Genomic DNA, 51,515 nt, shown 5'->3' on the forward strand with positions numbered 1-51,515 from the left:
CAGCGCCTGGTGCGCGAGGCGGTCGGCGCCCGGCACGCGGCCGCTGCCCGCTCCGGGGAGAACGATCCCGAAGGGCGGGTGAGTTGGGGGCGGGCCCGGCGGTGGCGGACACGCCGTGCCGCCGCCTGACCGGTACCGCAGCCCGGCCGGTACCGCCGCACACCGTGCTGCCGCCCGGCCGGTACCGCCGTCCGGCCCGTCCCGCCGTCCGGCCCCGCCCCGGTCGGTGAAACCCACTGCCGGATTGTCAGACCCCTGTGCGATGCTCGGCAGCGTGGAGACCAGGTCCGTCAGTCCCGTGTTCGTCGGCCGCACGGCCGAACTCGCCGCGCTGGGCGAGGCGCTCGCCCGTGTCATGGCGACCGGTGAGCCCCAGTCCCTGCTGATCGGCGGCGAGGCCGGGGTCGGCAAGACCCGTCTCATCGACGAGTTCGGCGAGGCGGCGCGGGACCGGGGCGCGCTGGTCGCACTGGGCGGCTGCATCGAGATCGGCTCGGAGGGTCTGCCCTTCGCGCCGTTCTCCTCGATCCTGCACACCCTCAACTGGCATCTGCGCGACGAGCTCGCCGCCGCCGTCGCCGGCCAGGAGGGCGAACTCTCCCGCATCCTGCCCGAATTGGGGGAGACGCCCGGCGAGGTGCACGACGAGGAGATCGGCCGCGCCCGCCTCTTCGAGCTGACCGCCCGACTCCTGGAGCGCCTGGCCGCCGGCCGTACGCTCGTCATCGTCATCGAGGACCTGCACTGGGCCGACCGCTCGACCCGCGAACTCCTCGCCTACCTGCTCAAGGCCCTGCACGACGCCCCTGTCCTACTGGTGGCGACGTACCGCTCCGACGACATCCACCGCCGCCACCCGCTGCGCCCCTTCCTCGCCGAGATCGACCGGATGCGCACGGTCCGGCGCATCGAACTGGCCCGCTTCAACCGGGACGAGGTCCGCTCCCAGCTGGCCGGGATCCACGGCAGCGCGCCCGAGGAGGACACCGTCGACCGGGTCTTCAAGCGCTCCGAGGGCAACGCCTTCTTCGTCGAGGAGCTGGCCCGCAGCCTGGTCGAGGGCTGTCTGCACGGCCTCAGCGACCCGCTGCGCGATCTGCTGCTGGTGCGCGTCGAGGCGCTGCCCGAGGACGCCCAGCAGGTGGTGCGTACGGCCTCCGAGGGCGGCTCGACCGTCGAACACGAACTCCTCTCCGCCGTCTGCCGGATGCCCGAGGACGACCTCATCGCGGCGCTGCGGGCCGCCGTCGGCAGCAACACCCTCGTGCCCACCCAGGACGGCACGGGCTACCGCTTCCGGCACGCCCTGGTCCGCGAGGCCGTCGTCGACGATCTGCTGCCCGGTGAGCGCACCCGCCTCAACCGCCGCTACGCCGAGGCCCTGGAGGCCGACCCCTCGCTGGTGCGCGCCGATGTGTGCGCCGCCCGGCTGGCCAGTTACTGGTACAAGGCGCATGACGCCGCCAAGGCGTTGCCCGCCGTGCTCGCCGCCTCCGTCCAGGCCCGCCGCCGCCACGCCTACGCCGAGCAACTGCGGCTGCTGGACCGCGCCCTGGAGCTGTGGGACGACGCGCCACCGGAGGTCCGCCAAGGAGTGCGCCCGGTCGACTACGCCGAGGCGTACCCGGCCTCCGGCCGCGACGACGACGCGATGCGCTTCCTCGATCTGCTCGCCGAGATCGCGGTGGCCGCCCGGCTGTCCGGCGACGGCGAGCGGGCCTTCACGATCACCAAGCGCGCCCTGCGGTTCCTGCGCGAGGAGGCCGACCCCCTCCGCACGGCCTGGTTCCTGGTCCAGCGCTCCCGGCTCTGCCAGGGCACCGGCCGCGGCGACGGCTGGGAGGACCTGGGCAGGGCGCAGGAGTTGGTGCGCGGTCTGCCGCCGTCCGCCGTGCATGCCGCGGTCACGGCGGCCGTCGCCACGTGGGCGATGCTCCACAAACCCGGCCCCGATACCTTCGCGACCGCCGAACGTGCCGTGGAACTGGCCGTGTTGGTGGGCGACGAGGAGGCGGAGCTCAACTCCCGGGTGACCCTGGGGAGTCTGCGGGTCGAGGCCGGAGAGGTCGACGACGGTCTCGCCGAACTCCGCCAAGTCGTCGACCGCGCCGTGGACCGCGGCTACTTCAGCGTCATCGGGCGGGGCCACGTCAACCTTTCGTCCGTCTTGGAAAGCGTCGGCCGTTCCCGCGAGGCGGTCGACGCCACCGAGGAGGGCATCGAACTGTCCACCCGCTACGGCCTCAAGGACCGGACCAGCTGGGTGCTGGGCAACCGCGCCGAATCGCTCCAGGCCCTCGGTCGCTGGGGGGAGGCGGCCCGAGCCGCTGCCGATGCCCGTCGCCTTGCGCAAGCCCCCCGGTCCGCCGCGCTGGCCGCAAACCGCCTCACCCACCTCGCGCTGGACCGCGGTGATCTCGCCGAGGCCGAACGGGAACTCGCCCTCACCCGCGAGCACTACGGCACACATGATCCCCAGCCCCAGCACACCATCCCCATGGCGCGGCACGCCCTGCTGATCGCCGCCCGGCAGGGCCGAGTCCTCGACGCCCGGTCCCTCTTCGAACAGGCCCTGGACGCCGGATTCCCGCCCGGCACCCAGCGATACGCCTGGCCCCTGCTGTGGTCGGCCGCCGCCTCGGAGTCGGACACCCGTGGGTTGCCGGCCGCCGAGCCCGGCCGGGCCGCAGCCCTCGCCCGCATCCGGGACGCCGCCAAGAAGCTGCCCCAACTCCTGCCGGTCTGGGAGGCGCACGCCCTCGCCGTCGACGCCGAACTCCGCCGCGCCGAGGGCCGCGAGACCCCGGACGCCTGGGCCGAGGCGGTCGCCGCCTTCGAACCGCTGGAGCGCCCGCACGAGCTCGCCTGGACCTGCTACCGCTGGGCCGAATCGCTGCTGCACGGCAGTGAGCGGGCCACCGCCGGGCTCCAGGGCCGCACCCCGCGCGAGGCCGCCGTACTCCTGCTCCACCAGGCGCACACGGCCGCCCTGACGATGGGCGCCCGCCCGCTCGCCAAGGAGATCGAACTCCTCGCCCAGCGGGCCCGCATCCCCCTGCCGGGCCTGATACCGACCGCGTCGGCGGAGCCTTCCGCCGACGCCGGCCGCGCCACTGCCGAGGAACCCGCCCCCGCCGCCGCCCTCGGCCTGACCCCACGCGAACGCGACGTCCTCCGCCTGGTCGCCGACGGCCGCAGCAACCGCCAGATAGCCGACGCCCTGTTCATCTCCCCGAAGACGGCCAGCGTGCATGTCTCCAACATCCTGGCCAAGCTGGGCGTCTCCGGCCGGGGCGAGGCGGGCGCGGTGGCCCACCGGCTGCGCCTCTTCGGCGAACCCACCGCATCCTGACCGGCAGCCCGTACGGCAGCCCGTACGGCAGCCCAGGCCGGCCCGGCGCCGCCACCGGACCGAGCTGCTGTGATACTGCCCGCGCGGATGCCGGGAGGCGGCGGCGCGCTCGGGAACGGGACGGTATGAACGGGCACGGTATGGGGGAGTCGCGCGCCGTGGTGCGGCGGGGGCTGATGTTCGGTGTGCGGGCCGGGGCAATTCCGGCGGGCGCCTGCGCCGTGCTGTGGGCGATCGTCGAGGTGGCGCGGCTCACCAACGGCCCGGGCGGCAGCACCTTCGAGGACCCGGCCCTGGCGATGATCGCCGTGCTGGGTTCCCTGGCCGTGGGCGTCCTGCTCGGCGCGGTGACGGGGCTGGTGCTGGCCTGTGCCCCGCTGCGGTGGGTCGTCAACGGACCGCTGCGGGCGGTGATCTGTTGTGTGCTCGGCGGGACGCTCTCCTTCGCCGAGGTGGTCGTGATGGCGGTGTCGAGCGCCGGCGGATACGGGCCGATTCTCCTGGCGCTGGCCGCCATGCCGGTGGTCGGTGCCGTCACCGCGGCGCGCAGCCGGGAGATCGCGGCCGCCCGGATCGGGGCCGCGGCGAGCCACCCGTATCGCTGAGACGCGCCTCAGGTCACGCCGGCCTCAGGACGCGTCAGGCTCAGGTAACGCCGGCCTCAGGACGCGTCAGGCTCAGGTCACGTCAGCCTCAGGACGCGTCCGGAACGGCGCCCCCGCCGCGCCCCTTCCGCATGACGACGACCCCCGAGGAGAGATCTATCGGCCCCTCCCCGGGATCGCCGTCGCCCACATCGTCGACGACGAGTGACATCTTCTGCCGCTCCTCGTCGGTGTGCTTACGGCCCGGCGCGAACAGTTCTTCCACGACGTTGAACACGCAGCCCTGCCCCTCTTCGGTGTCACGCCCGCTTCGGTGTACGTGCACCCGCCCCCGCATCCGAGTGTAGGCAGCGAGGGCGGAGCGGGGGGCAGAATTTTCACGGGGAAAACGGGAGCAGTGGGATCAGGTCACCTGGAGGCGGAGGATCCGGTCATCGCCCTTGTGTGGTTCGCCCCGTCCGTCGGTGTTGCTGGTGACCAGCCACAACCCGCCGTCGCCGGTGGCCACGACGGTGCGCAGCCGCCCGTAGGTGCCCTTCAGGAAGGCCTGCGGTGCCGCCACCGGCTTCGTCCCGTTCAACGCGATCCGCCACAGCCGTTCGCCGCGCAGTGAGGCCATCCAGATCGAGCCCTTGGCGTAGGCGATGCCGCTGGGCGAGGCGTCCTTGGTCCGCCACACCTCGACCGGGTCGGTGAACCCGGAGCCGGCCTGCCCGCCCTTGGACTTGCCCTCCGCCTCCGGCCAGCCGTAGTTCTTGCCCGGCTCGATCAGATTGAGCTCGTCCCAGGTGTCCTGCCCGAACTCCGAGGCCCACAGCCGGTGGTCGCTGTCCCAGGCCAGCCCCTGCACATTGCGGTGGCCGTACGTGTAGACCACGGAGTCCGCCTCGGGATTGCCGTGTGCGGGCTCGCCGTCCGGTGTCATCCGAAGGATCTTGCCGCCCAGGGAGGACTTGTCCTGCGCCAGCCCGGTGTCGCCGGTCTCACCGGTGCCCGCGTAGAGCATCTTGTCCGGACCGAAGGCGATCCGGCCGCCGTTGTGGATCTGGCCCTTGGGGATGCCGCGCAGGATCGTGTCGGGCGCGCCGAGCTGGTCGCCCGGGGGGCGCTTCTCGTCGTAGATCATGCGGGCGATGCGGTTGTCGGACGCGGTGGTGAAGTACGCGTACACCTGGTGGTCCGTGCCGAACTGCGAGGACACCGCGATGCCGAGCAGCCCGCCCTCGCCGCCCGGGTCGACGCCCGGCACCGAGCCCAGCTCGGTGGTCTTCCCGCCGTGCGCCGCGATCCGGACGATCTTCCCGGTGTCACGGGAGCCGACCAGCAGATCCCCGCCCGGCAGCACCGCCACGCCCCAGGGGGACTTCAGGCCGGTGGACAGTGTGGCGGCCACCTTCACCGAGCCCTTGGCGGGCGGCGCGGTGGAGGACGGCGTGGCGCCCGGCGAGCCCGCCCCGGCCGAGGCGCCGGGGCTCTTGGCCGGGGCGGCGGAGCTCCCGCCGCCCTTGGGCTGCACACCGCCGGACGAGCACCCCGCTGCCAGGAGCAGCGAAGCGGCGGCCAACACGGCGGTCTGGGAACGGCGTTGCACGGCAGGGGTCCTCTCGTCGGCAGGGCGGGCACAAGAACACCACATCGGGACGGCCGGACGCAGACGGCCCGGCCGTACCCGTGCCACGACGGCCGCCGCCGCGGCGTACGGCGGCTACCAGGACTGCCGTGCCGGCGGCAGCGCGGCGATCTCCGCCAGGTCCTCGTGGGTGAGCCGCAGCTCGGCCGCCTTGGCGTTCTGCGCCGCCCAGCGTTCCTTCTTCGTACCGGGCACGGGGACGACATGCCGGCCCTGCGCGAGCACCCAGGCCAGGGCCACCTGCCCCGGTGTCGCCCCGTACCGGGCGCCGACCCGCCGCAGCCCGGCCACCACCGGCTGGTTCGCGGCCATCATCTCGGCGGTGAAGCGCGGATGGCGGGCCCGTATGTCCTCCGGCTCGAACCCCTGCCCCGGGGTGAGGGTGCCGGTCAGATAGCCGTTGCCCAGCGGCATCGCCGCCAGGAAGCCGACGCCCCGCGACTCGCACCACGGCAGCAGCTCCGCCAGCGCCTGCGGCGACCACACCGACAGCTCGGCCTGCACACTGCTGACGGGGAACACCTGCTGGATCCGCTCCAGTTGGGCCAGGGTGAGGTCATGCATCCGGGAGCGCGGACGCACTCCGGCACCGCGCACCGTACGGGTCGCACGGGCCTGCCGTACCGCCCGTGCGCCCACCGCGCACAGCCCCAGCGACCGCACCTTCCCGGCGGCCACCAGCTCCGCCATGGCCCCCCAGGTCTCCTCGATGGGCACCTCGGGGTCGGCGCGGTGCAGTTGGTAGAGGTCGATCCGGTCGGTCTGCAGCCGGCGCAGTGAGGCGTCGCAGGCGCGCTTGACGTAACCGGGCCGCCCGTTGGCGACGATGTGCTGCTCGCCCACCAGCAGCCCGCACTTGGTCGAGACGAACGCCTCCGCCCGACGCTCTTTCAGCACCCGTCCCACCAGCAGCTCGTTGGTGAACGGTCCGTACATGTCGGCGGTGTCCAGCAGGGTGCAGCCCCGGTCCAGCGCGGTGTGCACGGCCCGCAGCGACCCCTCCCCGCTGCGCTGCGACTCGGTGTACCCCCAGCTCATCGGCATACAGCCGAGCCCGATGGCGCCCACTTCGAGGGCCGCCGCACCGATTGTCCTGCGCTCCACCTGGCTGTGCCTCCGTCCCCTCGCCCCCGGTCAAGGGCCAGACCAAACTAACGTCTGAGCAGAACATCTCTTCGCATAGCCTCGGAGCATGGCAACCGCAGACCAGCGCACCGATGCGAACGATGTATGGCTCCCGCTGCCGCCCGACGAGATCGAGGGTCTCCCTGGCGGCCTGAACTACGTCCACTGGGACGCCGGCCCCGCGTACCCCGCGGACCCGGCCCGGTGCGTCTTCTACGCGGTGCCCTACATGAAGGGCGCCGAGGCGAGCCTGCGCCCGCTGTCCCGGATGAGCCGGGTACGGGTGGTGCAGACCCTCACCGCCGGTATCGAGCACATGCTGCCGGGCCTGGCGCAGATGCCGTCCGGTGCCCAACTGTGCAACGCCCGCGGTCTGCACGACGCCAGCACCGCGGAGCTCGCGCTCACCCTGATCCTGGCGGCGCTGCGCGATGTTCCCGGGTTCGTACGGGCCCAGGACGCGGGGGAGTGGCGGCCTGAGTTCCGCCCGGCTCTCGCCGACAAGTCGGTCCTCATTGTGGGCTATGGTTCGATCGGCAGTGCCATCGAAGACCGGCTCACGCCCTTTGAATGTGCGCGGGTGGTGCGCGTCGCTCGCACCGCGCGTGACACTGTGCGCGGTCCTGTGCATCCACTCTCCGACCTGTCCGCCCTCTTGCCTCAAGCGGACGTCGTGGTGCTCGCCACTCCGCTCACCGAGGAGACCCGTGGCCTGGTCGGAAGCGGTTTTCTGGCGCGGATGAAGGACGGCGCACTGCTGGTGAACGTCGCCCGCGGCGGGATCGTCGACACCAAGGCGCTGCTCGGCGAACTGGAGTCCGGGCGGCTGCGCGCGGCGCTCGACGTCACTGATCCGGAACCGCTGCCCGCGGGACATCCGCTGTGGCACGCTCCGGGCGTGCTCATCACTCCACACGTCGGTGGCCCCAGCTCTGCCTTCCTGCCCCGTGCGAAGCGGCTGCTGAGGGACCAGCTGACGCTTTTCGCGGCCGGCGAACCCCTGCGGAACGTGATCGCCACGGCCTCTTGAAAGCGGTTGCGGGTAGCGCTACGAGGCCGTACGACTGCGAAGGGTGTTCAAATCCGAGTGTCAATTACGCTCTGTAGAGCCCCTATGTCCCTGAGTGACGGAACTGGTGTATCGTCCCGAGCGGGGACAGCGCCGGACGAAAACGGCACGCTGTGAAGGATCCGGAACGCGAGGGGGGCGACGGGCGATGTACGGCCGATGGATGATCCGCGAGATGCGCGATCCACGAGCACCCGCGGGAAGGCGGCGAGGGTCCCGGGTGCACCGCTCGCGCCGGCAGCCCGTACCGGACACCGGGAGAGTGCGGTGAGCGCCCCCGGGGCGATGCTCTCCAGGCCGCCGACGCCCCCCGGCGGTCCGCCGAGCGCGGCGCCGCAGATCGGCCTGGCCGTGCTGTGCGGCGGCTATGCCGTGGGCGCCGCCTTCGGCTGGGGATCCCGCGAAGTCGCCATGTTCATGGGGGACTTCGGCCTCAGCTTCGCGGCCCTGGTGGCGGCCGTCTCCTGCGGTCTGTACGCGCGCAGGCACCGCAGCCGGTTCCGTCCGGCCTGGCTGCTGTTCGCCGTCTCCTCGGGGATGGCCGGCCTCGGCAACGGTGTCTGGGGCTGGTACGAGGTCATCCAGCGGACGCCCGTTCCCACTCCCTCGCCGGCCGACTTCTGCTTCCTGCTGTTCGCACCGCCGGCCATCGTGGGCCTGCTGGTGCTCGCCAAGCGCCCGGTGACCAGGGCCGGTTGGGTCTGTCTGGGACTGGACTCCTGGCTGATCGCCGGATCGCTGCTCACCCTCTCGTGGAGCCTCGCGCTCGCCCACACCGCCCACTTCCAGGGCCGCAGTGTGGCCCAGAGCGCGCTGTCGCTGGCCTATCCGCTGCTGGACATCGTGCTGGTCAGCATGGTGCTCGCGCTGCACTTCCGGCGCTCCTCGGTGCACCGCTCCGCCATCAACACCGCCGTCGCGGCACTGGCGTTGACGGTGCTGTGCGACGCCCTGTTCAGCTCGCCGCTGCTGCGTGAGCACTACCGCTCAGGCCAGATCCTGGACGCCGGATGGTTCGCCGGCTCGATGCTGCTCGCGTACGCACCCTGGGTCGCCCGCCGCGCCGGCGAGGAGGAGCCGGAGGAGGCCGAGCCGGCCGCCCGGCGCCCGCAGCCGCACGGCAGCCGCCCCATCGCCGGCTCGATCGCCGCGCTCACCCCGTACCTCGCCGCCGCGGTGTGCACGCTGGGCATCCTCACCAACGTCCTCGACGGGCGGCGGATCGACCGGGTGGTGCTCTTCACCGGCTGCACGGTCGTCCTCGCGCTGGTCGTCCGCCAGGGCATCATGCTGCTCGACAACATCACCCTCACCCAGGAGCTGGCGCAGAAGGAGAACCACTTCCGCTCCCTGGTGCAGGGCTCCAGCGACGTGATCATGATCGCCGCCCCCTCCGGTGTGCTGCGCTACGTCAGCCCGGCCGCCGCCGGTGTCTACGGGCGGGACGCCGAGGAACTGGTCGGCTCCGAGCTGTCCTCGCTGATCCACCCCGAGGACCTGGGGCGGGTCGTCCACGAGGTCCGCCGGTTCCTCGCCGCCGCACCCGAGGACGAACCGACCACCCGCATCGAATGCCGCTTCCGGGCCGGCGAGCAGCGCCCCGGCGGCGACGGCTGGCTGAACGTGGAGTCCACGGTCAACCGCCACCACGGCGGCCTGATCTTCAACTGCCGCGATGTCACCGAACGGGTCCGGCTACAGGCCCAGCTCCAGCACAACGCGTCACACGACGCCCTCACCGACCTGCCCAACCGTGCGCTGTTCACCGAACGGGTCACCCAGGCCGTCACCGGCCGCCGGGCCAGCGACCTGGACACCGCCGTGCTCTACATCGACCTCGACGGCTTCAAGCAGGTCAACGACACCATCGGCCATCAGGCGGGCGACGAACTGCTGGTGCAGGCCGCCCGTCGGCTCGGGGAGTCGGTGCGCTCGGGGGACATAGCGGCGCGGCTGGGCGGCGACGAGTTCGCCGCGCTGATCACCGGTGACGGGACCCGCGACCGGGCGGCCTGCGAGTTCCGTATCCACGAGATCGCCGACCGGCTGCGTATCAAGCTCTCCGAGCCGTACCGGATCGACGGTCGGGAGGTCCGGGTGGCGGCCAGCATCGGCGTCGCGTTCGCCGAGCCCGGTGTCACCCCCGCCGGTCTGCTGCGCAATGCCGACCTGGCGATGTACCGCGCCAAGCAGGCCGGAAAGGGCCGGGTGGAGCTGTACGCCCCGCAGATGCAGGACGAGGTGGCACACCGCGCCGAACTGGTCAGCAAGCTGCGTACGGCGCTGAGCGACGGCGAATTCGCGCTGCTGCACCAGCCGGTGGTCGAGCTGGCCACCGGGCGGGTCACCGCGGTCGCGGCGCAGGCCCGCTGGCGCTCCGCCGAGGGCATCCTCTTCACCCCCGCCGAGTTCCTGAGGGTGGGGGACCGCGGCCGGTTCACCGACGACGGCGACCGCGCCGCCGAGCTGGACCGCTGGCAGCTGGAGGAGGCCGTCGAGCAGGCCGCCGTGCGGCACCGCGCCGGGCATCAGGTCCCGGTCGCCGTCCGGCTCTCCGCCCGGCGGCTGCTGGACCGCGCACTGTCCCCCAAGGGCGTCGAGTCGCTGCTCACCCGGCACGGTCTCCCCTCCCGGTCGCTCGTCCTGGAATTGTCCGAAAGCGATCCCCGGCTCCCGCTGGACGACCTGGAGCGCCGGCTGGCCGCGCTGCGCCGGCTCGGCGTACGGATCGCCCTGGACGGCTTCGGCAGCGGGTACGCCGCGATCAGCGCGCTGCGCCGGCTGCCCATCGATGTGCTGCGGCTGGACCGCGGGCTGGTGGACGGTGTGGTGGAGTCGGCCCGGCTGCACAAGATCACCGCCGGGCTGCTGCGGATCGCCGGTGACCTGGGGATGCAGTCGGTCGCGGACGGCATCGATCTGCCCGAGCAGGTCCTCGCGCTGCGCTCCATGGGCTGCACCCACGGCATGGGCATGGCGTTCTCCGGCCCGCTCGACGAGCACCGGCTGCGCCGGGCCCTGACGCACACCGGCTACCCGGTGCCCGACCTGGCAGGACAGGGCCGGGCGGTGGTGCTCAGCGGCCGTGGGCTGCCCCTTCGGCACGGCGGTCTGGCCGGTCCGGATTCGCTCGTGCATCCGCCATTGCGCTCAAATAGTGAGACCTCTGTCCCACCCACTTGACACTCGGTGCACGGCGGGGGGAGGGTCAGTGCCATGCGCACCCGAATTCTCGTACTTGGAAAGCGCGTCGGCTGAAGCTGGGCCCCTGAAGAAACCCAGCTGACCGCACCGACGCGCTCCCCTCGCTTGCCACCTGGCACGAGGGGTTTTTTGTTGCACAGCAACCTCACAAATCCCGCCAAAACCCTCAGCTTCGAGAAGAGACGCAGATGACCGAGCAGGCCTCCGGGGCCCACCATCCGCAGCCGCGGGCCCGTACCGCCGGCGGACCGCAGCAGCCCGCCGCCGTTGAGCACGTCACGGGCGCGCAGTCCCTCATCCGTTCGCTGGAGGAGGTCGGGGCCGACACCGTGTTCGGCATCCCCGGCGGTGCGATCCTGCCTGCGTACGACCCGATGATGGACTCCTCGAAGGTCCGGCACATCCTGGTGCGCCACGAGCAGGGCGCCGGACACGCCGCCACGGGATACGCCCAGGCCACCGGGAAGGTCGGCGTGTGCATGGCGACCTCAGGGCCGGGCGCCACCAACCTCGTCACCCCCATCGCCGACGCGCACATGGACTCCGTCCCGCTGGTCGCGATCACCGGTCAGGTCGCGTCCAAGGCGATCGGCACCGACGCCTTCCAGGAGGCGGACATCTGCGGCATCACGATGCCGATCACCAAGCACAACTTCCTGGTCACCGACCCCGCCGAGATCCCCCGGACGATCGCCGAGGCGTTCCACATCGCCGCCACCGGCCGCCCCGGCCCGGTCCTGGTCGACATCGCCAAGGACGCCCTCCAGGCGCAGACCACCTTCAGCTGGCCGCCGCACACCGAGCTGCCCGGCTACCGCCCGGTGACCAAGCCGCACGCCAAGCAGATCCGCGAGGCCGCCCGGCTGATCGTCGAGTCCAAGCGCCCGGTCCTCTACGTCGGCGGCGGGGTGCTCAAGGCCGGTGCCACCGCCGAGCTCAAGGTGCTCGCCGAGCTGACCGGCGCGCCGGTCACCACCACCCTGATGGCGCTGGGCGCCTTCCCCGACAGCCACCCCCAGCACGTCGGCATGCCCGGTATGCACGGCTCGGTCACCGCCGTCACCGCCCTCCAGAAGTCGGACCTGCTGATCACCCTCGGCGCCCGCTTCGACGACCGGGTCACCGGCAAGCTGGACTCCTTCGCGCCGTACGCCAAGGTCGTCCACGCGGACATCGACCCGGCGGAGATCGGCAAGAACCGCGCCGCGGACGTGCCGATCGTCGGTGACGCCCGTGAGGTCATCGCCGATCTGATCGTGGCCGTCCAGGCCGAGTACGACGCCGGCCACCGGGGCGACTACAGCGCCTGGTGGAAGGACCTCAACCGCTGGCGCGACACCTACCCGCTGGGCTACGACCTGCCGGACGACGGCAGCCTCTCCCCGCAGCAGGTCATCGAGCGGATCGGCAAGCTCGCCCCGGCCGACACGATCTACGCCGCGGGCGTCGGCCAGCACCAGATGTGGGCCGCCCACTTCATCGACTACGAGCAGCCCGCCACCTGGCTGAACTCCGGCGGCGCCGGAACGATGGGCTACGCGGTCCCGGCCGCCATGGGCGCCAAGGCCGGAGAGCCGGGCCGTACGGTCTGGGCGATCGACGGCGACGGCTGCTTCCAGATGACCAACCAGGAGCTGGTCACCTGCGCGCTCAACAACATCCCGATCAAGGTCGCGATCATCAACAACGGGGCGCTGGGCATGGTCCGCCAGTGGCAGACCCTCTTCTACAACCAGCGCTACTCCAACACCGTGCTGCACAGCGGTCCCGAGGCCGACGGCAAGCAGCCGTCCGCGGGCACCCGTATCCCGGACTTCGTGAAGCTGTCCGAGGCCATGGGCTGCGTCGCGATGCGCTGTGAGGACCCGGCCGAACTCGACGCGGTCATCGCCAAGGCCAATGCCATCAACGACCGCCCGGTCGTGATCGACTTCATCGTCCACGAGGACGCCCAGGTGTGGCCTATGGTCGCCGCCGGCACCTCCAACGACGAGGTCATGGCCGCCCGGGGCGTGCGTCCCGACTTCGGCGACAACGAAGACGACTGAGCCCAGGACGACACGGACGCACGGAAGAAGAGAGAAGACCATGTCCAAGCACACGCTCTCCGTCCTGGTGGAGAACACCCCCGGCATCCTCGCCCGGATCGCCGCGCTGTTCTCCCGCCGCGGCTTCAACATCGACTCGCTCGCGGTCGGGGTCACCGAGCACCCCGACATCTCCCGCATCACCATCGTGGTCAGCGTCGAGTCGCTGCCGCTGGAGCAGGTCACCAAGCAGCTCAACAAGCTCGTCAACGTCCTGAAGATCGTCGAGCTGGAGCCGGGCTCCGCGATCCAGCGCGAGCTGGTCCTGGTCAAGGTCCGCGCGGACAACGAGACCCGCTCGCAGATCGTGGAGATCGTCCAGCTCTTCCGCGCCAAGACCGTGGACGTCTCCCCGGAGGCGGTCACGATCGAGGCCACCGGGTCCAGCGAGAAGCTGGAGGCGATGCTCAAGATGCTGGAGCCGTACGGCATCAAGGAACTGGTGCAGTCCGGCACCATCGCCATAGGCCGTGGGGCCCGTTCCATCACGGACCGCTCGCTGCGCGCACTGGACCGTTCGGCCTGACGCCCGCGGTCCGTCCGACCGCATCGCGAGACCCACCGACCTTCCTCACCCCGCCCGACGTACTGTGTGGGCACCCCGCTAGATCCAAGGAGATACCCGAAGTGGCCGAGCTGTTCTACGACGACGACGCCGATCTGTCCCTCATCCAGAACCGCAAGGTCGCGGTGATCGGCTACGGCAGCCAGGGCCACGCCCACGCGCTGTCCCTGCGCGACTCGGGCGTCGACGTGCGCGTCGGTCTGCACGAGGGCTCCAAGTCCAAGGCGAAGGCCGAGGAGCAGGGCCTGCGTGTGGTGACCCCCGCCGAGGCCGCGGCCGAGGCCGACGTCATCATGATCCTGGTGCCGGACCCGATCCAGGCCAAGGTCTACGAGGAGTCCATCAAGGACAACCTGAAGGACGGCGACGCGCTGTTCTTCGGTCACGGCTTCAACATCCGGTTCGGCTTCATCAAGGCCCCGGCCGGTGTGGACGTCTGCATGGTCGCCCCCAAGGGCCCGGGCCACCTCGTGCGCCGCCAGTACGAGGAGGGCCGCGGCGTGCCGTGCATCGCGGCCGTCGAGCAGGACGCGTCCGGCAACGCCTTCGCGCTGGCGCTCTCGTACGCCAAGGGCATCGGCGGCACCCGCGCCGGCGTCATCAAGACCACCTTCACCGAGGAGACCGAGACCGACCTGTTCGGTGAGCAGGCGGTGCTCTGCGGCGGTGCCTCGGCGCTGGTCAAGGCCGGCTTCGAGACCCTGGTCGAGGCGGGCTACCAGCCGGAGATCGCGTACTTCGAGTGCCTCCACGAGCTGAAGCTGATCGTGGACCTGATGTACGAGGGCGGCCTGGAGAAGATGCGCTGGTCGGTCTCCGAGACCGCCGAGTGGGGCGACTACGTCACCGGTCCCCGCATCATCACCGACCAGACCAAGGCGGAGATGAAGAAGGTCCTCGCCGAGATCCAGGACGGCACCTTCGCCAACAACTGGATCGCGGAGTACAACGCCGGTCTGCCGAAGTACAACGAGTACAAGAAGACCGACGAGAACCACCTGCTGGAGACCACCGGCAAGCAGCTGCGGAAGCTGATGAGCTGGGTGGACGACGAGGCGTAAGCCCGAGGACAGGGGGTCGCGAAGCAACTCGCGGCCCCCTCGTCCATGTGCCCGGCCCAGCGCCGCCCGGGCGCCTTGTCCGCCGCGTAGAACCACGCACGGGTGATCCTTCCGCATCGGCACAGGCCGCGTCCCCCACCGCCACTACACTTGCCAATCACAAGCGCGTCAGGCTCACAACGTCGTGCGTCTTCCACGCGGCTTTCCCCCTTCACCGCCTTCGGCCGTCGGGACGGCCGTCCGCGAAGGACTAGTGAGGACTGAAGACCACGTGAGCTCGAAACCTGTCGTACTGATCGCCGAAGAGCTGTCGCCCGCGACCGTCGACGCCCTGGGCCCGGACTTCGAGATCCGGCACTGCAACGGCGCGGACCGCGCCGAGCTGCTGCCCGCGATCGTCGATGTCGACGCCATCCTCGTGCGCAGCGCGACGAAGGTGGACGCCGAGGCGATCTCCGCCGCCAAGAAGCTGAAGGTCGTCGCCCGCGCGGGCGTGGGCCTGGACAATGTCGACGTCTCCGCCGCCACCAAGGCCGGCGTGATGGTCGTCAACGCCCCGACCTCCAACATCGTCACCGCTGCCGAGCTGGCCTGCGGTCTGCTGGTCGCCACGGCCCGCAACATCCCCCAGGCCAACACCGCCCTGAAGAACGGCGAGTGGAAGCGCAGCAAGTACACCGGTGTCGAGCTCAGCGAGAAGACCCTCGGTGTGGTCGGCCTCGGCCGGATCGGCGTCCTGGTCGCCCAGCGGATGTCGGCCTTCGGCATGAAGGTCGTCGCCTACGACCCGTACGTCCAGCCGGCCCGTGCCGCGCAGATGGGCGTCAAGCTGCTGACCCTGGACGAGCTGCTGGAGGTCGCCGACTTCATCACCGTCCACCTCCCCAAGACGCCCGAGACCGTCGGTCTCATCGGAGACGAGGCGCTGCACAAGGTCAAGCCTTCGGTACGGATCGTGAACGCCGCGCGTGGCGGGATCGTCGACGAGGCGGCGCTGGCCACCGCGCTGAAGGAGGGCCGGGTGGCCGGCGCGGGCCTGGACGTCTACGCCGTCGAGCCGTGCACGGACTCCCCGCTCTTCGAGTTCGACCAGGTCGTCGCCACCCCGCACCTGGGTGCGTCGACGGGCGAGGCGCAGGAGAAGGCCGGTATCGCGGTCGCCAAGTCGGTGCGCCTGGCGCTCGCCGGCGAGCTGGTGCCGGACGCGGTCAACGTCCAGGGCGGCGTGATCGCCGAGGACGTCAAGCCGGGGCTGCCGCTGGCCGAGCGGCTGGGCCGGATCTTCACCGCCCTGGCCGGCGAGGTCGCGATGCGCCTCGACGTCGAGGTGTACGGCGAGATCACCCAGCACGACGTCAAGGTGCTGGAACTCTCCGCGCTCAAGGGTGTGTTCGAGGACGTCGTCGACGAGACGGTGTCGTACGTCAACGCCCCGCTGTTCGCGCAGGAGCGCGGTGTGGAGGTGCGGCTGACGACCAGCAGCGAGTCGCCCGAGCACCGCAATGTGGTGACGGTGCGCGGCACCCTCGCGGGCGGCGAGGAGGTGTCGATCTCCGGCACGCTCGCCGGCCACAAGAACGTCCAGAAGATCGTGGCGGTCGGTGAGCACTCCATCGACCTCTCGCTCGCGGACCACATGGCGTTCATGCGCTACACCGACCGCCCCGGCGTCGTCGGCACCGTCGGCCGGATCCTGGGCGAGGCGGGCATCAACATCGGCGGGATGCAGGTGTCCCGTGCCGACGTCGGTGGCGAGGCACTGGTGGCGCTGACCGTCGACGACACCATCCCGCCGCAGGTGCTCAGCGAGATTGCCGAGGAGATCGGTGCGACCTCGGTGCGTGCGGTGAACCTCGGCGACTGACCGTCCGGCCCTCGCGGGCCGGCACAGCGCAGGCCAACGGGCCCGGGCCCCGCTTCGGCGGAGTCCGGGCCCGTTCGCGTCCGCGTTTGCGTGCCCCCGCCCGGCGACGCGCAATGGGAACTGTGCACGGGGAACCGTGCGTGCCCCCGCCGCGCGCGGGTGGAAGGAGGAGACCCCATGAATGCACCTCTGGGGGACACCCCGCAGAGTCTGACCGGCCTGCACGTGGTCGATGTGGACGGCGCGAAGGTGGGCACGGTGCAGCAGGTCTACCGGGACGATGCCACCAACGACCCCGAGTGGATCACCGTGCGTACCGGCCTGTTCGGGCTGAAGGAGACCTTCATCCCGCTTGCCGGAGCCCGTCGCACCGGCAATGAGCTGCACGTTCCGCATGCCAAGGACACGATCAAGGACGCGCCGCGGATCGACGCCGACGGTCATCTCGACCCCTCCGAGGAGGCCGAGCTCTACCGCCACTACGGGCTGAACCGGCCGGGCGCTGCCGACCCGCCGGACCCCGGCGGGGCCATGGACCCCGGTGAGCAGGAGAGCGTCGCCCAGGCCCCCACACGCACGGCCGGCACCCCGCGCGCCGACGCCAGGACCCAGGTGATGACGGACACCACGCATCGCACTCCGGCCGGCGGCGAGCGCAACAAGCTGTTCGACCGGCCGATGGCCGGGTCGGGCACCGCCTCGCGCGGCCGCGAGGAGCCGGACGCCCGGCGCGGTGCGGAGCGGGAGTCGGAGATCGTGCTCTGCGAGGAGCAGATCGAGATCGGCACCGAGGAGCGGGTGAGCGGCCGGGCCCGGCTGACCAAGCATGTGGTCACCGAGGAGGTGCACCGCACCGTGCCGGTCACCCATGAGGAAGTACGGGTGGTCCGCGAGAAGATCACCGAGGAGGAGCGCCGGACGGGCCGGATCGCCCCGCACACCGGCGAGGGCGCTGCCGAGGTCGTACTCCACGAGGAGCAGCCGACGGTCAGCAAGAAGAGGGTGCCGGTCGAGCGGGTGTGGCTGGAGACCGAGCGGGTGACCGAGCAGCGGGAGGTCACGGCCGAGATCCACCGGGAAGAGGTGGAGATCGACGACGGCAGGGGGCCGGGCAAGGACCGTGGGCCCGAGGAGGGCAGGTCGCGGTGAGCCGGGCACCCGCCCCGGCTCCTATACGTACGTGTAAGACATCTGTCTGGTACGAGCGTATGCGTTGGCGCTAGGCTGCTCCCATGGGACACCGTGAAGATCTGCTGGAAGGCGCCAAGCGCTGCCTGCTGGAGAAGGGGTATGCGCGCACCACCGCCCGCGACATCGTCGCCGCCTCCGGTGCCAACCTCGCCTCCATCGGATACCACTACGGCTCCAAGGACGCCCTGATGCGCCAGGCCGTCATCGCGTCCAGCGAGGAGTGGGGCGCGAGCATGGCGGAGGCGCCGGGCGCCGGGGGCGCCGCGCGGGCGACGGACGCCGAGCCGCTGGAGCGGTTCGCCGCGGTCTGGGACACCGTCCTGCAACGGATCGCCACGGAACGGGAGTTCATCGCCGCGCAGGTCGAGGTGCTGGGGCTGCTGCCGCGCGATGCGGGGCTGCGCGAGGCGATCGGTGAGGTGCTGCCGGAGGGCGGCGAGGGGCTGGTGGCCCTCTTCGAGGGGGTGCCGGACACCGAGGTCGGCCCGGAGGCGGCCCGGGTCGTCGGCTCCTTCTACCAGGCGCTGCTGACCGGACTGATGGTGCAGTCGCTGATCAGCCCGGACGCGATGCCGTCCGGGGCCGATCTGGCGGACGCGCTGCGCCGGGTCACCGGGGGCTCGGTGCTGGACCGGGAGTGACCGGCCGCGCCGCGGGCAGCACATGGTCGCCGACCCGGTCGGTGCTCAGACACAGCGAGCAGACCACCGCGTCATGGGTGAGGCAGGCCGTCAGGTCCGGCCGCTCGAAGTCCTGCCGGCAGACATGGCAGGTGGCGGTGGTCGCGCTGGGGTTGCCGTCCGCGTCCAGCAGCGGCTCCGCGATCCCGTCGTCGGTCCGTCGCAGGTAGTAACGGCCCTTGGTGACCACCGCCATCAGCGGTGTGAGGACCCCGGCGATCACCGCCGCGGCGACCGGTGAGTACGGCTGGAGGGTGTCGCCCAGGGCGTGGAAGTACATCGCGATCGACAGTCCGGAGGCGGCGACGAAGGCCACCACGCCCACCGGGTTGACCGCATACAGCATGCCCCGGCGGAACTCGGGGGCGTGCGGGGACAGCTTCAGCAGGTACTTGTTGACGAGGATGTCGGTGGCGACGGTGACGACCCAGGCGATGGCGCAGTTGGAGTAGAAGCCCAGGATGCCGTTGAGGAAGCTGAACATGTCGGCCTCCATCAGCACCAGCGCGAACGCCAGGTTGGCCAGCACGAACACCATCCGGCCCGGGTAGCGCTTGGTGATCCGGGTGAAGGAGTTCGTCCACGCCAGCGAGCCGGAGTAGGCGTTGGTGACATTGATCTTGATCTGGCTGATCACGACGAGCACCACCGCCAGCGGGACCACCAGCCACGACGGCATCATCGCGGCGAACGCGCCGGTGAACTGCTGGATCGGCTCGGTGGCCGCGGCCGGCCCCACCTTCGCGAGGATATAGACGGCCAGGAAGAGGCCGATCGCCTGCTTCAGCGCGCCCAGCACCACCCAGCCCGGCCCGGCCATCACCACGGCCGTCCACCAACGCCGCCTGTTCGCCGCCGTCTTGGGCGGCATGAAGCGCAGATAGTCGATCTGCTCACCGATCTGCGCGATCAGCGACAGACAGACGCCCGCGCCCAGCAGCACCGAGGCGGTGTTGACGCCGCCGTGGCCGCCGGTGCCCGCATACGACACGAAACGGTGCACCGTGCCCGGGTCGGTGGCCACCAGATAGACCAGCGGCCCCACCATCAGCAGCAGCCAGAGCGGGGTCGTCCAGACCTGGAGCTTGCTGAGCGCCTTCATCCCGTAGACGACCAGCGGGATCACCATGAACGTGGAGACCAGATAGCCCAGCCACAGCGGCAGTCCGAGGCCCAGCTTCAGCCCCTGCGCCATGATCGAGCCCTCCAGCGCGAAGAAGATGAAGGTGAAGCTGGCGAAGATGACGCTGGTGAGCACCGAGCCGTAGTACCCGAAGCCGGAGCCGCGGGTGATCAGGTCCAGATCGATGTTGTAGCGCGCCCCGTAATAGGCGAGCGGGAAGCCGGTGACGAAGATGACCACGGCCGCGACGAGGATCGCGGCCAGCGCGTTCCCGGTGCCGTGGGTGAGCCCGATGCCGGCGCCGATCGAGAAGTCGGCCATATAGGCGATGCCGCCCAGCGCGGTGGTCGCCACCACCATCGGCGTCCACCGGCGGTAACTGCGCGGCGCGAACCGGAGGGTGTAGTCCTCCAGCGTCTCGCCCGCCGCCTGCCCGCCCGCGGGCTCCTCCGCGACGGCCGGTTTCGCATCAGCCTGGGTCATGCCACGCCTCCTGGGGTGCCGTGAGAACTGCGACGTGGTGCGCGCGTCACGGCCGGACGTTAGAAAGCGCGTGTTTCCGGGGGCTGCTTCCCGGGTGAACCGGGTGTTTCCGAAGCCGGGGCCGCCCGAACGGCCGTCGGCCGGGCCGGAGTTCGGCGCGGAGGGCTACAGCCGCGCCGCCTTCAGGGCCATGTGCAGCAGCAGCCGGTGTTCGCCGTCGTCCAGGTCGAGGCCGGTCAGCTTCTCCACCCGGCCCAGGCGGTAGTAGAGGGTCTGGCGGTGGATGCCCAGTGCCTGGGCGGTGCGGCTCGCCTGGCCCGCGCAGTCGAGGAACACCTCGGTGGTGCGGGCGAGTTCGGCATGGGTGGCGGTGAGCAGCGGGGCGATCGCCGGGTCGGGTTCGGTCGCCGCCAGTGCGGTCAGCATGCGGTACGAGCCGATGGCGTCCCACTGGGTGACCGGGCCCAGCCGGGGCTCGGCGCGGGCCGCGCGGGCCGCGTCCAGCGCCTCCCGCCAGGTGGCCGGCAGCCCGGTGAGCTCCGTCGTGCCGAGGCCGATGCCGGCGGTACCCGGGCGGCGCCGCGCGGGTGCCCCGGTGCCGGACCGCCCCGGGCCGGACGCGCCCACGGCGGCCGGTGCGGCGCCCGCGCGCGGGGAGCGCAGCAGCTGCTCGGCCACCGTATGGGCCGGGGTGAGCGCACCGGTCGAGCCCAGTCGTACCAGCGCGGCCAGCGCGGGCAGGGCCGTCGCGGGCTGCCGGGGGCCGGCGGCCCGCAGCGGACAGGCCGCGAGCAGGCCCGGCAGACTCGGCAGCGGTGCCGCGCCGGTGTCCGAGGAGTCCCAGGGCACCACCGCGACCAGGGTGAGCGGCACGCCCGGTGTGAAGCGCAGGCTGTCCCGCAGGGCATCGCCCAGTGCGTCCGCCGCGGCCGGCCGGCCGTCGGCCGGTGCGAGCAGCAACTCCCGCAGCAGATCGCCGAGTTCCAGTCCGGTGCGGGCCTCGTCGGCCAGCAGTGCGCCGATCCGGGCGGCGGTCTCCATGGCCTGGGCGATCCGGGGGTCGGGCGGGGCGCCGTGGCCGCCGAGGGCGAGGTCGGCCAGATGCCCGTCGTCCAGCAGCCAGACATAGCCGTGCACGATGCCCCGATGGCGTACGGGAAGACAGATCCGGCCTCTGAAGACCCCGGCCGCCGGGTCCGGCGGAATCCGCAGCGGTGCCTTGGCGCGGGCGATCCCGAAGGCCTCGAACCAGGCCCGTACCGCCGCCGAGGAGCGGCGCTGGAGGATCGAACGGGTCCGTACCGGGTCCATGACCTCGTCGTCGTCGCTCTCGTGGGCACCGAACGCGATCAGTCCGAAGTCCCGGTCCTCCAGCGTCGCCGGTGCGCCGAGCGCCGCGGAGATCTCGTCCACGAGCTGCTGATAGTCGCCCCGCATCGGTCAGCCGGTCCTCTCCTGTCGCACTGGTCGCTCCCGCCACCATTCTCATACATCTGTCTGAGATCCCGACCACGAAGGCGTGACAGCTGTCGATGGCCGCGAAGTGGCGCGATCCTTAAATTTCAGGTGGCCCGATGTTGCCGACGTGTCCGCGCCAAACGGCGTCCGCAGGCATTTGTCATCCTGAAACGTGGAGGTGCCCCATGCTGGGTCCCGTGCTTCTCGCCGCGGCGCGCAGCGACCGCATCCGCCGCATCGTGGCGGCCGCTCCGGTCACCCGCCCCGTGGTGGACCGGTTCGTCGCCGGCGAGCGCCTGGAGGAATCCATGGCCGCCGTACGGGGCCTGGCCGCGCGCGGCCTGGAGGTCACCCTCGACCACCTCGGCGAGGACATCACCGACCCGGCCGAGGCGCTGCGCAACCGCGACGCCTACCTCCGGCTGGCGGGCGCACTCAAGGAGCACGGACTCGGCGTCAAGGCCGAGATGTCGGTGAAGCTCTCCGCGTTCGGCCAGGCGCTGCCCGGCGGCCACGAGCTGGCGCTCAAGAACGTCACCCCGGTGGTCGAGGCCGCCGCCGAGGCCGGTACGACGGTGACCCTCGACATGGAGGACCACACCACGGTCGACTCCACCCTCGCGATCCTCGCCGAGCTGCGCGAGCACTTCCCCCAGACGGGTGCGGTACTCCAGTCCTACCTGTTCCGCACCGAGGACGACTGCCACGCGCTGTCCGGGGAAGGTTCCCGGGTGCGGCTGGTCAAGGGCGCGTACAAGGAGCCCGCGACCGTTGCCTTCCAGGAGAAGCGGGAGGTCGACAAGGCCTATGTGCGCTGTCTGAAGATCTTGATGGCCGGGCAGGGCTACCCCATGATCGGATCGCACGACCCCCGCATGGTGGCCATCGCCCAGGAGCTGGCGCACCGCAACGGACGCAAGCCGGCCGACTACGAGTTCCAGATGCTCTACGGCATCCGCGAGACGGAGCAGCAGCGGCTGGTCGCCGAGGGGAACCGTATGCGGGTGTACATCCCCTATGGCACGGACTGGTACGGATACTTCATGCGCCGCCTCGCCGAGCGCCCCGCGAACCTCGGCTTCTTCCTGCGGTCGCTCGCGACCCGCGGCTGAGCCCCGGCCCCCGGCTGAGCCCCGGCCCCCGGCCTTTTACGTACGTACGAACCGACGATCGAAGGAGAACGGCCATGGACGCTGTGACCCAGGTCCCCGTGCCGGTGAACGAGCCGGTCCACACCTACGCCCCCGGCACCCCGGAGCGGTCCCGTCTGGAGGCCAAGCTCAAGGAGCTGGCCGACAACCCGATCGAGCTGCCGATGACCATCGGCGGTGTGCGGCGCATGGGTGGCGGCGAGCGCTTCGACGTCGTCCAGCCGCACAACCACGCGGCCCGGCTCGGCACGTACGCCAACGCCACGGTCCAGGACGCCCAGGACGCGGTGGACGCCGCGCTGGCCGCCGCCCCGGCCTGGCGGGCGATGTCCTTCGACGACCGTGCCGCGATCATCCTCCGGGCCGCCGAGCTGCTCTCCGGCCCCTGGCGCGAGACGCTGGCCGCCGCCACCATGCTCGGCCAGTCCAAGACCGCGCAGCAGGCCGAGATCGACACGCCCTGTGAGCTGATCGACTTCTGGCGCTTCAATGTGCACTTCGCGCGCCAGATCCTCGCCGAGCAGCCCCCGGCGAACTCCCCGGGCGTCTGGAACCGCTCGGACCACCGCCCGCTCGAAGGCTTCGTCTACGCGATCACGCCGTTCAACTTCACCGCGATCGCCGGCAACCTCCCGACCGCCCCCGCCCTCATGGGCAACGTGGTCGTCTGGAAGCCGTCCCCGACCCAGACCTTCGCCGCCGTGCTGCTGATGCAGCTGCTGGAGGAGGCCGGGCTGCCCAAGGGCGTGATCAACCTCGTCACCGGTGACGGCAAGGACGTCTCCGAGGTGGCGCTGACCCACCCCGACCTGGCGGGCATCCACTTCACCGGCTCGACCAAGACCTTCCAGTACCTGTGGAAGACGGTCGGCAACAACATCGAGAACTACAAGACCTACCCGCGGCTCGTCGGCGAGACCGGCGGCAAGGACTTCATCGTCGCCCACCCCTCGGCCGACCGCGCCGTGCTGAAGACCGCCATGACCCGTGGCGCCTTCGAGTTCCAGGGCCAGAAGTGCTCCGCGGCCTCCCGCGCCTACGTCCCGGCCTCGCTGTGGAACGCCGGCTTCAAGGAGGAGTTCGCCGCCGAGGTCGAGTCCCTCACCATGGGTGACGTCACCAACCTGGCGAACTTCATGGGCGCGGTCATCGACGAGCGCTCCTTCGCCAAGAACAAGGCGGCGATCGACCGCGCCAAGTCCGACCCGACCATCGAGGTCGTGGCCGGCGGCACGTACGACGACAGCGAGGGCTACTTCGTCCGCCCGACGGTCCTGGCCTCCACCGACCCGGACAACGAGATCTTCAGGGACGAGTACTTCGGCCCGATCCTCGGTGTGTTCGTCTACGACGACGAGACCGACGAGGGCTACGACGCCATGCTCACCCAGATGGAGTCCGCCTCGGCCTACGGCCTGACCGGCTGCGTCATCGCCCAGGACCGCGCGGCGGCCGCCGCCACCTGCGAGAAGCTGCGCTTCGCGGCCGGCAACTTCTACATCAACGACAAGCCCACCGGCGCCGTCGTCGGCCAGCAGCCCTTCGGTGGCGGCCGCGCCTCCGGCACCAACGACAAGGCCGGCGCCAAGCAGAACCTGATGCGCTGGACCTCCACCCGCTCCATCAAGGAGACCCTGGTCCCGCCGACCGACTACCGCTACCCGCACATGGGCTGACACCCGCACGCACGCCGACGGCCCGGCGCCCCTTTCCAGGGGTGCCGGGCCGTCGGTGTGGTGTCAGCCGGGGAGCACCGGTACGCCCACGACCTGCGACTGTCCGTGGATCACCCGTTCGAGTACGCGGTCGCCGTCTCAAATAGTAGGAAGCCCAAGTAATTGTGCAGACATCACGGCCCGGCTGTCCTAGCTTTGTAGGAGCCGAACGTATCGCTCCATCGAGCGCGTGCGGATGCGGCCCGGTGCGACCGTGCAGGTGACCCCTGCTGCGCCGAGGCCCCCGCCCCTTCCGGCCGCTTCTGGATCGACGCATCCCTCCGTTCTCGGGGCTTTTGGCATTGGAGACGTGAATCATGGCCGAGACCGCCGTCCGCAGGACCCGTCGCTGCGCCCGTACGACCAGCGAAGCCGACCGCAGGAACGCCGCGGCCGCCCTCCAGCGCGCCCTCGACCGCCGGGACAACGGCGGCGCGACCGGGCACTGAGACGATGCGCGGGCACGCGGGTGCGGCGCTGTCGTCGGTGCCGTGCCGTTGCTTGTGGCGGATCCGGGCGTCCCTGGTCCGTTGGATCTGTCCGTAGTGAACGCCTGAGGGGCACCCGGGTCCCGGGTGCCCCCGCGAGGTGCGTCAGCCGGCCCGGTGGGCGCGGGTGACCTCGAAGTGGTCGATGCGCTCGCCGGATTCGGCGAGGGCGGTGACCTTCATCCGCGGGCGGTGGCCCGGGGAGACCTCGACGGCGATGAAGGAGTAGCCGGTGTAGCGGACCCGGGACCACTCGACGGTGTCCTTGGTCTTCACCTGGCCCTTGGACCAGTGGTACGTGTCGACGTGGTCGAGGTCCTTGACGTGGCCCTCGTAGCTGTCGGGAACCGGGAAGTCGTAGAGGGCCCTGCCCGCGCCGCCGGCCGTGACGTACACGATGCCCTCGCGGGTGGTGTCCACGGTCTCGCCGACCGGCATCTTCTTGGCGACCCGGCCGCCCTTGAGGGCGTCGGTCCGCTCATAGACGTGGTTGTGGCCGTTGATGACCAGGTCCACCTGGTGCTTCTCGAACAGTGGCAGCCAGGCGTCGCGCACCCCGCCGTCGGAGGCGTGCGAGTTGGTGGTCGAGAAGGCGCAGTGGTGGAAGAAGACCACGATGAAATCGATGCCCTGGGCGGCGCGGAGTGCGGCCAGGCGGCGGTCGAGCCAGCGGGTCTGCCTGCCGCCGGTGTAGCCCTGGTTGGCGGGGATCTCGTACGAGACGTCGTTGGCGTCGAGTGCGACGACCGCGACATTGCCGTAGGTGAAGGAGTAGATGCCGGGGGCGTTCTCGGCGTCGGGGCCGTTGTCCGGCAGCGACCAGCGGGCGTTCTGGCCGCCGTAGCCGTTGGGCGAGTACCAGGCCTCCATGTCGTGGTTGCCGGTGGTCACCATCCACGGCACGGACTTGGCCACCGACTCGGTCTGGGCGAGGAACTGGTCCCAGACCCGGGCGTCGTAGGCGTCGTGTTCGGAGCCGTCGCCGTCGGTGTCCGCGTAGCAGATGTCGCCCGCGTGCAGGTGGAAGGACGGGTTCTGACCCAGGATCAGCTGGTCGTTGGCGAGCGCGTGGTAGCTGACGCCCTGGTCGCCGAAGGCGGTGAAGACGAACTTCTCGGCGCGGGCGGGGGCGGTACGGAAGGTGCCGAGCGTGGTGAAGTGGCGCGGGTCGGCGGGGTCGAAGCCGTCGTGGCCGACGCCGTAGTAGTACGTGGTGCCGGGCCGCAGTCCGTCGAGCGCCGCGTGCAGGTAGTACTGCTGGACGGCGGGCAGCTTCGTGGAGAGCGCCGGGGTGTGCAGGTCGCGCACCTCGGCCTCGATCTTGCGCCCGAGGTCCCAGGGCGTCAGGCCCACCCGGAGGTACGGCCGCCGGACCGCGAACGGCACCTGCCAGCTCACCCGCATCTGGCTCTTGGGATCGGCGCCGAAGGCGAGGTGGCGGCCGAAGGGGGCGACGAGGGAGCCGTCGACGGTGGGGGTGGCGGACGAGGTCACCAGGGTGGGGGAGCCCGCGTGCGCCGAGCCGGCCAGCAGACCGGAGCCGGCGACTGCCCCCGCGGTGGCCGCCGAGGTACGCAGCAGACCGCGGCGGGTCAGCTTCGTGCGGAGGTAGTCGTGCTGCTCGGGCATGGTCATCCGGGCTGCCAGCTGCTCCGGTACGCCGACGCGCGGGGTGTGCGAGGGCAGGGGAGTGTCCCCCCAGCGGTTTCCAGTCATGCCGTCGAATTTCGCAGCATTACCCGACGATCAAGGGGCGTTGGGGTGAACGGCAGCTGACCGGCAACCGCCTGTCCGCATGACGGACGTTACGTGTCAATGAATGGGACGAAGAGTAGGGTCCAGATATGTCTCGCAGCATTCGCCTCGCAGTGATCCCCGGTGACGGTATCGGCCAGGAAGTCGTGGCCCAGGGCCTCAAGGTCCTGACCGCGGTCCTCCCGCAGGACGTCAAGCTGGAAACCAAGGAGTACGACCTCGGTGCCAAGCGATGGCATGCGACCGGCGAGACCCTGCCCGACGCGGAGCTGGAATCCCTCAAGCAGCACGACGCGATCCTGCTCGGCGCGATCGGCGACCCGTCCGTTCCGTCCGGTGTGCTGGAGCGCGGGCTGCTGCTCAAACTCCGCTTCGCCTTCGACCACTTCGTCAACCTGCGCCCGTCGAAGCTCTTCCCGAACACCGCCACCCCGCTGGCCGGTGACCCCGAGATCGACTTCGTCGTGGTGCGTGAGGGCACCGAGGGCCCGTACACCGGCAACGGCGGCTCGCTGCGCACCGGCACCCCCGCCGAGGTCGCCACCGAGGTCAGCGTGAACACCGCCTACGGTGTCGAGCGTGTGGTCCGGGACGCGTACGAGCGCGCCAACGCCCGCCCGCGCAAGAAGCTGACGCTGGTGCACAAGAACAATGTGCTGGTCTACGCCGGTCACATGTGGAAGAAGATCTTCGACCAGGTCGGTGCGGAGTACCCCGAGGTCACCACCGACTATCTGCATGTCGACGCCGCGACGATCTTCTTCGTCACCCAGCCCGAGCGGTTCGATGTGATCGTCACCGACAACCTCTTCGGCGACATCCTCACCGACCTCGCCGCGGCCGTCACCGGCGGTATCGGCCTGGCCGCCTCCGGCAACATCAACCCGACCGGTCAGTTCCCCTCGATGTTCGAGCCGGTGCACGGCTCCGCCCCGGACATCGCCGGCACCGGCAAGGCCGACCCGACCGCGACCGTCCTCTCCGTCGCCCTGCTCCTGCGGCACCTCGGCTTCGAGCCGCAGGCCGCCCGTATCGAGGAGGCCGTCGCGGCCGACCTGGAGGCCCGGGACGGCACGGCCCGCAGCACGGACGAGATCGGCGATGCGCTCGCCGCACGCGTGGCGGGCTGAGGCCCGCGCAGCAACCGAGCAGCGTTACGGAAAGCGCCGGGCCAGGGGTCGAAACCCCAGGTCCGGCGCTTTCGGTAGGGCCCCGCTCTGGGCTACCGCCCGGTTGGGTGCGACGATCGGACGCGGACCGCGCACACCGGTTCCAGCGGCATCGGGCCACAGGCGATAATCGGACGTGGCATCGCCGTCCGCGGGGAAACTCGGACGTCCCAGTAACGACCGGTACGTTCAGGAGTGCGTCCGTGCGCGCGGCCGCCGCAAACCGCACCGGTGCCGCATGGTGGGGGGCCGACCCCCTTACCCCCGGCCGGAGGGCTGGGCCGGTGACGCTCCCCCCGCTGACGCTGGGAGGGGCCCAGGTATCGGAACACGCAGTGAAGGACACGCATACATGACGACGCCCACGATCGAGCTCAAGCCCTCCTCGCATCCGCTGTCCGACGCGGAGCGGGAGCAGATCCTGGCCTCCCCCGGCTTCGGCCGCCACTTCACCGACCACATGGTGACGATCAAGTGGACCGAGGGACGCGGCTGGCACGACGGGCAGCTCGTGCCGTACGGGCCGCTCTCCCTGGACCCGGCGACCAATGTCCTGCACTACGCGCAGGAGATCTTCGAGGGTCTGAAGGCCTACCGGCAGCCCGACGGTTCCGTCGCCACGTTCCGCCCCGATGCCAATGCCCGGCGCTTCCAGGCCTCGGCGCGCCGGCTGGCCATGCCGGAGCTGCCCGTCGAGACCTTCATCGAGGCCTGCGACCTGCTCGTCAAGCAGGACAAGGACTGGGTGCCCGCGCACGGCGGCGAGGAGTCGCTCTATCTGCGCCCGTTCATGATCGCGACCGAGGTCGGCCTCGGTGTGAAGCCCGCCAACGAATACCTCTTCGTGGTCATCGCCTCGCCCGCCGGCGCCTACTTCGCCGGCGGCGTCAAGCCGGTGTCCATCTGGCTGTCCGAGAACCGGGTGCGTGCGGTGCCTGGCGGCATGGGCGACGCCAAGACCGGCGGCAACTACGCCGCTTCGCTGCTCGCGCAGGCGGAGGCCGCGGTGCACGGCTGCGACCAGGTCGCCTACCTCGACGCCGTGGAGCACAAGTGGGTCGAGGAACTGGGCGGGATGAACCTGTACTTCGTCTACGGCGACAAGCTCGTCACCCCCACCCTCACCGGCTCGCTGCTCGCCGGCGTCACCCGTGACTCCCTGCTCTCCGTCGCCCGCGACCTGGGCTACGAGTCGGCGGAGGCCCGGGTCTCCATCGACCAGTGGAAGGCCGACACGGCGAACGGCACGCTCACCGAGGTCTTCGCCTGCGGTACGGCCGCCGTGATCACCCCGGTCGGGACGGTCAAGAGCGCGGGCGGTGAGTGGACCCAGTCCGGTGGCGAGCCCGGCAAGGTCACCCTGAAGCTGCGCGAGGCGCTGCTGGACATCCAGCGCGGCGTCGCCGAGGACAAGCACGGCTGGATGCACCCCCTGGGCTGATCCCGGCCCGGGCGCTCCCCGGACCTCACAGCGGCCGCCCCCGACGCACGGTCGGGGGCGGCCGCTGCCGTGTCCGGGCGCCGGGTCAGCCGACCTCCGCGGGGGTGTCCGGCGCGGCGGCTGTCGCGGTGGGCGTGGTCCGCAGCGCCGGGACCGGGCGCGGCTGCCGGGCGGTGAGCGCGTGGTGGACGACGCCGGCCACCGCGGCGGCCAGTACGAAGCTCAGGTCGATCCCGCCCGTCCAGGACAGCAGCGGCCCCTGGTAGAGCGGGGTGTCCACGCACATCAGGCCGACCACGGAGCCCAGCGCCCAGGCGACGGTGGCCTGGACGTTCCAGCCGGCCCGGAACCAGTACGCGCCGCCGCGGGTGCCGCGGTTGTAGACCTGGAGCGAGTCCGCGTCGTACGCACCCCGGCAGCGGGCGAAGCCCATGACGGTGATCACCGCCCAGGGCGTGCCGACGGCGGTCATCAGCAGCACGAACGAGGTCATCGCGTCCTGCGCGGCCCACAGGAAGTGGCCGGCGTAGACCAGGGCGGTGGAGACGGCGGCGACCACGTAGGTGGCCTGGGTGCGGGTGGCGCGCGGCAGGATCGCGTCCAGGTCGAGCCCCATGCTGTAGAGCATCAGGCCGGAGTTGCCCACCGAGCCGGCGGAGGCGTTGAGCAGCAGGAGGGCCAGGTACCAGAAGGGTGCGCCGGCCACCAGCGGGCCCGCGTAATCGTCGCCCGCGCCGACCGCGAGCGCGCTGAAGGTGCCGAAGAGCTGCGGCACCAGCAGTCCGACGACCAGGCCGAGGTAGGTGGCCGCGAAGACCTTCTTCGGGCTGTGGCGGCGGGGCGAGATGTAGCGGCTGTAGTCGCCGAGCAGGGTGATGAACGCGATCGGGCCGCTGAGGCCGGCGGAGACGGCGGCCAGCAGCCAGGTCTGCCAGAAGCCGCCGAGCGCGTACGAGGTGCCGGGCACCGGGGCGGTGGTGAACGTGTGGGCGTAGGCGAGCACACCGACGGCGAGCAGGACCGTCAGGCCGAGGGAGAGCACCTTGCTCATCCGCAGCAGCACCTTGTAGCCGTAGACCGCGCCCACGGCGGTGGCGCCGGCCAGCACCGCGTAGACCAGGGCGTATGACGCGCCGCCGGTCGGCAGGCCGAAGAGGCGGTGCAGACAGCCGACCATGGCGTCGCCGCCGACCCACAGGGTCAGTGCGGTGTAGCCGAGCGAGAGCAGCAGGCCGATGACCGAGCCGATGAGCCGGCCGCGTACGCCGAAGTGGGCGCCGCTGCTGGTCGACAGGTTGGTCGCGCTGCGCAGCGAGACGAGTGCGAGCGGCGCCGTGAGCACGGCACCGATCAGGGTGCCGGCCGCCAGGGAGCTGGCCGACGCCCAGAAGCCGAGTCCGAAGGAGACCGGCAGCCAGCCGAAGATGACCACGCCGAGGGCGAGGTTCGATCCCAGCAGGATCGAGATGAGGTCACGGGGACCGCTGGTGCGCTCCTCGTCCGGGATGGTGTCGACTCCGCGTTGTTCGATCGGCATGAGGGCTCCCCTGAGAGGCCGGACAACAGTGTGTGAGCAGTGCTCCGCGTGCAGTGCTCCGTGAGGTGGGCAGCGCTCGAAGTGAGCGGTACTCGCGCTGCGAGATCATTTGAACGGTGCTCTATTCACCGTCTGTTTAGAACAGCGCTCAATGTCACTCATCCCTGTTGTCTAGGTCAATGCTTCCGCGTTGACCAATTTCATGGTTAGAGTGATGCTCTAATCGAGCTGGAAGGCAGGATCGGATGCGGCTGACCCCGACGGAACGCGACCGGCTGCTGCTGTTCGGCGCAGCCGAGCTGGCGCGGACGCGCCGGGCCCGCGGACTGAAGCTGAATGTGCCCGAGGCGACCGCGTTGATCGCGGACACAGTCTGCGAGGCGGCGCGGGACGGGCGCCGCCTCGCTCAGGCCATCGAGGCGGCACGCAGCGTGCTCGGACCGGACGATGTGCTTCCCGGCGTGGCCGATGTGGTCACCGAGGTGCATGTGGAGGCCGTCTTCGACGACGGCTCCCGGCTCGCGGTGGTCAGCGATCCGATCGGTGCCGGGGCGCCCGCTGCCGGGCGCGACGAGGACCGGGCGCCCGCGCCCGGCGCGGTGCTCCCCGGCCCGGCAGGACCGCAGCCCACGCCCGCGGTGCGGCTGACCGTGCGCAACACCGCGACCGTGCCCATCAGCGTCACCTCGCACTTCCACTTCTTCGAGGCCAACCCCCGGCTGGACTTCGACCGTTCGGCCGCGTACGGCATGCGGCTGTGCGTCCCGGCCGGCTCGTCGGTGCGGTTCGACCCCGGCGGCGCCTCCGAGGTCGGGCTGGTCCCGATCGGCGGCGACCGGATCGCGATCGGCTTCGCCGGTCTCGTCGACGGCCCGCTGGACGCACCGGGCGCGAAACCGGAAGCGCTGCGGCGGGCCGCCGCCTGCGGCTACCTGGGAGCGGAGGAACAGGCATGACCATCGACCCTCGTGAGTACGCATCGGTGCACGGCCCGCGGGCCGGCGACCGGGTCGTGCTCGGCGACACGGGCCTGGTCGTCCGCGTCGAGTCGGACTCCCAGCACCCCGGCGACGAGTTCCTGGCCGGCTTCGGCAAGACCGCCCGCGACGGACTGCTGCTCAAGGCCGCCGCGGTCCGGGAGACCTGCGATGTGGTGATCAGCAACGTCCTGGTCATCGACGCGGTCCTGGGCATCCGCAAGGTGTCCATCGGCATCCGCGAGGGCCGTATCCACGCCATCGGACGGGCCGGCAACCCCGACACCCTCGACGGTGTCGATGTCGTCGTCGGCACCGGCACCTCGATCGTCTCCGGTGAGGGCATGATCGCCACCGCCGGCGCCGTGGACACCCATGTCCATCTGCTCTCGCCGCGGGTCATGGAGGCCTCACTGGCCTCCGGCGTGACCACCATCATCGGCCAGGAGTTCGGGCCGGTCTGGGGCGTCGGCGTCAACTCCCCCTGGGCGCTGGGGCACGCCTTCGGCGCCTTCGACGCCTGGCCGGTCAACATCGGCTTCCTCGGCCGGGGTTCGTCCTCGGGTGACGCCCCGCTGGTCGAGGCGCTGGCCGAGGGCGGCGCCTGCGGCTTCAAGGTCCACGAGGACATGGGCGCGCACGCCCGTGCGCTGGACACCGCGCTGCGGGTCGCCGAGGACCACGACGTCCAGGTCGCGCTGCACAGCGACGGCCTCAACGAATGCCTCACCGTCGAGGACACCCTGCGCGTCCTGGACGGCCGCACCATCCACGCCTTCCACATCGAGGGCTGCGGCGGGGGCCATGTCCCCAACGTCCTGAAGATGGCCGGCGTCCCCAACGTCATCGGCTCCTCCACCAACCCCACCCTTCCCTTCGGGCGGGACGCGGTCGCCGAGCACTACGGCATGATCGTCTCGGTCCACGACCTGAAGACCGACCTGCCGGGCGACGCCGCGATGGCACGCGACCGCATCCGCGCCGGGACCATGGGCGCGGAGGACGTGCTGCACGACCTCGGCGCGATCGGCATCACCTCCTCCGACGCCCAGGGCATGGGCCGGGCCGGCGAGACCGTACGCCGTACCTTCGCGATGGCCGGCAAGATGAAGGCCGAGCGAGGGCCCCTGGAGGGAGACGGGGCGCACGACGACAACGCCCGCGTCCTGCGCTATATCGCCAAGCTCACCCTCAACCCCGCCATCGCCCACGGCCTTTCGCACGAGATCGGCTCCCTCGAGGTCGGCAAGATGGCCGACCTCGTGCTCTGGCAGCCGCAGTTCTTCGGCGCCAAGCCGCAGCTGGTGCTGAAGTCCGGCTTCCCCGCCTACGGCGTCACCGGCGACCCCAACGCCGCCACCGACACCTGCGAACCGCTGGTGCTCGGCCCGCAGTTCGGGGCGCACGGCGCGACCCCCGCCGAGATCTCGGTCGCCTTCGTCGCCCGCGCCGCGGCCGAACAGGGCGGTGACGGGATGCCCACCCGCCGCCGCCGGGTCGCCGTCCGCGGCACCCGCGGGATCGGCCCCCGCGACCTCGTCCACAACTCCCGGGTCGGCGACGTCCAGGTCGACGGGCGCAGCGGATGGGTCACCCTCGACGGCGACCCGATGCGCTCCGCCCCCGCCGACACCGTCTCCCTCTCCCGCCTCTACTTCCTGTAGCCCCGTTCCCCGTTCCCCGCTTTCCTTCGCCCGTTCCCCATCCTCGTGAGGACCCGCATGAACACCCCTGTCGCCGACGGCTTCCGGATGCCCCCGGAGTGGGCGCGCCACGAGCGCACCTGGATGGCCTGGCCCGGCCCCAACTTCACCTTCGGTGCGGAGGGCGGCGAGGCCCTGGCCGGGGCGCGCCACGCCTGGGCCGGCGTCGCCCGCGCGGTACGCCGCCACGAGCCGGTCACCGTCGTCGTCGGCCCGGGCCAGTCCGAGGGCGCCCGGGCGCTGCTCGGCCCGGACATCGACCTCGTCGAGCGCCCGCTGAACGACGCCTGGATGCGCGACATCGGCCCCACCTTCCTCACCGACGGCAAGGGCGCGCTGGCCGCCACCGACTGGGTGTTCAACGGCTGGGGCGCGGCGGAGTGGGCCCGCTGGGACCTCGACGAGAAGATCGGCGCGCAGGTCGCGGCGCTGGCCGGCGCCCGCCGCTACGCCACCTCACTGGTCAACGAGGGCGGCGGCATCCACATCGACGGCGAGGGCACCGTCCTGCTCACCGAGACCGTGCAGCTCGACCCGGGCCGTAACCCCGGCCGCACAGCCGAGGAGGTCGAGGCCGAGATCCACGCCCACCTCGGCACCACCAAGGCGATCTGGCTGCCGCGTGGTCTGGCCGCCGACTACGGCCGGTTCGGCACCCGCGGCCATGTCGACATCGTCGCCGCCTTCGCCCGCCCGGGCACCGTGCTGGTGCACACCCAGCCCGACCCGGACCACCCCGACCACGCGATCTGCAACGAGATCGGCAAGCTGCTGCGCGCCTCCACCGACGCCAGGGGCCGCCGGCTGGAGGTCGTCGAGGTCCCGGCCCCCACCGTCATCGAGGCGGACGGCGAGCTGGTCGACTACTCCTACATCAACCACTACCTCTGCAACGATGGCGTGGTGCTGTGCGCCTTCGACGACCCGCGCGACGAGGAGGCCGCGGCCATCTTCCGCCGGCTCTTCCCCGAGCGGACGGTGACCCTGGTGGACGCCCGTACGATCTTCGCAGCGGGTGGCGGTATCCACTGCATCACCCAGCAGCAGCCGAAGGCCTGATCCTCAGGTCCCGTCCCGTGCCCCCGGAGGTCCCCGTGCCCGGTCCCGCGCGCCGTCCCCGGCGCCGGCTCAGCCAGCCTCGCGAGCAGGTCCTCGCCGCGGCGATGGCCACCATCGCCGCGGAGGGCCTGGACCGGCTCACCATGGCCGGCCTGGGCCGCGAGGTCGGCATGAGCAGCGGCCACATCCTCTACTACTTCGGTACGAAGGACGAGCTGCTGCTGCAGACCCTCCAGTGGAGCGAGGAGCAGCTCGGCGCCGAGCGCCGGGCCGCCCTCTCCCGCCGGGTCCCGGCCCGTGAACGCCTCGACGCCCTCGTCGACCTCTACCTCCCCGAGGGCCACCGGGACCCCCGCTGGACCCTCTGGCTGGAGGTCTGGAACCGTTCCCAGAACGCCGACGACGAGACCCGCGAGCGCCAGCTCGAACTCGAACTCGCCTGGCACCGCGACCTGGTGGCCCTCCTCGTGGAAGGCGCCTCCAAGGGCGAGTTCCGCCCCGTCGACGCCGAACGCCTCGCCACCCGCATCCGCGCCCTCCTCGACGGTTTCGGCACCCACCTCGTCGTCGGCCTCCCGGGCACGGACCGCGCCCAGGTGCGCGACCACCTACGCGACTTCCTCGATGAATCCCTGACGCCGTGACGCATCCGGCCGGGCCCCGCTCAGCAGGCGGAATCCGTCCCTGCGGAGCGGGAGTTGGGCCGTATGACCACAACGCACGTAAGTACGCGCGATCGTTGCCGTCGCGGCTCTTGCCGACCGTCCCCGGGTCCGCGACCGTGAGCGGCTATGGGACGAGAGCAATGGAAGAAGATCTGGGTCGGCTCGGCCGGCAACATGGTCGAGTGGTTCGACTGGTTCGTCTACGCCAGTTTCGCGGTCTACTTCGCCGATTCGTTCTTCCCGAAGGGGAATGACACCGCCAACCTCATGAACACCATGGGGATCTTCGCGGTCGGGTTCTTCATGCGGCCGGTGGGCGGCTGGGTGCTCGGCCGGGTCGGTGACCGGCGGGGGCGCAAGGCGGCGCTGACGCTGACCGTCACGCTGATGTCCGCCTCGGCGGTGCTGATCGCGATTGCGCCTACGTACGGCGTCGCCGGCTATGGCGGGGTGGCTGTACTGCTCCTCGCCCGGATGCTGCAAGGGCTCTCGGTCGGCGGGGAGTACGCGGCCAGCGCCACCTACCTCACCGAGGCGTCCGCTCCCGGGCGGCGCGGTTTCGCCTCCAGCTTCCAGTACGTGTCGATGACCGCCGGACAACTGCTCGGTCTCGGTCTCCAGATCGTGCTCCAGCGCACCCTGTCCGAGGACGCGCTGCACAGCTGGGCCTGGCGGATCCCGTTCATCGTGGGCGCGCTGGGCGCCGCGATCGTGTTCTACCTGCGCCGCAACATGCTGGAGACCGAGGTCTACGCCGCGGACGACAGCGCCAACAGCGACCCCGCGCGCGGCACCCTCAAGGCGCTGCTGGCGCACAAGCGCGAGGCGTTCCTGGTGATCGCGCTGACCATGGGCGGCACGGTCGCGTACTACACGTACACGACCTACCTCACCAAGTACCTTTCGGGCAGCGCCGGGATGGACAAGCCCACCGCGTCGCTGGTGAGCTTCTGCGCCCTCTTCCTCTTCATGTGCATCCAGCCGCTGGCCGGCCGGCTCTCCGACCGGATCGGACGGCGGCCGCTGCTGATCACCTTCGCGGTCGGCTCGACGTTCCTGACCGTGCCGATCATGACGCTGCTCAAGCACGCCGGCAGCTTCTGGCCGGCGCTCGGACTGTCGCTGCTGGCGCTGCTGGTGATCACCGGCTACACGTCGATCAACGCCTGTGTGAAGGCCGAGCTGTTCCCGACCGGCGTGCGGGCGCTGGGCGTCGCACTGCCCTACGCGATCGCCAACGCGCTGTTCGGCGGCACCGCGGAATATGTCGCCCTGTGGTTCAAGAACGGCGGGATCGAGTCCGGTTACTACTGGTATGTGGCGGGATGCGCGGCCGTCTCGCTGATCGTCTACATCACCATGCGGGAGACCCGGACCATCGATCTCTACCGGGTCGGGGCCGAGGAGCGCACGGGCGCCGCGCGGACGCCGGGGCGGGAACCCGTCGCCGACTGAGCACCCGCCGCGGGACGGTGGCCTTCCCCGGCCGGGGGAGGCCACCCCGCTCCTGGCGTGGACGGGCCGCCCGCATAGTGAGACTGCCGAGTGCGCGGTGCGCCCGATATGGCACACTGCGGACCGTGCTCTCGTTCGCCATGATTATTGGCAGCAGGCGCGCCGGTCCGCAGTGACCGCCCCGTACGAACCGAGTACGGCGCGGCCATCGTCGTCCCAGACCCGCGCGCAGACCTCTCGCACCCGCGAGAGGTTTTTTCGTTTCCGGCCCACACCCACCGGAGGCGGAGCGCGAGGGACCATGGAGGGGCGGTGGAACCGGTCATTCCGGTAGACCGAGATCCCGACAGGAGCCAGACCAGCATGACGGACGAACCCCAAGCCCACTCATCCACCGCCCGCCCCGCGGGCGCGGTGTCCGACGACTTCCATGTCTTCGACACCACGCTCCGCGACGGTGCGCAGCGCGAGGGCATCAACCTCACCGTCGCCGACAAGCTGACCATCGCCCGGCACCTCGACGACTTCGGCGTGGGCTTCATCGAGGGCGGCTGGCCCGGCGCCAACCCGCGGGACACCGAGTTCTTCCAGCGCGCCCGCGAGGAGATCGACTTCCGGCACGCCCAGCTGGTCGCGTTCGGCGCCACCCGCAAGGCCGGGGTCCGTGTCGAGGACGACCCCCAGGTCGCCGCGCTGCTGGAGTCCCAGGCCCCGGTGATCACGCTGGTCGCCAAGTCCCATGTCGGTCATGTGGAGCTGGCGCTGCGCACCACGGCGGAGGAGAACCTCGCGATGGTGCGGGACACCGTCGCCTATCTCCGTTCCCAGGGCCGCCGGGTCTTCCTCGACTGTGAGCACTTCTTCGACGGCTACGCGCTGGACCCGGTCTACGCCAAGCAGGTCGTGCGCACCGCGAGCGAGGCCGGCGCCGATGTGGTGGTGCTCTGCGACACCAACGGCGGGATGCTGCCCGCGCAGATCACCGCCGTCGTACGGACCGTCCTCGCGGACACCGGCGCGCGGCTGGGCATCCACGCCCAGGACGACACCGGCTGCGCCGTCGCCAACACCCTGGCCGCCGTCGACGCCGGCGCCACCCACGTCCAGTGCACCGCCAACGGCTACGGCGAGCGGGTCGGCAACTCCAACCTCTTCCCGGTGGTCGCCGCGCTGGAGCTCAAGTACGGGCGCCGGGTGCTGCCCGAGGGCAAGCTCGCCGAGACCACCCGGATCTCGCACGCCATCGCCGAGGTCGTCAACCTCACCCCCTCCACCCACCAGCCCTACGTGGGGGTCTCGGCCTTCGCGCACAAGGCCGGGCTGCACGCCTCCGCGATCAAGGTCGACCCGGACCTCTACCAGCACATCGACCCGGCGCTGGTCGGCAACACCATGCGGATGCTGGTCTCCGACATGGCCGGCCGGGCCTCCATCGAGCTCAAGGGCAAGGAGCTGGGCTTCGATCTGAGCGGCGACCGTGAGCTGGTCGGCCGGGTCGTCGAGCGGGTCAAGGAGCGTGAGCTGGCCGGCTACACCTATGAGGCCGCGGACGCCTCCTTCGAGCTGCTGCTGCGCGAAGAGGTCCACGGCAGGCCGGCGCGCTACTTCGACGTCGAGTCCTGGCGGGCGATCGTCGAGGACCGCCCGGACGGCACGCACGCCAACGAGGCGACGGTGAAGCTGTGGGCGAAGGGCGAGCGGATCGTCGCCACGGCCGAGGGCAACGGTCCGGTCAACGCCCTGGACCGGGCGCTCCGGGTCGGCCTGGAGCGGATCTACCCGCAGCTGGCCAACATGGAACTGGTCGACTACAAGGTCCGCATCCTGGAGGGCGCCCTGGGCACCGGCTCGATCACCCGGGTCCTGGTCTCCACCAGCGACGGCCGCGGCGAGTGGTCCACGGTCGGCGTCGCGGAGAACGTCATCGCCGCGTCCTGGCAGGCGCTGGACGACGCCTACGCCTACGGGCTGCTGCGGGCCGGGGTGGAACCGCAGGAGTGAGCGCCGCCCGCGCGCGATGACCGCGGCCCCGCACGGCCCTCGGGGGAGAGGGGCCGTGCGGGGCCGCGGTGTTGCCGGGGGCTTTGCCGGTCAGGACTGCGGGGCCGCCTTGACCGCGGAGATGTCGAAGGTGAGCTTGACCTTGTCGCTGACCATCACGCCGCCGGTCTCCAGCGCGGCGTTCCAGGTCAGGCCCCAGTCGGAGCGCAGGATCTCGGCGCTGCCCTCGAAGCCGACCCGCTCGGCGCCGTAGACGTCGGTGGCCGCGCCGTTGAACTCCAGGTCGATGGTGAGCGGCTTGGTGACGTCGCGCAGGGTGAGATCGCCGGTGATGCGGTAGCGGTCGCCGCCCACCCGCTCGGCGGCGGTGCTGCGGAAGGTCATCAGCGGGAAGTTCTCGGCGTCGAAGAAGTCGGCGCTGCGCAGGTGGGCGTCGCGGTCCGCGATGCCGGTGTCGATGCTGGCGATCTTGACGTCCAGGGACGCGGTGGAGCGGGCCGGGTCGGCGCCGTCCAGGGCGAGCGTGCCGGTGTACTCGCCGAAGGCGCCGCGGACGTTGGTGACCATGGCGTGCCGGACCGTGAAGCCGATGCTGCTGTGGGCCGGGTCGATGGTGTAGTCGCCGGTCAGCGCGGCGAGCGCGGGGTCCGCCTCGAGGACGGCGGCGGGGGCGGCGGTCTCGGCGGTGCGCTTGCGGTTGAACAGAGCCATGGCTCCTCCTCCAGAACGGATCGTTTGTTTAACCTTCAACTAGGTCGACCATAACCGGATCTAGTTCAATGTTCAACCTCTTGGTTCCGGGTGGCCCGGACGGCACCGTGGGCCGGGTTCGGCCGGACGGGTGGCGGACGGCGTTGCGGCGCGGTCATTGCCGCTGTGCGAGAGCCCGTGCTAGACCATCGGGAACTCCCAAGTGCGCAGCGCCACACCCCAGTTGACGCCATGGAGAGGACCGACCGTGCCGACCGATCCCACCCCGTCCGTCTGGTCACGCAGAGGATTTCTCACCGCCTCCACGGCGGGTGCGCTCGGCCTCGTCGCCGCCCGCCCCGCATCCGCCGTCCCGCGGCCCACCGCCCCCGCGGACGAGTACCGCACCCTCCGCGGCCGCTGGTGCGACCTCACCCTCGGCACCGGCTTCGACCCGGCCGCCCCGCCGTACGCCGCCGTCCTCCAGGAGACCGGCAGTCTCGCGGACACCTTCCGGTCGGCCATGCGGCCGGCCGACGGGTCGCTCTGGCCCGACTGCCGCTACGACCCGCCGTCCGGCATCACCCAGAGCTACAGCCGCCTGCACACCATGGCCCAGGCCTACGCCCAGCCCGGCACCGGCCGTACCGGCGACCCCGGCCTCGCCGACGCCCTGCTCACCGGCCTCGACCACCTCGAAACCACCGTCTACAACACCCGCACCACCCGCTACGGCAACTGGTGGGAGTGGCAGATCGGCAGCCCCAGACTCCTCCTCGACTCGCTCGCGCTCCTCGACGAGCATCTGAGCGCCGGGGGAGTGCCGGACGCGCTGCGCGAGCGCTGCCTCGCCGCCGTCGACCACTTCGTCCCCGACGCGATGCTCGGCGAATACACCGGCACCAGCACCGGCGCCAACCGCGTCGACCTGTGCCGGGTGGTCGCCCTGCGCGGCATCCTCGGCCGCGCCCCCGACAAGATCGCCCTCGCCCGCGACGCGCTCTCCCCCGTCTTCCCCTATGTCACCAAGGGCGACGGCCTCTACGCCGACGGCTCGTTCGTCCAGCACACCTGGGTCGCCTACTCCGGCACCTACGGCGCTGTCCTGCTGGACGGCCTGGGCCGGCTGTTCACCCTGCTCGGCGGCTCGTCCTGGCAGGTCACCGACCCCGCCCGGCAGACCGTCCTCGACAGCGTCGAGCACGCCTACGCCCCGCTGCTCCACAACGGACTGATGATGGACAGCGTCAACGGCCGTGCCGTCAGCCGCGGTTACCTCCGCAACGACGAGCGGCGGATCATGCGCAGCGACCACTACCACGGGCACGCCCTGATCGCCGCCGTCGCCCTGCTCTCCGAGGCCGCGAGCCCCGCCGAGCGGGACCGCTGGCACGGCATGATCAAGGGCTGGGCGGCCCGTGACCGTACGCTGCCGGTGCTCACCGACCGGCAGTACGGAGTCGCCGACCTCGCCCGGCTGCGCAGGATCGCCGACCGCCCGGTGGCGCCCGCCCCCGAACCCGTCGGCCACCGGCTCTTCCCCGCCATGGACCGCGCGGTGCACCGCCGCCCCGGCTGGGCGGCCGGCCTCGCCATGGCCTCCGACCGCATCACGTACTACGAGAACGGCAACGGCGAGAACCCGCACGGCTGGCACACCGGCGCCGGAATGCTCTACTGGTGGGGCGCCGACTTCGGCGGCGACCAGTACACGGACGCCTTCTGGCCCACCGTCGACCCCTACCGGCTGCCCGGAACGACGGTGTCCACCAAGCGGCTCGCCGACAACGAAGGCGGCGGCTGGGGCGAGCCCCGGCCCGCCGCGCGCTGGGTCGGCGGCACCACCGACGGCACCTTCGCCGCGATCGGCCAGGACCTGCGCGGTCTGGCCTCCACCCTCACCGCCCGCAAGTCCTGGTTCGCGCTCGCCGACTGCATCGTCTGCCTGGGCGCCGGCATCACCGCCCGCGACCAGGTGCCCGTCGAGACCGTCGTCGACAACCGCTGCCTGGGGGAGTACGGCACCCGGACGCTCACCGTCGACGGCGTACGGCAGCCCGGCACGCTCGGCCGCACCACCTCCTTCCGCCGCGCCCACTGGGCCCACCTCGCCGGACACGGCGGCTGGGTCTTCCCCGGCGGCGCCCCCCTCATGGCACTGCGCGAGGCCCGTACCGGCTCCTGGCACGACATCAACGCCACCTCCTCCCGGCAGCCGTTCACCCGCCGCTACCTCACCCTCTGGCACGACCACGGCACCGACCCGGACGGCGCCCGCTACGCCTACCTCCTCATGCCGGGCGCCACCGCCCGCACCCTCACCGCGCGCGCCGCCGACCGGCACTGGCTGACCGTGCTCGCCAACGACGCCGGCCGGCAGGCGATCGCGGTCGACCCGCTCGGCGTAACGGCCGCCAATTTCTGGCGGGCGGGCCGCGCCGGACCGCTCACCGCCGGCGGACCGGCGAGCGTCCTCGTCCGCGAGCGGCGGCACGCACGGACGGCGCGGCTGTGCGTCGCGGCCCCCGAGCGGTCCGGCGAAACACTGGAGATCACCTGGTCACGGCCGGTGCGCGCGGTGCTCGCCCAGGACCCGGCGATCGAGGTGCTGGCCACCGGGCGGGCCCTGCGGCTGCGCCTCGCCCCCGGTACGGACTGCGCCACCCACAGCTGTACGGTGCGGCTGGGCTGACCTGGGCCGACGCCCGCCCCGCCGGGGCAGCGGTCAGGACAACGGCACCGCACTGCCGTTTGTCGGGCCCATACAGACCAGCTGCGGCCACGCCACCCGAACGGGTGCCGTGACGCGGGCCTCGTACAGGAGGGTTCTGTACTGCCTGCCCACCAAAACGCATGGGACGTTGTACGAAACCGACATCGGTGTGGGGCGCCCCGCACACGTACCGTCGATGCATGACCACTGTCGAAGATCTGCCCGCCGGCGCCAACGACGCTCGCGGGCGCGTCGCCGAGCTGCACGCCATCCGTGAGCAGGTCCGGCGAGGACCCAGCGAGCGGGCGACCGAAGCGCAGCGTGCCAAGGGCAAGCTGACGGCGCGCGAGCGGATCGAGCTGCTGCTGGACGAGGGTTCGTTCAACGAGGTCGAGCCGTTGCGGCGGCACCGGGCGACGGGCTTCGGCCTGGAGGCCAAGAAGCCCTACACCGACGGCGTGATCACCGGCTGGGGCACCGTGCACGGCCGGACCGTGTTCACCTACGCACATGACTTCCGGATCTTCGGCGGTGCGCTCGGCGAGGCGCACGCCACCAAGATCCACAAGATCATGGACATGGCCATCCAGGCCGGCGCCCCGCTGGTCTCGCTCAACGACGGTGCCGGTGCCCGTATCCAGGAGGGCGTCTCCGCACTGGCCGGCTACGGCGGCATCTTCCAGCGCAACACCAAGGCCTCCGGGGTCATCCCGCAGATCTCGGTGATGCTCGGCCCGTGCGCGGGCGGCGCGGCCTACAGCCCCGCCCTGACCGACTTCGTCTTCATGGTCCGCGAGACCTCGCAGATGTTCATCACAGGACCCGACGTGGTGCGCGCGGTGACCGGCGAGGAGATCACCCAGAACGGCCTGGGCGGCGCCGATGTGCACGCCGAGACCTCCGGTGTGGCGCACTTCGCGTACGACGACGAGGTCACCTGCCTGGAGGAGGTCCGTTACCTCCTGTCGCTGCTGCCGGCCAACAACCGGGAGAACCCGCCGGTGGTGCCCTGTGAGGACCCCGCCGACCGGTCCGGTGACGCGCTGCTGGACCTGGTTCCGGCCGACGGCAACCGGCCCTACGACATGCGCAAGGTCATCGAGGAGATCGTCGACGACGGCGAGTACCTGGAGGTCCACGAGCGCTGGGCGACCAACATCATCTGTGCGCTGAGCCGGTTCGACGGCCGGGTGGTGGGCATCATCGCCAACCAGCCGCAGTCGCTGGCCGGTGTGCTGGACATCGAGGCGTCCGAGAAGGCCGCCCGCTTCGTCCAGATGTGCGACGCCTTCAACATCCCGATCGTCACCCTCCTGGACGTCCCCGGCTTCCTGCCCGGCGTCGACCAGGAGCACGGCGGCATCATCCGGCACGGCGCCAAGCTGCTCTACGCCTACTGCAACGCCACCGTCCCGCGGATCTCGATCGTGCTGCGCAAGGCCTACGGCGGCGCCTACATCGTCATGGACTCGCAGTCCATCGGCGCCGACCTGACCTACGCCTGGCCGACCAACGAGATCGCGGTGATGGGCGCCGAGGGCGCCGCCAACGTCATCTTCCGCAAGCAGATCGCCGAGGCGGACGACTCCGAGGCCATGCGCACCCGCATGGTCAAGGAGTACAAGTCCGAGCTGATGCACCCGTATTACGCGGCCGAGCGCGGCCTGGTCGACGACGTCATCGACCCCGCCGAGACCCGCCACACGCTCATCCGCGCCCTGGAGATGCTGCGCACCAAGCACGCGGACCTGCCGGCCCGTAAGCACGGCAACCCGCCCCAGTAACCACACCCTGCACCCGCACCCGGCACTACGCCCACCGCGACGACGGAGAAGACACCGTGAACCCTGCCCTCCGCACCGACTCCATCCGCGTGGAGAAGGGCCAGGCCAGCGAGGAAGAGCTGGCCGCCCTGACCGCCGTCCTGCTGGCCCGCGCCGCCCACCGGCCGGCCGATGCCCCGGCCCACCCGCGCGCCACCGCCGCGCGCTGGCGCCGGCTGGAGCGCCAGACCGGCTTCCACGGCGCCACCAGCTGGCAGCGCTGAGCCGTTGCACTCCTGAGGGGCCCCGCACTTCGGTGCGGGGCCCCTCAGCCGTTCAACTCCCGCCCGGACGCCGGGGCATGACCGTTCCTCACCATTCGTTCGGCAGTGTTACGGTTCGGCATCCCGCGTCCGAATCAAGGCGTAGGTTCGCCCCAAACCTGGGGAGCAGAGCTGTTCAAGCCGCGCTGCCCGTGCTGGCATGCGCTCGTCATCCCACACCTGGTGCTCCCGCTCCGCGGGCCCTAGGACGACCGGAAGGACGAGCCCATGCTCAGCACGCTGAGTGTTGGTGCCGCAGTGGCATCCTTGCTCCTCGGATCGGCATCCCCCACCGCGCCGGCACGGTTCGGCGATGAACCGCCCACCGGAAAGATCACCATTACCGTCGCCACGGTGAACGGATCGGGTTGCAGACCCGGCAGCGCCGCGGTGGCCATCGCACCCGACAACACCGCCTTCACCGTCACCTACAGCGAGTACCTGGCCCAGGCGGGCGGCTCCAGCAAGCCCACCGACGCCCGTAAGAACTGCCAGATCGCGCTCAATGTGCATGTCCCGCAGGGCTTCACCTACGCGATCGCCCGGGCCGACTACCGCGGCTACGCCTCACTGGCCCCGGGCGCCAAGGGGCTGGAGCAGGCCAACTACTACTTCCAGGGCCAGCAGCAGACGGCCCGTAAGAGCCACACCTTCAAGGGGCCCTACGACAGCAACTGGCAGACGTCGGACGAGACCGACATCGACGCGCTGGTCTACGCACCCTGCGGCGAGGAGCGCTACTTCAACATCAACACCGAACTGAGGGTGGACGGCAAATCGGCGGACCCCAAGGTCACCAGCTTCATGGCCATGGACTCCACCGACGGCAGCATCAACACCCTGTACCACTTCGCATGGAAGCACTGCCCCACCCGCAAGTAAGGCCCGGAGAACACCCATGGGGCCCGTACGCAGCCGCGTACGGGCCCCATGGGCGGCGCCAGGGCCAAAGCCCGGGCGCGGTGGTCTGCTAGCGCAGGCGGGCCATCAGCGCATGCTCGACGAGCGTGATGAGCGCGCTCTTGGCCTCGCTGCGGTGGCGCGCGTCGGTGGTGATGATCGGCGCGTCGGGGCCGATCTGGAGCGCCTCACGGACCTCGTCGGGCGTGTAGGGCTGGTGTCCGTCGAAGCCGTTGAGGGCGATGACGAACGGCAGGCCGCTGTTCTCGAAGTAGTCGACGGCCGGGAAGCAGTCGGCCAGACGCCGGGTGTCGACCAGCACCACCGCACCGATCGCACCACGGACCAGGTCGTCCCACATGAACCAGAAGCGGTCCTGGCCGGGCGTACCGAACAGGTACAGGATCAGGTCCTGGTCCAGGGTGATACGGCCGAAGTCCATCGCGACGGTCGTGGTCGTCTTGTCCGGCGCGTGCGTGAGGTCGTCGATCCCCGCCGAGGCGGAGGTCATCACGGCTTCGGTACGCAGCGGATTGATCTCTGAGACGGCCCCGACGAACGTGGTCTTGCCCACGCCGAAGCCGCCCGCCACCACGATCTTCGCGGAGGTGGTGGAGCGGGCTGCACCGCTAGAGCTTGCGAAGTCCACTGAGCACCCTTTCGAGCAGTGTCACATCTGGCTGTCCGCCGGCGGTCTCGTCCCCGCCGGGCTGATGGATGGCGACAAGTCCGGCCTCCGCCAGGTCGGCGACGAGGATCCGGGCGACGCCGAGGGGGATGGAGAGAAGCGCGGAGATCTCGGCCACTGACTTGATCTCACGGCAGAGGTGGCAGATGCGCTGGTGCTCCGGCAGCTGGCCTTGCAGCTTGGAGGGGTCCGCGGTCGTGCTGACCAGCGCCTCGATGGCGAGCTGGTAGCGCGGCCTGGTGCGCCCTCCGGTCATGGCGTACGGGCGCACGAGCGGGTTGTTCGCGCCGCTGGGGGCGGGCTCGGGCTTCCGCGGCGGCTGCACCGGCTGGATGCGCGGCGCCTGCGGCTCGTCGTACACCGACGGCTCGTACGGCTGGGAGTCGTACGGCCGGGGCTGCTGCTGGGGCTGTGGCTGCTGCGGCTGGAGCCGCTGCGGCCGACGGCTCGGCGCAGACGGGAAGTTGAAGCGGTTGTTATGGGTGTCGCCCACAGGTCCGGACTCCTGCCCGGAACCGTACGGGTATCCGTTCGGGGGCGTTGCCACGTCTCCTCCTCCAACTTGCCTGTCTGACGCCGGTCGCGCCACCGAACCATAAGGCCCGGTGGCGGGAAACGCACTGCCTGTCTGTTAGTTGAGAAGGCTGCCCTGCAGTTCGGCGCGCAGGTCCGGCGTCAGGACGCTGCCCGCGCGGTCGACCAGCAGGGCCATCTCGTAACCGACGAGGCCGATGTCGCACTCGGGGTGCGCGAGAACGGCCAGCGACGATCCGTCGGAGACGGACATGATGAAGAGGAAGCCGCGCTCCATCTCCACCACGGTCTGGTTGACGCTCCCGCCCTCGAAGATGCGGGAGGCGCCGGAGGTCAGCGACGTCAGCCCGGAGGCCACCGCCGCCAACTGATCGGCTCTGTCACGAGGGAAACCCTCGGACATGGCGAGGAGCAGCCCGTCCGCGGAGACCACGACCGTGTGGGACACCCCAGGGGTGTTGTCCACGAAGTTGGTGATCAACCAGTTCAGATTCTGCGCCGCCTGGCTCATCGGGCTCACACTAACGCTCCTGATCGTAGGTGCTGCCGGGGCCGAAGCCCTGTTGGTCATTCTGGGGGACCCCGGAGGGGTCCGTGCCGACGCTGCGTCCCTGCTGGACGCCGCGGCGCAGGTTGCTCAGCCTGCCGCGGACGTCCTCCGGAGCGCGGGAGACCTGGGGGCCGCCCTGCGGAGTCTGCTCCGCGGCACCCTCGACCAGGTTGGCCTTGGGCACCCGCCGGGGGAGGCCGGAGGCTGTGACTCCGCCCGCCTTCGGCTCGCGCAGCCGCTCCGCCCGCTCCCAGCGCTCGTCGTTGGAGCTGCGCCAGTCGGAGCCGTCCTGGCCGGTCTCCGGCGTGCCCCGCTGCTGCTGAACCTGCGGTGCCTGCTGGTCGCGGCCTCCGCGGCGCGGAAGGCCGGCGTCCGTCAGCGAGGGGGCGTCGCTCGGTGTGGGGCCCGGACGCTCGAATGGTACGCGCTCGGACGCGTCAGCGGGAGCGGCAGGGGTATTCCGGTCAGATTCCGCTTCGGTTCCGAAGTAGCCCTCGAATGCGGGGCGTTCGGCCCATTCGTCCGGCTGTGCCGCTTCGTGGGAGACGAATGGCTGCTGGCCGGTGGTCTCCGCGAAGTGCGGGTCGCCGAATGCCTGGCTGCCGTGCGACCGGTCGTCATAGAGCGGTTGATCGGCTTCCGGATACCCCGGGGAGGGGAAATCCTGGGACGGGAAATCCTGGTAGCCGGTGGGGGACGGCTCCTGCTCACGGAAGAGCGGATTCCCGCCGCCCTGACCGCCGTCCTGGCCCTGGTGCGGACCGGCCTCGGCCTGCTGCTCGCCGGTCGCCTGGGCCTCCAGCGCCGCCCGGCGCTCCTCGCGCATCAGCGAGCGGCCGACCATGTCCAGCTCGGCGGCGTCCGGCCGTCCGTAGGCGCTGTCGTCGAAGCCCAGCTCGGCGGCGGTGGGCTGGTGGCCCGGGCCGTCGTACGACTTCTGCTGGTGCTCCGGCACGATCCGGGAGACCGTGAAGTCGTCCTCGAACTGCTCCTCGCCGCCACCGCCGTGGGTGATCGCCTCGGGCAGCATGACCAGGGACGTGGTGCCCGCCTGCTCGCCGGAGGGGCGCAGCTGCACCCGGATTCCGTGCCGGTCGGCCAGCCGGCCGACCACGAACAGGCCCATGCGCTGGGAGATCGCGGCATCCACGCTCGGCGGGTTCGCCAGCTTGTGGTTGATGTCGGCAAAGTCCTCGGGGGTCAGCCCGATGCCCTTGTCGTGGATCTCGATCATCACCCGGCCGTCGGGCAGCCGGGTCGCGGCCACCCGCACCTTGGTCTGCGGGGAGGAGAACGTGGTGGCGTTCTCCAGCAGCTCGGACAGCAGGTGCACGAGGTCGGTCACGGCCGTGCCGTGGATCTCGCTCTCGGGGACGCCGGTGAGGTCTATTCGCTCGTACGACTCGACCTCACTGATCGCCGCCCGGAGGACGTCGACCAGCGGCACCGGCTGGTTCCAGCGGCGGCCCGGCTCCTCGCCCGCGAGGATGAGGAGGTTCTCGCCGTTGCGGCGCATACGCGTGGCGAGGTGGTCGAGCCGGAAGAGGCTCTCCAGCTGGTCCGGGTCCGCCTCGTTGTTCTCCAGGTCGGTGATCAGCTCCAGCTGGCGCTCGATCAGGCCCTGGTTACGGCTGGAGAGGTTGGTGAAGATCGCGTTGACGTTGCCCCGGAGCAGCGCCTGCTCGGCGGCGAGCCGGACGGCCTCGCGGTGCACCTGGTCGAAGGCGCGGGCGACCTCGCCGATCTCGTCGGTGGTGGCGATCGGGATGGGCGACACCCGGGTGTCGACCCGGCCCGGGTCGGTCCGCGAGAGCTGGTCGACCAGCATCGGCAGCCGCTGTTCGGCGATACCGAAGGCGGCATTGCGCAGCTGGCGCATGTTGCGGCTCATCCGGCGGGCCATCATGCCGGCCACCACGAACGCGGCGATCAGCGCGGCCACCGCGATACCGGAGTCCACGAAGGTGGACCGCCGGGCGTCGTCGGCGATGTGCGCCGCCTCGTTCACGGCCTTGTCCGCCAGGTCCTTCTCGATGGACCGGTACATATTGAACTTGCCGGTTGCGGCCGCGAAGTAGCTGTCGGAGGTGACGCCCTTCGGACTCAGCGTCTCCGGCGCCGCGCCGGTCCCGATCCAGGTGCCCATCTGGTCGATCGGCGGCGGGGTGCGGAACGGCCGGCCGGCGGCCTGCGCCTGGGCCTTTGCCTGTGCGATCTTCTGCTGCGCGGACTGCTTGAGGGCCGCGGCGTCCTTCTTCAGCCGCTCGACGTCCTCGGGCGTACCGCCGGAGGTGTACTCGCCGATGGCGATGCCCTCCAGGTAGCGGTACGACGCGAAGGCGGTCAGCTGGAGCTTGTGCTCCTTGCCGCCCTGCGGGGACGCCGGGTCGACCAGGAGGTGGGTGCCGATGGAGCGCTGGAGCGACTCGGCGGCCTTGGCCAGCGCCACGGCGTAGACGGTGCGGCCGTAAGAGGTGATGTTGCCGGTGCCCAGGCCGAGTTCGTTGGCGAACTCCATCAGCGGGTGCTGGACCTCGACATAGCCCTCCTCGGTCTGCACACCGCGCAGCTTGGAGGTGAAGGCGACCTGGCGCAGCTGCTGGAGCTTGGGCTCGGCCTTCTCGAAGGCGGCGAGCCGGCGTTTGAGGCCCGGCTTGTCCGGCATGGCCTTGGCGGCCTGGTGGAACGTGTCGGCGGCGGCGTCGGTGGCGTCCCTGGCCGCCTGGACGGCCGGGTCGTCCTTCTTGCCCTGGAGCAGGGGCGCCGCGGTGCGGTCGCGCTCGTCGATCACCGCGTTGCTGTAGGAAAGCGCGGCGCGCACGAGCTTCGCGGTGTTCTCCGCGTCCTGCGCCTCCTGCCAGGTGGCGAACGAGCTGTTGACCCGCAGGCCGCCGAAGACCAGGGCGACCAGTACGGGGATCAGCAGGATGGCGTTCAGTCGGGTCGCCACGCGCCAGTTGCGCGGCGAGTACTTACCGCCGCTGACCGGAGGCTTCGCGACCGTGTTTTCGGGCGCGTCGGAAGCCGGTACGCCACCTCTCGGTGGCGGGGTGAAGTTGCCCCGCCGCGGTTCCTGCGGCTCGGGGCTCGACTTGCTTCGCCTCACTCGACCAACAACCTCTCGGCGCCGGCACTACCTGCTGTGCCGTTTCTTCTTGGCGTTCCTACTCCGGAGTTCAGCGAATTTCAGCACGTCAGGGCGGTGCGTTCCAAACACTGGACAAAGCCGGAGCAGGCGCTGAAGCGCCTTAGATAAAAGGGGCGTTAGGGGCGAGAGACGCCAAAAGGCCGGGAATTTGTGAGCACAGCGAAGCCGGGCATGCGCATGGGGTGTCGAAACTTCGGTGATTCACTGTCGAAACGTTATGAAGCAAATTTGTCGGCGTGTCGAAGGACACAGGTCCATTCCGCGCATCGCGGGAACCGGCCCGGGCACGACGGACCATCAGCGGAAGGCAACTTCCGTACGGCCCGCGCCAGATGAGTGGCGGGGCCGTCGGCGCTCCTACTGGAGGCGGGCCATCAGCGCATGCTCGACGAGCGTGATGAGCGCGCTCTTGGCCTCGCTGCGGTGGCGTGCGTCGGTGGTGATGATCGGGGTCCCGGGGCCGATCTGCAACGCCTCACGCACCTCGTCGGGCGTGTACGGCTGATGCCCCTCGAAGCCGTTGAGGGCGATGACGAACGGCAGCCCGCTGTTCTCGAAGTAGTCCACGGCCGGGAAGCAGTCGGCCAGACGCCGGGTGTCGACCAGCACCACCGCACCGATCGCACCACGGACCAGGTCGTCCCACATGAACCAGAAGCGGTCCTGGCCGGGCGTACCGAACAGGTACAGGATCAGGTCCTGGTCCAGGGTGATCCGGCCGAAGTCCATGGCCACGGTCGTGGTCGTCTTGTCCTGGACGTGGCTGAGGTCGTCGATGCCCGCCGAGGCGGAGGTCATCACGGCCTCCGTACGCAGCGGATTGATCTCCGAGACCGCGCCGACGAAGGTGGTCTTGCCCACGCCGAAGCCGCCCGCCACCACGATCTTGGCGGACGTGGTGGCGCGGGCGGAACCCCCGTCGAAGCCGTTGTCAGATCTTGCGAAGTCCACTGAGCACCCTCTCGAGCAAGGTCACATCCGGCGTGCCGCCGGCCTCGCCACTGCCGCCGGGCTGGTGGATCGCCACCATTCCGGCCTCCGCCAGGTCCGCGACCAGGATCCTGGCCACGCCGAGCGGGATGTGCAGCAGCGCGGAGACCTCGGCAACCGACTTCACTTCGCGGCACAGGTGGCAGATCCGCTGGTGCTCGGGAAGCAGCCCGGGCAGCTGGGAGGGGTCGGCGGTCGTGCTGACCAGCGCCTCGATGGCGAGCTGGTAGCGCGGCCGGGTCCGGCCTCCGGTCATGGCGTACGGGCGCACCAGCGGCTGGTCCCCTTCGTCCCCGTACGGCGCTTGGCTGTAGGCGCCGTACGGGCCGGAAGTGGCAGGTGGCGGGGTCATGGGTCCTCCGGACGGGACAGAGCACTGTCGTCGGTTTGGGCCGGTGGGGGGTGGCGGCAGTGGAATGGGTTGGCAGGGGCTGAACGGTGGCGCTGCGGACGCCTCAGTGCAGCAGGCTGCCCTGGAGTTCGGCGCGCAGGTCGGGCGTCAGCACCGTGCCCGCGCGGTCGACCAGCAGGGCCATCTCGTAACCGACGAGGCCGATGTCGCACTCGGGGTGCGCGAGAACGGCCAGCGACGATCCGTCGGAG

Annotated in this window: 40 protein-coding genes and 1 pseudogene (1 of these 41 only partly in view); 26 read left to right on the forward strand and 15 right to left on the reverse strand. The window is 71.0% G+C overall.

Translation table 11 applies throughout. The features are described 5' to 3' along the window. The 3 genes from ACZ55A_RS33705 to ACZ55A_RS33715 form a co-directional block, all read left to right on the forward strand. On the forward strand, positions 1-129 hold the 3' portion of the coding sequence (locus ACZ55A_RS33705; RefSeq protein ID WP_468848381.1) for a hypothetical protein. The gene continues 63 nt to the left of window position 1, outside the view; 129 of the gene's 192 nt are visible here — the last part of the coding sequence; the start codon falls outside the window, past its left edge; it ends in the stop codon at positions 127-129. A gap of 133 nt (positions 130-262) precedes the next feature. Next, a complete protein-coding gene (locus tag ACZ55A_RS33710; protein ID WP_468848491.1) occupies positions 263-3,352 on the forward strand; it encodes a helix-turn-helix transcriptional regulator in 3,090 nt (1,029 codons plus the stop codon). Between the two features lie 125 nt (positions 3,353-3,477). Further along, on the forward strand, positions 3,478-3,957 hold the full coding sequence (locus ACZ55A_RS33715; protein ID WP_468848383.1) for a hypothetical protein: 480 nt from the start codon (positions 3,478-3,480) through the stop codon (positions 3,955-3,957). 88 nt (positions 3,958-4,045) lie between these two features. Here ACZ55A_RS33715 and ACZ55A_RS33720 read toward each other — a convergent pair whose 3' ends face one another. The 3 genes from ACZ55A_RS33720 to ACZ55A_RS33730 form a co-directional block, all read right to left on the reverse strand. After that, a complete protein-coding gene (locus ACZ55A_RS33720; protein ID WP_468848385.1) occupies positions 4,046-4,234 on the reverse strand; it encodes a DUF6191 domain-containing protein in 189 nt (62 codons plus the stop codon). Positions 4,235-4,360: 126 nt separating this feature from the next. Next, a complete protein-coding gene (locus ACZ55A_RS33725) occupies positions 4,361-5,548 on the reverse strand; it encodes a PQQ-dependent sugar dehydrogenase (protein ID WP_468848388.1) in 1,188 nt (395 codons plus the stop codon). A gap of 114 nt (positions 5,549-5,662) precedes the next feature. Further along, the gene (locus ACZ55A_RS33730; RefSeq protein ID WP_468848391.1) at positions 5,663-6,691 is read right to left on the reverse strand and encodes an aldo/keto reductase; all 1,029 of its coding nucleotides are present in this window, start codon (positions 6,689-6,691) and stop codon (positions 5,663-5,665) included. A gap of 88 nt (positions 6,692-6,779) precedes the next feature. Here ACZ55A_RS33730 and ACZ55A_RS33735 point away from each other — a divergent pair, with 88 nt between their 5' ends. The 8 genes from ACZ55A_RS33735 (at position 6,780) to ACZ55A_RS33770 (ending at position 18,394) form a co-directional block, all read left to right on the forward strand. After that, positions 6,780-7,742: a 2-hydroxyacid dehydrogenase gene (locus ACZ55A_RS33735; protein WP_468848393.1), complete on the forward strand. Its 963-nt coding sequence runs from the start codon at positions 6,780-6,782 to the stop codon at positions 7,740-7,742. 306 nt (positions 7,743-8,048) lie between these two features. Then, positions 8,049-10,964 (forward strand): putative bifunctional diguanylate cyclase/phosphodiesterase, encoded by a 2,916-nt coding sequence (locus ACZ55A_RS33740; protein ID WP_468848396.1) that lies wholly within the window; start codon positions 8,049-8,051, stop codon positions 10,962-10,964. Positions 10,965-11,173: 209 nt separating this feature from the next. Beyond that, positions 11,174-13,033: an acetolactate synthase large subunit gene (locus ACZ55A_RS33745; RefSeq protein WP_468848399.1), complete on the forward strand. Its 1,860-nt coding sequence runs from the start codon at positions 11,174-11,176 to the stop codon at positions 13,031-13,033. A 40-nt stretch (positions 13,034-13,073) separates the two neighbouring features. After that, complete coding sequence (ilvN, locus tag ACZ55A_RS33750) at positions 13,074-13,598, forward strand: acetolactate synthase small subunit (protein ID WP_208680856.1); 525 nt, start codon at positions 13,074-13,076, stop codon at positions 13,596-13,598. Between the two features lie 101 nt (positions 13,599-13,699). Next, positions 13,700-14,698, forward strand: a complete 999-nt coding sequence (ilvC, locus tag ACZ55A_RS33755; RefSeq protein WP_468848403.1) for a ketol-acid reductoisomerase — start codon at positions 13,700-13,702, stop codon at positions 14,696-14,698. Between the two features lie 271 nt (positions 14,699-14,969). After that, a complete protein-coding gene (gene serA, locus ACZ55A_RS33760; protein WP_468848405.1) occupies positions 14,970-16,562 on the forward strand; it encodes a phosphoglycerate dehydrogenase in 1,593 nt (530 codons plus the stop codon). Between the two features lie 177 nt (positions 16,563-16,739). Continuing rightward, entirely contained in the window at positions 16,740-17,711 is a 972-nt protein-coding gene (locus ACZ55A_RS33765; protein ID WP_468848407.1) for a DUF2382 domain-containing protein, read from the forward strand. A gap of 83 nt (positions 17,712-17,794) precedes the next feature. Then, complete coding sequence (locus ACZ55A_RS33770) at positions 17,795-18,394, forward strand: TetR/AcrR family transcriptional regulator (protein ID WP_468848409.1); 600 nt, start codon at positions 17,795-17,797, stop codon at positions 18,392-18,394. Here the strand turns inward: ACZ55A_RS33770 and ACZ55A_RS33775 are convergent. Both ACZ55A_RS33775 and ACZ55A_RS33780 read right to left on the reverse strand, forming a co-directional pair. Then, a complete protein-coding gene (locus ACZ55A_RS33775; RefSeq protein ID WP_468848412.1) occupies positions 18,363-20,039 on the reverse strand; it encodes a purine-cytosine permease family protein in 1,677 nt (558 codons plus the stop codon). The genes ACZ55A_RS33770 and ACZ55A_RS33775 overlap by 32 nt on opposite strands. A gap of 165 nt (positions 20,040-20,204) precedes the next feature. Beyond that, positions 20,205-21,476 (reverse strand): PucR family transcriptional regulator, encoded by a 1,272-nt coding sequence (locus ACZ55A_RS33780; protein ID WP_468848414.1) that lies wholly within the window; start codon positions 21,474-21,476, stop codon positions 20,205-20,207. A 206-nt stretch (positions 21,477-21,682) separates the two neighbouring features. On the opposite strand from ACZ55A_RS33780, the gene ACZ55A_RS33785 reads away from it, so the two are divergent. The 3 genes from ACZ55A_RS33785 to ACZ55A_RS33795 all read left to right on the forward strand — a co-directional run bounded on the left by ACZ55A_RS33785 (position 21,683) and on the right by ACZ55A_RS33795 (position 24,812). Further along, positions 21,683-22,609, forward strand: coding sequence for a proline dehydrogenase family protein (locus tag ACZ55A_RS33785; protein ID WP_468848417.1), 927 nt, complete (start codon positions 21,683-21,685; stop codon positions 22,607-22,609). A 74-nt stretch (positions 22,610-22,683) separates the two neighbouring features. Further along, entirely contained in the window at positions 22,684-24,324 is a 1,641-nt protein-coding gene (gene pruA / locus ACZ55A_RS33790; RefSeq protein WP_468848420.1) for an L-glutamate gamma-semialdehyde dehydrogenase, read from the forward strand. Positions 24,325-24,680: 356 nt separating this feature from the next. Continuing rightward, positions 24,681-24,812 (forward strand): hypothetical protein, encoded by a 132-nt coding sequence (locus ACZ55A_RS33795; protein WP_468848423.1) that lies wholly within the window; start codon positions 24,681-24,683, stop codon positions 24,810-24,812. 144 nt (positions 24,813-24,956) lie between these two features. Here the strand turns inward: ACZ55A_RS33795 and ACZ55A_RS33800 are convergent, their stop codons facing one another. Further along, on the reverse strand, positions 24,957-26,567 hold the full coding sequence (locus ACZ55A_RS33800; RefSeq protein WP_468848426.1) for a purple acid phosphatase family protein: 1,611 nt from the start codon (positions 26,565-26,567) through the stop codon (positions 24,957-24,959). A 128-nt stretch (positions 26,568-26,695) separates the two neighbouring features. Here ACZ55A_RS33800 and ACZ55A_RS33805 point away from each other — a divergent pair, with 128 nt between their 5' ends. Further along, positions 26,696-27,736, forward strand: a complete 1,041-nt coding sequence (locus ACZ55A_RS33805) for a 3-isopropylmalate dehydrogenase (protein ID WP_468848429.1) — start codon at positions 26,696-26,698, stop codon at positions 27,734-27,736. Between the two features lie 391 nt (positions 27,737-28,127). After that, positions 28,128-29,216, forward strand: coding sequence for a branched-chain amino acid aminotransferase (locus ACZ55A_RS33810; RefSeq protein WP_468848432.1), 1,089 nt, complete (start codon positions 28,128-28,130; stop codon positions 29,214-29,216). An 85-nt stretch (positions 29,217-29,301) separates the two neighbouring features. Here the strand turns inward: ACZ55A_RS33810 and ACZ55A_RS33815 are convergent, their stop codons facing one another. Further along, on the reverse strand, positions 29,302-30,753 hold the full coding sequence (locus tag ACZ55A_RS33815) for a cytosine permease (protein ID WP_468848435.1): 1,452 nt from the start codon (positions 30,751-30,753) through the stop codon (positions 29,302-29,304). Between the two features lie 245 nt (positions 30,754-30,998). Between ACZ55A_RS33815 and ureA the strand changes: the two genes are divergently transcribed. From ureA to cimA, 6 genes are all read left to right on the forward strand, one after another. Beyond that, complete coding sequence (gene ureA, locus ACZ55A_RS33820) at positions 30,999-31,709, forward strand: urease subunit gamma (RefSeq protein WP_468848437.1); 711 nt, start codon at positions 30,999-31,001, stop codon at positions 31,707-31,709. Beyond that, positions 31,706-33,394, forward strand: a complete 1,689-nt coding sequence (locus ACZ55A_RS33825) for an urease subunit alpha (protein WP_468848439.1) — start codon at positions 31,706-31,708, stop codon at positions 33,392-33,394. The genes ureA and ACZ55A_RS33825 overlap by 4 nt, the downstream gene beginning before the upstream one ends. Positions 33,395-33,451: 57 nt before the next feature. Next, complete coding sequence (locus ACZ55A_RS33830; protein WP_468848442.1) at positions 33,452-34,492, forward strand: agmatine deiminase family protein; 1,041 nt, start codon at positions 33,452-33,454, stop codon at positions 34,490-34,492. A gap of 35 nt (positions 34,493-34,527) precedes the next feature. After that, positions 34,528-35,136, forward strand: coding sequence for a TetR/AcrR family transcriptional regulator (locus ACZ55A_RS33835; RefSeq protein WP_468848445.1), 609 nt, complete (start codon positions 34,528-34,530; stop codon positions 35,134-35,136). A gap of 147 nt (positions 35,137-35,283) precedes the next feature. Then, positions 35,284-36,612, forward strand: a complete 1,329-nt coding sequence (locus ACZ55A_RS33840) for an MFS transporter (protein ID WP_468848448.1) — start codon at positions 35,284-35,286, stop codon at positions 36,610-36,612. Between the two features lie 363 nt (positions 36,613-36,975). Beyond that, positions 36,976-38,613, forward strand: a complete 1,638-nt coding sequence (gene cimA / locus ACZ55A_RS33845; RefSeq protein ID WP_468848451.1) for a citramalate synthase — start codon at positions 36,976-36,978, stop codon at positions 38,611-38,613. 90 nt (positions 38,614-38,703) lie between these two features. Here the strand turns inward: cimA and ACZ55A_RS33850 are convergent, their stop codons facing one another. Further along, the gene (locus ACZ55A_RS33850) at positions 38,704-39,324 is read right to left on the reverse strand and encodes a YceI family protein (protein WP_468848453.1); all 621 of its coding nucleotides are present in this window, start codon (positions 39,322-39,324) and stop codon (positions 38,704-38,706) included. Between the two features lie 247 nt (positions 39,325-39,571). Here ACZ55A_RS33850 and ACZ55A_RS33855 point away from each other — a divergent pair, with 247 nt between their 5' ends. The 4 genes from ACZ55A_RS33855 to ACZ55A_RS33870 all read left to right on the forward strand — a co-directional run bounded on the left by ACZ55A_RS33855 (position 39,572) and on the right by ACZ55A_RS33870 (position 44,984). Then, on the forward strand, positions 39,572-41,995 hold the full coding sequence (locus ACZ55A_RS33855) for a polysaccharide lyase 8 family protein (protein WP_468848456.1): 2,424 nt from the start codon (positions 39,572-39,574) through the stop codon (positions 41,993-41,995). A gap of 221 nt (positions 41,996-42,216) precedes the next feature. After that, positions 42,217-43,800 (forward strand): acyl-CoA carboxylase subunit beta, encoded by a 1,584-nt coding sequence (locus ACZ55A_RS33860; protein WP_468848458.1) that lies wholly within the window; start codon positions 42,217-42,219, stop codon positions 43,798-43,800. Positions 43,801-43,856: 56 nt separating this feature from the next. After that, on the forward strand, positions 43,857-44,063 hold the full coding sequence (locus ACZ55A_RS33865; RefSeq protein ID WP_468848461.1) for an acyl-CoA carboxylase epsilon subunit: 207 nt from the start codon (positions 43,857-43,859) through the stop codon (positions 44,061-44,063). A gap of 267 nt (positions 44,064-44,330) precedes the next feature. Continuing rightward, on the forward strand, positions 44,331-44,984 hold the full coding sequence (locus ACZ55A_RS33870; RefSeq protein WP_468848464.1) for a DUF4360 domain-containing protein: 654 nt from the start codon (positions 44,331-44,333) through the stop codon (positions 44,982-44,984). Positions 44,985-45,072: 88 nt separating this feature from the next. Here the strand turns inward: ACZ55A_RS33870 and ACZ55A_RS33875 are convergent, their stop codons facing one another. From ACZ55A_RS33875 to ACZ55A_RS33905, 7 genes and pseudogenes are all read right to left on the reverse strand, one after another. Further along, positions 45,073-45,651, reverse strand: coding sequence for a GTP-binding protein (locus tag ACZ55A_RS33875; RefSeq protein WP_073447656.1), 579 nt, complete (start codon positions 45,649-45,651; stop codon positions 45,073-45,075). After that, complete coding sequence (locus ACZ55A_RS33880; RefSeq protein WP_468848466.1) at positions 45,632-46,237, reverse strand: DUF742 domain-containing protein; 606 nt, start codon at positions 46,235-46,237, stop codon at positions 45,632-45,634. Before ACZ55A_RS33880 ends, ACZ55A_RS33875 begins: the two co-directional genes overlap by 20 nt. An 84-nt stretch (positions 46,238-46,321) precedes the next feature. Then, positions 46,322-46,735 carry a roadblock/LC7 domain-containing protein gene (locus ACZ55A_RS33885; RefSeq protein ID WP_030257992.1) on the reverse strand — a complete coding sequence of 138 codons (414 nt, stop codon included), beginning with the start codon at positions 46,733-46,735 and terminating at the stop codon, positions 46,322-46,324. Between the two features lie 10 nt (positions 46,736-46,745). Next, positions 46,746-49,880, reverse strand: coding sequence for a sensor histidine kinase (locus tag ACZ55A_RS33890; RefSeq protein ID WP_468848469.1), 3,135 nt, complete (start codon positions 49,878-49,880; stop codon positions 46,746-46,748). A gap of 399 nt (positions 49,881-50,279) precedes the next feature. Continuing rightward, positions 50,280-50,873, reverse strand: a complete 594-nt coding sequence (locus tag ACZ55A_RS33895; protein ID WP_468848472.1) for a GTP-binding protein — start codon at positions 50,871-50,873, stop codon at positions 50,280-50,282. Beyond that, entirely contained in the window at positions 50,854-51,264 is a 411-nt protein-coding gene (locus ACZ55A_RS33900; protein ID WP_468848474.1) for a DUF742 domain-containing protein, read from the reverse strand. The genes ACZ55A_RS33895 and ACZ55A_RS33900 overlap by 20 nt, the downstream gene beginning before the upstream one ends. A gap of 103 nt (positions 51,265-51,367) precedes the next feature. After that, positions 51,368-51,515 (reverse strand): annotated as a pseudogene (locus ACZ55A_RS33905) (roadblock/LC7 domain-containing protein); the annotation flags it as partial.

Source organism: Streptomyces sp. NPDC034111 (genome assembly GCF_055575375.1).

Excerpts from the sequence above, each read along its gene's own strand:
- ACZ55A_RS33745 (WP_468848399.1), top strand. The coding sequence starts at position 11,174 with ATGACCGAGCAGGCCTCCGGGGCCCACCATCCGCAGCCGCGGGCCCGT.
- ACZ55A_RS33775 (WP_468848412.1), bottom strand. The coding sequence starts at position 20,039 with ATGACCCAGGCTGATGCGAAACCGGCCGTCGCGGAGGAGCCCGCGGGC.
- ACZ55A_RS33800 (WP_468848426.1), bottom strand. The coding sequence starts at position 26,567 with ATGACTGGAAACCGCTGGGGGGACACTCCCCTGCCCTCGCACACCCCG.
- ACZ55A_RS33840 (WP_468848448.1), top strand. The coding sequence starts at position 35,284 with ATGGGACGAGAGCAATGGAAGAAGATCTGGGTCGGCTCGGCCGGCAAC.
- ACZ55A_RS33715 (WP_468848383.1), top strand. The coding sequence starts at position 3,478 with ATGAACGGGCACGGTATGGGGGAGTCGCGCGCCGTGGTGCGGCGGGGG.
- ACZ55A_RS33765 (WP_468848407.1), top strand. The coding sequence starts at position 16,740 with ATGAATGCACCTCTGGGGGACACCCCGCAGAGTCTGACCGGCCTGCAC.
- ACZ55A_RS33710 (WP_468848491.1), top strand. The coding sequence starts at position 263 with ATGCTCGGCAGCGTGGAGACCAGGTCCGTCAGTCCCGTGTTCGTCGGC.
- ureA (WP_468848437.1), top strand. The coding sequence starts at position 30,999 with ATGCGGCTGACCCCGACGGAACGCGACCGGCTGCTGCTGTTCGGCGCA.
- ACZ55A_RS33900 (WP_468848474.1), bottom strand. The coding sequence starts at position 51,264 with ATGACCCCGCCACCTGCCACTTCCGGCCCGTACGGCGCCTACAGCCAA.
- ACZ55A_RS33885 (WP_030257992.1), bottom strand. The coding sequence starts at position 46,735 with ATGAGCCAGGCGGCGCAGAATCTGAACTGGTTGATCACCAACTTCGTG.
- ACZ55A_RS33785 (WP_468848417.1), top strand. The coding sequence starts at position 21,683 with ATGCTGGGTCCCGTGCTTCTCGCCGCGGCGCGCAGCGACCGCATCCGC.
- ilvN (WP_208680856.1), top strand. The coding sequence starts at position 13,074 with ATGTCCAAGCACACGCTCTCCGTCCTGGTGGAGAACACCCCCGGCATC.
- ACZ55A_RS33870 (WP_468848464.1), top strand. The coding sequence starts at position 44,331 with ATGCTCAGCACGCTGAGTGTTGGTGCCGCAGTGGCATCCTTGCTCCTC.
- ACZ55A_RS33830 (WP_468848442.1), top strand. The coding sequence starts at position 33,452 with ATGAACACCCCTGTCGCCGACGGCTTCCGGATGCCCCCGGAGTGGGCG.
- ACZ55A_RS33810 (WP_468848432.1), top strand. The coding sequence starts at position 28,128 with ATGACGACGCCCACGATCGAGCTCAAGCCCTCCTCGCATCCGCTGTCC.
- ACZ55A_RS33815 (WP_468848435.1), bottom strand. The coding sequence starts at position 30,753 with ATGCCGATCGAACAACGCGGAGTCGACACCATCCCGGACGAGGAGCGC.
- ACZ55A_RS33860 (WP_468848458.1), top strand. The coding sequence starts at position 42,217 with ATGACCACTGTCGAAGATCTGCCCGCCGGCGCCAACGACGCTCGCGGG.
- ACZ55A_RS33795 (WP_468848423.1), top strand. The coding sequence starts at position 24,681 with ATGGCCGAGACCGCCGTCCGCAGGACCCGTCGCTGCGCCCGTACGACC.
- ACZ55A_RS33850 (WP_468848453.1), bottom strand. The coding sequence starts at position 39,324 with ATGGCTCTGTTCAACCGCAAGCGCACCGCCGAGACCGCCGCCCCCGCC.
- pruA (WP_468848420.1), top strand. The coding sequence starts at position 22,684 with ATGGACGCTGTGACCCAGGTCCCCGTGCCGGTGAACGAGCCGGTCCAC.
- ACZ55A_RS33735 (WP_468848393.1), top strand. The coding sequence starts at position 6,780 with ATGGCAACCGCAGACCAGCGCACCGATGCGAACGATGTATGGCTCCCG.
- ACZ55A_RS33780 (WP_468848414.1), bottom strand. The coding sequence starts at position 21,476 with ATGCGGGGCGACTATCAGCAGCTCGTGGACGAGATCTCCGCGGCGCTC.
- ACZ55A_RS33805 (WP_468848429.1), top strand. The coding sequence starts at position 26,696 with ATGTCTCGCAGCATTCGCCTCGCAGTGATCCCCGGTGACGGTATCGGC.
- ACZ55A_RS33770 (WP_468848409.1), top strand. The coding sequence starts at position 17,795 with ATGGGACACCGTGAAGATCTGCTGGAAGGCGCCAAGCGCTGCCTGCTG.
- ACZ55A_RS33825 (WP_468848439.1), top strand. The coding sequence starts at position 31,706 with ATGACCATCGACCCTCGTGAGTACGCATCGGTGCACGGCCCGCGGGCC.
- cimA (WP_468848451.1), top strand. The coding sequence starts at position 36,976 with ATGACGGACGAACCCCAAGCCCACTCATCCACCGCCCGCCCCGCGGGC.